Source organism: Streptomyces sp. NPDC001401 (genome assembly GCF_042895385.1).
Taxonomy (GTDB): domain Bacteria; phylum Actinomycetota; class Actinomycetes; order Streptomycetales; family Streptomycetaceae; genus Streptomyces.
On the sequence record NZ_JBIAWI010000001.1, the window covers coordinates 55192 to 112862 of the forward strand.

The following is a 57671-nucleotide window of genomic DNA, read 5'->3' on the forward strand; positions in this document are numbered from 1 at the left end:
ACCGCCGAACGGGTTCTTTTATGAAGTGCCAGGTCAGAGACGTACGACGGCCGAGCCCTGGTCGATAAAGGGCTCGGCCGCGAAATGGATGTAGGACACACCTCGGTACGAGGAGATCTCACACAGATGATGGATCACGGATCGGCCGAATGATCCATACGCTGTGGATCACGCCTTCGATCAAGCTGTGCTGACAGCTCGGCCTGCTCAGGCGAGGGCGACGAGGTCCGCGTAGTCGGCGCCCCACAGGTCCTCGACGCCGTCCGGCAGCAGAATGATCCGCTCGGGCTGCAGTGCCTCGACGGCGCCCTCGTCGTGGGTGACCAGGACGACGGCGCCCTTGTAGGTGCGCAGGGCGCCGAGGATCTCCTCGCGGCTGGCGGGGTCGAGGTTGTTGGTCGGCTCGTCCAGCAGCAGGACGTTCGCGGAGGAGACGACCAGCGTCGCGAGGGCCAGGCGGGTCTTCTCGCCTCCGGAGAGGACGCCGGCCGGCTTGTCGACGTCGTCGCCGGAGAACAGGAACGAGCCGAGCACCTTGCGGACCTCGACGAGGTCCAGGTCGGGGGCGGAGGAGCGCATGTTCTCCAGGACCGAGCGCTCCGGGTCGAGGGTCTCGTGCTCCTGCGCGTAGTAGCCGAGCTTGAGGCCGTGGCCCTCGACGACCTCGCCGGTGTCGGGCTTCTCGACGCCGCCGAGGAGGCGGAGCAGGGTGGTCTTGCCGGCACCGTTGAGGCCGAGGATGACGACGCGGGAGCCCTTGTCGATGGCCAGGTCGACGTCGGTGAAGATCTCCAGCGAGCCGTACGACTTCGACAGTCCCTCGGCGGTGAGCGGCGTCTTGCCGCACGGGGCGGGCTCGGGGAAGCGCAGCTTGGCGACCTTGTCGCTCTGGCGCACCGCATCAAGCCCGGCGAGCAGCCGGTCGGCACGCTTGGCCATGTTCTGCGCGGCGACCGTCTTGGTGGCCTTGGCGCGCATCTTGTCGGCCTGCGAATGCAGTGCGGCGGCCTTCTTCTCGGCGTTCTGCCGCTCGCGCTTGCGGCGCTTCTCGTCGGCCTCGCGCTGCTGCTGGTAGAGCTTCCAGCCCATGTTGTAGATGTCGATCTGGGCGCGGTTGGCGTCCAGGTAGAACACCTTGTTGACGACCGTCTCGACCAGGTCGACATCGTGGGAGATGACGATGAAGCCGCCGCGGTAGGTCTTCAGGTAGTCGCGCAGCCAGACGATCGAGTCCGCGTCGAGGTGGTTGGTCGGCTCGTCCAGCAGCAGGGTGTCCGCGTCCGAGAACAGGATGCGGGCCAGTTCGATACGGCGACGCTGACCGCCGGAGAGCGTGTGCAGCGGCTGGCCGAGCACCCGGTCGGGCAGGTTGAGCGCGGCGGCGATGGTGGCGGCCTCGGCCTCGGCGGCGTACCCGCCCTTGGTGAGGAACTCCGTCTCCTGGCGCTCGTACTGCTTCAGCGCCTTCTCGCGGGTCGCGCCCTGTCCGTTGGCGATGCGCTGTTCGTTGTCGCGCATCTTGCGGATCAGTACGTCGAGACCGCGCGCCGAGAGGATGCGGTCGCGGGCGAGGATGTCGAGGTCGCCGGTGCGGGGGTCCTGCGGGAGGTAGCCGACCTCGCCGGAGCGGGTGACCGTGCCGCCGGCGGGGATGCCCTCACCGGCCAGGACCTTGGTCAGCGTGGTCTTGCCCGCGCCGTTACGGCCGACCAGGCCGATGCGGTCGCCCTTGGCGATGCGGAAGTTGGCGGACTCGATGAGGACGCGGGCACCGGCGCGCAGCTCGATACCGGAGGCGGAGATCACGGACAGGCTCCAGGGCAGACAGGGTTGACGGGTGGGCGGCTGAGGCGTTCCCGCCGTCTAATGCGCGAGGAGAATGGCCATGGGCCAAGTCTAACGGGGGTGTGCAAGCACTTTTTCTGTGTTCGGGTGTTCGGGCCGCCTGCCGTGGACGTCGTTGCCGAGTGGCGTGCGGTGCGGGGTGATCCGGCCCAGGTCGTCCACGGCGATGAGCTGGGACGTCCACGCCGCCGCCGGGCACGGCTGGGCGACGATCAGTGCTCCGGCGTGACGTACGGCACGCTCGGGCGCGAAGGCGCACCCTTGGCGCGCGGGCACCACCCAGCGCAGGTCGCCGTCGGCGATGCGGTAGCCGGCGATGCGGGGCGGGGTGACGACGGCGAGGATCCCCCGGCCCAGGGGGCGCAGCACTCCGGTGCCGCCCTGGGCGGGCAGCCAGTCGGCGGCTGCGGGGAGCGCGCGGTGCCAGCGGACGGAGACGCCGTCGTCGGCGGTGACCAGTCCGTCGTCCCAGAGCGTGACGGCGTACCCGTCGGCGGGGAGCACGGTGAGCGGACGGCGGCCGTCGCGCGCGTAGTGCGCATGGGCGGTGAAGCGGTCGCCGTAGGGGGCGGGGCGGGCCGCGTGGACGGCGGCCAGGACGGGCACCGCCAGCGCGAGCGCGAGGGCGGTGGGGAGGAGGCGGGGGATGCGGCGGGGGGCCAGGGGCTCAGTGGTCTGCGGGGCAGCGGGGTTCGCCCCCGTCACCTCGACCGGCAGATCGACCACCACGCCTCCTCAGCGCCCAACGCCCGCAGAACGGCGCAGAGCGTAGCCACGCACGGGAGCGGTGGTGGGACGTACCGGCGTGACACGGCGGGCGAGCGGGCGCATGTCCCCCGTTCGGCCCCGCGAGCCGTTGGCGCCCCAAAGGGGCGCGGGGCTGTGTCGACATGCGGCTCCGCCGCGCGGGCGCGACCAGCCACGACGATGCCGCAGACAAAAGACGGCACATCGCCGCACAGCCCGCGGAGCGCTCAGCTCCCGCCCGTGTGCACCTGGAAGGCGGCGCGGCGGACGGCCTTGGCGAGGGCGGGGTCCGGGTGGGCGGCTGCGAGGGCGACGAGGACCTGGACGGTGCGGGGGTGGCCGACGGCCCGTACCTCGTCCAGGAGCAGCGGCACCGTCGGCTGCACGGCCGACTCGAGGTGCCGTACGAGCATCGGGGCCTCGCCGTGGTCGGCGACGGCGGCGGCGGTGTCGACCCACAGCCAGGTTGCCTCTTCGCGGGTGAGGACCTCGTGGGCGTCCTCGGGGTCGACGCCGTCGTGCTCGGCCAGCCAGAGCAGGGCGTACGGGCGCAGGGTGGGCTCGTCGGCCACGGCGCTGACGTCCGGCTCGGCGGGGGCGCCGACCACGCGCAGTGCCTCGAAGGCGAGACCGCGCAGCAGGGCGTCGTCGCCGCGGGCGGCGTCGATGAGTTCGCTGACGGCGCTGCCGACGGTGCGGGCGGCGAGCCAGGCGCGGTATTCGGCGCGTGCGGCGTTGGGGCGGAGCTGGGCGCAGCCGCGGAGCATCTCGTCGGCGGCGACCTCGATGTTCCCGGCAGGGCTCTGCGCGGCGACGCAGATCTGCTCCAGCTTGACCCAGACCGCCCAGCTGCCGAGCGGGGTGAGGGTGGCCTGGCCGGCGCCGTAGGTGAGGGCGCCGACGGAGGCGAGGGCGTGCAGGGCCCAGTCGAGGAGGGGGGCCAGGGGCGTGTCCTGGGGCGGCTCCACGGGCTCCGGCTGGGGGCCGTAGGGGATCTCGCAGCGCTCGGTGCGCAGTTCCGTGACCCGCTGTTCCAGGAGGTCGAGGAGCTGCTCGACCGGGACGGGCCCGGCGGACAGCTGGAGGAAGGAGAGCACCTGGGGCATGGCCGAGACGACCTCGGCGACGGCGGCGGGCTCGTGGTCCGCGGGTTCCGCGTGGGCCAGGGACCAGGCGTCGAAGAGGGCGACCCAGCCGCGCAGGACGGCGCTGTCGTCGCGGTTCCAGGCGCGCAGCCGCCAGCCGGGGCGGGCACTGTCGCCGTGCACCTCGACGAGGCCGGCGAGACGGGCGGTGTCCCAGTCGGCGCGGACCTGAGTCACGGTCAGGCCCAGGTCGCGGGCGGCCCGTTCGGCGGTCGCGTCGGCGAGGGTGGCCTTGCCGTCGGCGGTCGCGCCGTCACTGCCCGGGCCGAGCGCGGCGTCGGCCCAGCGGGCGACGCGGGCCGCGGCGGCCAGACCGGAGCGAGCCATTCTGGCCAGCTCCGCGGGCGCCGGTGTGCCCTCCGGGGGGCGGGGTGCGGGGCGGCGCAGGCGGCGCTGGTTCACGGCTCGGGGGGCGGCGGACAGGGATCGCGGGCCGACGAGTCGAAGCCTGGAGTCGCGCGGGATACGGGACGTCACGGGTGCAGTCTTCCGGTTGACGGTCCGAAAACCCAAACGGAATGTCACGGCGGGCGACGGGACTGGCCAACGCACGGGGTGCGGCGAGCGCCCGGGGGCCGAGAACAGGCCAGTGGTACGGCCTTAAACGGAATCGTGCCGACTGTTCAGCTCCGCTCCGGCCCGGTGCCGCGGGAGGGGTCGGCGAAGGGGTCACATGAGCGGGGTCAGGAAGCGGCGCAAGGCTTCTTCGTACGCCTTCGGGTCGGCGTTCCACATCGCTCCGTGCGGGGCGTTCGGAACCGTGCGCAGAGCGATCAGGTTGGGGCGGGCGTGGGCGAGACGGCGGGAGTACTCCCAGGGGGCCAGGATGTCGTCCGGGCCGTGGAAGATCAGCGTCGGCACGGTGAGCTGCGCGGCCCCGGCGGTGCGCTCGCGCTCCATGCCGGTGCGCCCCTGGGCGGCCCGCACCGCAAGCGGCAGCAGGGCGCCCGGTGTGCGGCGGGCCGCGGCGAGGGCGCGCAGCGTCGTGGCCCAGCTGAGCACCGGGGAGTCCAGGACCAGTCCCGAGATGCTGTCGCGCAACCCGGAGTGGGCGGCGGCGCGCAGCGCCATGGTGGCGCCGGTGGACCAGCCGTGCAGGACGACCTGCCGCGCGCCGTGGCTGACGGCGTAGCGGATCGCCGCGTCCACGTCGCGCCACTCCGTCTCGCCGAGGTGGCCCAGGCCGTCCGGGGAGCGGGGTGCGCCGAGGTCGCCGCGGTAGGCGAGGTCGAGCACCGGGAAGCGCTGGCGGTGCAGGAACTCCATGATGTTCATGGGGTGTTCGCGGGTGGCGCCCAGGCCGTGCACGGTGATCACCCAGGTGTCCCGTACGCCGGGCACGAACCAGGCGGGCAGGGAGCCGAGTTCGCCGGGGATCTCGACGTCGGTGAACTGGAGGCCGAGGGCGGTGCCCGGGTCGCCGGTGTGCACGTTCGGGGTCAGCCACACCTTGTCGCCGGGCTCCAGGGTGCCTTGCGTGACCCGTTCCAGGCGGCGGACGACGGTGTCGGCGGAGTGCGTTGCCGTGTCGAGGACGGGGCCGACGACCGCATGGGTGCCGTTGCCGGCGAGGCCGTACGTGCCGGGGCGCAGGGCCGCCAGGTCGCGGGTGAGCGCGATCTGGCCGGCGGCCGTGGCGTGCACGGTGAGCCGGGGTTCGGTGGGCAGTGGCCGGCCCGGCGGCGCCTTGAGCGCCGCGTCGCTCGCGAACCGGCCGGCGGCCACGCTTGCCGCGCCGGCCGCCAGGGCTACGGTGACGGCCGCGGCCGCCGCTTTGACTGTGCGCACCCGTCCAGTGTCCTGGCCGACCCCGCCACCGGCCAGCGGGAGGACGGGGCGGGGTGATGCGGGTTGCGGCGGCGGTGTGCTCCGCTCACCCCGGCTGCGGTTGCCCGGGCCTCACCCCCGCTGCCCGTATCCCCGCAGTTTCTCCCCCGCCTCCGCCACCTGCTCGCGGGACAGCAGCGTCGGTGACAGGCCCGGCACCGACGCCGCCGTCAGCCACAGGCGGCACATCCATTCCAGTTGGGCCGTGCGGTCGTAGGCCTGGTCGAGGGTGGTGCCGTAGGCCATCGTGCCGTGGTTCTGGAGGAGGCAGGCGGTGCGGTCGGCGAGGGCGTGGAGCATGTTCTCGGCCAACTCGTCGCTACCGTATGTCGCATACGGGGCAACTCGGACGGGGCCGCCGAGTGCGCCGGCCATGTAGTGGATCGCCGGGAGCTCGGGGACGAGCGTCGAGACGGCCGTCGCGTGCACGGCGTGGGTGTGGACGACGGCGCGGGCGTCGGTGGTGCGGTAGACGGCGAGGTGCATGGGGAGTTCGCTCGTCGGGACGAGCGTGCCGAGCACCTGCCGGCCGTCGAGGCCGACGCCGGTCACGTCCTGCGGAGTGAGCCGGTCGTAGGGCACGCCCGAGGGCGTGACCAGCACGGTGTCCTCGACACGCACCGAGACATTGCCGGAGGTGCCGACGACGAGACCGTCGGCGACCGTGCGGCGGGCGGTCGCGACGAGCGCTTCCCAGGCGTGCCTCTCCTCGGTACTCGCACCTCTCCCCCACCCCTGCGGCACACCCTGTACGCCTTCCCGCGCTTCCCGTTCGCCCCGCTGGTCCCGCCGCTGCTCAGCCATGCCGCGATCCTGCCAGGCACACCCCCAACCCGCCGCCGGGCGGAGGCACTTTAGGGCAGAAGCCGGGACTCCGAAAGACCCCTTATAGGGACATATCCGCCTCTCTCCGTGCTTGGCCTGAGATCGCCGAGCATTCAATGATCTTCCAGTAATCTCCCGTTGTTTTGTCGTGCACGTCGCCATTCCGGGGGGAAATATGGCTCGTGATCGCAAACCGTTACGCCGCCGCACCCGCGTCATCGCGGTCTCAGTGGCGGCACTCGCCGTCGGAGGGACAGCTCTCGCCGAGCTTCCGGCCTCGGCGGCGAGCCTGCCGAAGGGGCACGACGTCTCTTCGCACCAGAAGAACGTCAACTGGTCGAGCGCGAAGGCGAAGGGCGCCAGGTTCGTCTACGTCAAGGCGACCGAGTCCACGAACTACCGCAACCCGTACTTCAGCCAGCAGTACAACGGCGCCCGCAGCGCCGGCATCATCCGCGGGGCGTACCACTTCGCGCTGCCGAACAAGTCGTCGGGCAGGACGCAGGCGGCGTACTTCGTGCGCAACGGCGGCAGGTGGAGCGCGGACGGCTGGACTCTGCCGCCCGCGCTCGACATCGAATACAACCCGTACAACGCCAAGCACAAGTGCTACGGCATGAGCAAGGCGAGCATGGTCAGCTGGATCAAGTCGTTCAGCGGCGAGGTGAAGCGGCTCACCGGACGCCATCCGGTGATCTACACGACCACCCACTGGTGGAACACCTGCACCGGCGGCAGCCGCGCGTTCGCCGCGAACCACGCGCTGTGGATCGCCCGCCACACCTCGGCGGACGCGGGATCGCTGCCGGCCGGATGGTCGTTCTGGACCTTCTGGCAGTACGGCAACAGCGGCAGCCTGCCAGGTGATCAGAATCTCTTCAACGGGTCGCAGGCCCAGCTGAGGAAGTTCGCCCGGGGCTACTAGCCAAGGGGCACAAGGAACCGGGGGGCCGCCGGGACCGGGCGGATCGGCGACCCCCTCATCCAGACACCGCACAGCCCACCTCAGTTCATCTTCCGTTCACCCAGGTTTCCTACGGTCAACCGACCGATGACTTCGAACGATTGCCTGGGTAAATGGAAAACTTCTCGCTGATCCTCGCGATTGTGGTCGTAACCGCACTCGCGTTTGATTTCACGAACGGTTTCCACGACACCGCCAACGCGATGGCCACCACCATCTCGACCGGTGCACTCAAGCCCAAGGTCGCGGTGGCCATGTCCGCCGCACTCAACCTGGTGGGCGCTTTCCTCTCCGTGGAGGTCGCCAACACGATCTCCAAGGGTCTCGTCGACGAGAACGGCATACGTCCCGAGGTCATATTCGCGGCGCTGGTCGGCGCGATCCTCTGGAACCTGGTGACCTGGCTCGTCGGCCTTCCGTCCAGCTCCTCGCACGCCCTGATGGGCGGCCTGATCGGCGCCACCATCGCCTCGGCCGGCATGGGCGCGGTGCACGGCGACGTACTCGTCACCAAGGTGCTCATCCCGGCGCTCGCCGCCCCGATCGTCGCGGGCGTGGCAGCGCTGCTCGCGACCCGGCTGTCGTACACCCTCGGCAGGAAGGCCGACGGCAAGGCCGCCGAGAAGGGCTACCGCGCCGGCCAGATCGCCTCCGCGGGCCTGGTCTCGCTGGCCCACGGCACCAACGACGCGCAGAAGACGATGGGCATCATCACCCTCGCCCTGGTCGCCGGCGGCGCCGTCTCCCCCGACTCCGACCCGCCCACCTGGGTCATCCTCTCCGCGGGCCTCGCCATCGCGCTCGGCACCTGGCTCGGCGGCTGGCGCATCATCCGCACTATGGGCAAGGGCCTGACCGAACTCCAGCCGCAGCAGGGCTTCGCCGCCCAGACCAGCGCGGCCACGGTCATCCTGGCCTCCTCGCACCTCGGCTTCTCCCTCTCCACCACCCACTCGGTCTCCGGTTCGGTGATGGGCGCGGGCCTCGGCCGCAAGGGCGGCGTGGTCCGCTGGTCGACGGCGACCCGCATGCTCGTGGCCTGGTGCCTGACGCTGCCGGCCGCGGCCCTGGTGGGCGCGCTCGCCGAGTCGGTCACCAACCTCGGCGACTGGGGCACGGCCGTCGTCGCCGTCTTCCTGGTCGCCTCCAGCGCGGCCATCTGGAAGCTCTCCCGGCGCGAGGTCGTCGACGCGTCGAACGTCAACGAGAGCGCCGAGCCGGCCGGCGTGGTGACCACGGCGATCGCCGCCGTGACCCCGCCCCCGGCGGGCACTGTGACCGAGGACCTGACGGCCACGATCCCCGCCCCGGCCACGACCGCCAGCCCCGATCCGGCGACCCCGCCGGCCGCGGCCGTCTGAGCCCGCCCACCCGGTACGAAGGAAGAGAAGCAGCATGAAGATCGACTGGGCAGCCCTGGGCTCCGTCTTCGGCGTCAGCCTCGGGGTCACGGTGGGCCTCGTGGCCCTGTTCACCCTCGGCGTCATGGGCCTCTCGCGCCGCGAGCGGGCCGTGGCGCAGGGCAACTCGGCGACCCTCGCGGTCACCGGCGCGTATGTGTGCTTCGCGGCCTGCGCGGCGGCGGTGGCGTACGGAATCAGTTTGATCATGACCAAGGCCTGAGTTCCGATACCTGAGGCCTGAGACCCACCCGGTGCCGGGACGGTGATCCGTCCCGGCACCACACGTTTGCGTGACCCCGGCGACCCCTCGTATGTGGGCCTCAGCACACTCTCCCGTCGCAGGTCAACGGCAAGTTGACGGCCCTTCCGGCCCCGTGGTGGACTGCCGGAGCCATATACGGCGGCAAGAGAGGAAGCCGGTGAAAGTCCGGCGCGGTCCCGCCACTGTCACCGGGGTAGCAATCCCCGGGAGCCAGGAACTCTCACCGCCGGTCTCGTCGAACCAGGGCGCGGACACCCTGAGTGAGGACATGTCGCCATGCTCGCCTGCCGTTTGAGGTACAGCACCCGTTCGCTGCCCGACCCCACGGCCGGCTGAGCCGATGCGTGCCGATCGCGTCTTCGCGTACGGCGCCGCCGCCGGCCTCCTCGGTGACCTCCTCCTCGGCGATCCGCGCCGCGGGCATCCGGTCGCCGCGTTCGGGCGGGCCGCGGGGGCCGTGGAGCGCGTGTTGTGGCGGGACCATCGCGGGTGGGGAGCGTTGCATGCCGCCGTGTGCGCCGGTGGGGCCGTCGCGCTCGGGGCCGCCACCGCATCAGTCGTACGTCGCTCCCCCGCCGCCTCCGTCGCGCTGACCGCCGCCGCCACCTGGGCCGTCGTGGGCGGGACTTCGCTCACGCGCGAGGCCCGTGGGATCGGGCGTGCCCTGGAGGCCGGGGACGTCGACGGTGCCCGGGCCCGGCTGCCGCATCTGTGCGGGCGGGATCCGCACGCCCTCGACGCCGACGGGATCGCGCGGGCCGTGGTGGAGTCCGTTGCCGAGAACACGTCCGACGCGGTGGTGGGGGCGCTGGTGTGGGGGGCCGTCGGCGGGGTGCCGGGGCTGCTCGGGTTCCGGGCCGTCAACACGCTCGACGCGATGGTCGGGCACAAGTCGGCCAAGTACCGGCGGTACGGGTGGGCTTCGGCGCGGCTGGACGACGTGGCGGGGTGGCCGGGGGCCCGCCTGACCGCCGTGCTCGCGACGGTCGCGGGGGGTGACCCGCGAGGGGCGGTACGGGCCTGGCGTTCCGACGCCGCGAAGCACCCCAGCCCCAACGCCGGGCCCGTGGAGGCGTCGTTCGCGGGGGCGCTCGGGGTGCGGCTGGGTGGGACGTTGTCGTATGGGGGGCGGGTTGAGCATCGGCCTGTGCTGAACGGGGAGGGGCGTGCGGTGGACGTCGGCGACATTGAGCGTGCCGTGCGGTTGTCGCAGCGGGTTGGGTGGCTGGCGTTGGGGGTGAGTGCGGCTGGGGCGCTGCTGCGGGGCCGGGTCGCACGGCGCCCGGCGGTGGGGGCTGTGCCCACCCGTTCCGCCCTGCGGAACGACTGCCCACAGCGATCGCGGAACGGTGCCGCACAGCGGTCGCATGGGTCGGGGGGCGTGTCATGACCGGCGGTGGTCTTCTCGTCGCCGGTACCACCTCCGACGCCGGTAAGAGTGTTGTCACCGCCGGGATCTGTCGTTGGCTGGTGCGGCAGGGCGTCAAGGTGGCGCCCTTCAAGGCGCAGAACATGTCGCTCAATTCGTTCGTGACGCGCGAGGGAGCCGAGATCGGGCGGGCTCAGGCCATGCAGGCACAGGCGTGCCGGGTCGAGCCGACCGCGCTCATGAATCCCGTACTGCTCAAGCCCGGTGGCGAGCAGAGCAGTCAGGTCGTGCTGATGGGCAAGCCGGTGGGTGAGCTGAGCGCACGCGGGTATCACGGGGGGCGGCAGCAGAAGCTTCTCGGGACCGTGCTCGACTGCCTCGCCGAATTGCGGGGCACGTATGACGCCGTGATCTGTGAGGGGGCGGGTTCTCCCGCCGAGATCAATCTGCGGCGGACCGACATCGTGAACATGGGGATCGCTCGCAATGCGCGGCTTCCCGTGCTCGTGGTCGGTGACATCGACCGTGGTGGGGTCTTCGCCTCGTTCTTCGGGACCGTCGCCCTGCTCTCGCCCGAGGACCAGGAGCTCGTCGCCGGGTTCCTCGTCAACAAGTTCCGCGGAGACGTCGGCCTGCTGGAGCCGGGGCTCGACATGCTGCACGGGCTCACGGGCCGGCACACCTACGGCGTCCTGCCCTTCCGGCACGGCCTCGGCATCGACGAGGAGGACGGACTGCGGGTCTCCCTGCGCGGGACCGTGCGGGAGTCGAATCTCGCCCCGCCGGTCGGCGAGGACGTCCTGCGCGTCGCCGTGTGCGCGATTCCGCTCATGTCGAACTTCACCGACATGGACGCGCTGGCCGCCGAACCGGGCGTGGTGGTGCGGTTCGTGGACCGGCCGGAGGAACTCGCCGACGCCGACCTCGTCGTCGTTCCGGGGACCCGGGGGACGGTGAAGGCCCTGGAGTGGCTGCGGGAGCGGGGACTTGCGGACGCCCTTGTCCGCAGGGCCGCCGAGCAGCGGCCCGTCCTCGGCATCTGCGGTGGCTTCCAGGTCCTCGGCGAGCACATCGAGGACGAGGTCGAGAGCCGGCGGGGGCAGGTGGAAGGGCTCGGAGTGCTGCCCGTGCGGGTGCGGTTCGCCCGCGAGAAGACCCTCACCCGGCCGGTGGGGCAAGCCCTCGGCGAGCACGTCGAAGGCTACGAGATCCATCACGGGGTCGCCTCGATAACCGCTGGGGAACCCTTCCTGGACGGCTGCCGGGTCGGCCAGACCTGGGGCACCCACTGGCACGGTTCGCTGGAGTCGGACGGTTTCCGGCGGGCCTTTCTGCGCGAGGTGGCGGCCGCCGCGGGCCGTCGTTTCGTGCCGGCCCCCGACACCTCGTTCGCCGCGCTGCGCGAGGAGCAGCTCGACCGGCTCGGCGACCTGATCGAACAACACGCGGACACGGACGCGCTGTGGCGGCTCATCGAGTCGGGCGCGCCGCAAGGACTGCCTTTCATTCCACCGGGAGCACCCGCATGAGCACAGTGTTGTTGTTGTCGACCGCCGACACGGATCTGTTGGCGGCCCGGGCCGCGTCCGGTGCCGACTACCGGATCGGCAATCCGACCCGGGTGGATGTGGCGGAGGAGCTGCCCGGTCTCCTGGACGGCGCCGACATCGCCGTCGTACGGCTGCTGGGCGGGAAGCGGGCCTGGGAGGACGGGCTGGCCGCGCTGAAGGCCTCCGGCATTCCGACCGTGCTGCTCGGTGGGGAGGCCGTGCCCGACGCGGAGTTGATGGCCGAGTCGTCCGTGCCCGCCGGTGTCGTGGCGGAGGCGCTCAGGTACCTCGTCGAGGGCGGGTCCGCCAACCTGACCGAGCTCGCCCGGTTCCTGTCGGACACCGTGCTGCTGACCGGTGAGGGGTTCGTCGAGCCGCAGAAGATGCCCGAGTACGGGGTACATGGGGAGCGTGCTCACGTCGAGGGTCGACCGACCGTCGGTGTGCTCTTCTACCGGGCCCATGAGCTGAGCGGCAACACCGCCTTCGTGGACACCCTGTGCGACGCGATCGAGGCGAAGGGTGCCAACGCCCTTCCCGTGTACTGCGGTTCGCTGCGCGGCGCGGACGCCGGGCTGTACGAGATCCTCGGCCGGACCGACGCCCTGGTCGCCACCGTCCTCGCCGCCGGCGGCACCCACGCCTCGCACGCATCGGCCGGCGGTGACGAGGAGGCGTGGGACATCGGGGCCCTCGCCGACCTCGATGTGCCGGTGCTGCAGGGCCTCTGCCTGACGTCCTCCCGTGCGGCCTGGGACGAGTCGGACGCCGCCCTGTCCCCCATGGACGCGGCGATGCAGGTCGCGATCCCCGAGTTCGACGGACGGCTCATCACCGTCCCCTTCTCCTTCAAGGAGCAGGGCCCCGACGACGTGCCCGTGTACGTCGCCGACCCGGAGCGGGCCGCGCGGGTCGCCGGAATCGCCGTACGGCACGCGCGGTTGAAGCACAAGGCGAACGCGGACAAGAAGCTCGCGCTCGTCTTCACCGCCTACCCGACCAAGCACTCCCGTGTCGGCAACGCGGTCGGCCTGGACACGCCGGCGTCGGCGGTGCAGGTCCTGGACGCCCTCAAGGAAGCCGGGTACGGGCTCACCGAATACCCGGCGGGCGGCGACGAGCTGATCCACCGGCTCATCGCGGCCGGCGGGCACGACGTGGAGTGGCTGACCGAGGAGCAGCTGGCCGCCGCACCCGCGCGCGTGCCGCTCGCCGACTATCAGGCGTGGTTCGACAAGCTCGACCCGGAGCTCAGGGACGGGATGCTGGAGGCGTGGGGCGAGCCGCCGGGTTCGCTGTACGTCGACGGGGACGACATCGTGCTGGCCTCGCTCCAGTTCGGGAACGTCGTTGTGATGATCCAGCCGCCGCGCGGCTTCGGCGAGAACCCGATCGCGATCTACCACGACCCCGACATGCCGCCCTCGCACCACTACATGGCGGCCTACCGGTGGCTCGACAACACTTTCGGCGCCGACGCCATCGTCCACATGGGCAAGCACGGCACGATGGAGTGGCTGCCGGGCAAGGGACTCGGCCTCGGCAGCGGGTGTGCGCCGGACGCCGTGCTCGGCGAGCTGCCGCTGATCTACCCGTTCATCGTCAACGACCCCGGTGAGGGCACCCAGGCCAAGCGGCGCGGGCATGCCACGGTCGTCGACCATCTCGTACCGCCGATGGCCCGTGCCGACACGTACGGCGATCTGGCCAAGCTGGAGCAGCTGCTCGACGAGTACGCGCTGGTCTCCGACCTGGACCCGACGAAGGCCCCGGCGGTGCGGGCGCAGATCTGGACGCTGGTGAAGGCGGCCGAACTCCACCACGACCTGCACGTGGACGAGCAGCCGGAGGACGGCGACTTCGACGAGTTCGTCATGCACATCGACGGCTATCTGTGCGAGATCAAGGACGTGCAGATCCGGGACGGCCTGCACATTCTCGGCGGCGGGCCGGTCGGCGAGCCGCGGGTGAACCTCGTGCTCGCCGTGCTGCGCGCCTCGCAGGTGTGGGGCGGGCAGGCGAACGCGCTGCCGGGGCTCAGGGCTTCGCTGGCCGCTCATTTCGGGCTGGTCGAGAAGGAGTTGCTCGCCGAGCCGGGTGCGCCGGTGAAGGTCCCGGTCGAGCTGACCGATCTCGTCGAGGGCCCGTCCCGTTCGGCCGCCGACGCCATCGACCTGCTGGAGCAGCTGTGCCGGCGGATCGCGGAGGGCATGGAGGCACGGGACTGGGACGTCACGATCGCCCCGGCTCTCGTACGCGGGGTGCTCGGCACCGAACTCCCCGATGCCGTCCGGGTGTTGGAGTTCGCCTGCACCGAGGTGGTGCCGCGGCTGGCCCGTACGACGGACGAGATCGGCCACATCCTCAAGGCGCTCGACGGCGGTTACGTCCCCGCCGGTCCGTCCGGCTCTCCGACCCGCGGACTGGTCAACGTCCTGCCGACCGGCCGGAACTTCTACTCGGTCGACCCCAAGGCCATTCCCTCCAGGCTGAGTTGGGAGGTCGGGCAGTCCCTCGCCGACTCCCTCGTGCAGCGGTATCTGCAGGACACCGGCGACTACCCGAAGTCCGTCGGCCTGACGGTCTGGGGCACGTCCGCGATGCGCACGCAGGGCGACGACATCGCCGAGATCCTGGCGCTGCTGGGCTGCCGGCCGGTGTGGGACGACGCCTCGCGCCGGGTGACCGGGTTCGAGGTGATCGGCCTGGCGGAGCTCGGGCGCCCGCGCATCGACGTCACCGTCCGCATCTCCGGCTTCTTCCGGGACGCGTTCCCGCACGTCGTCGGGCTGATCGACGACGCGGTCCGCAAGGTCGCCGAGCTGGACGAACCCGCCGACCGCAACTTCGTCCGCGCGCACGCCGACGAGGACATGGCGCAGCACGGCGACCGGCGGCGCGCGACCTCCCGTATCTTCGGCTCCAAGCCGGGGGCCTACGGCGCCGGGCTGCTGCCGCTGATCGACGCCCGCAACTGGCGGTCGGACGCCGACCTGGCCGAGGTGTACGCCGTCTGGGGCGGCTACGCCTACGGGCGCGGGCTCGACGGACGGGCGGCGCGCGGGGACATGGAGACGGCCTTCAAGCGCATCGCCGTGGCCGCCAAGAACGTCGACACCCGCGAGCACGACCTCGTCGACGCCGACGACTACTTCCAGTACCACGGCGGCATGGTCGCCATGGTGCGGCATCTGACGGGCGAGAGCCCCGAGGCGTACGTCGGTGACTCCGCCACCCCCGATCAGGTGAAGACGCGGACACTCGGCGAGGAGACGCACCGCGTCTTCCGGGCCCGTGTGGTCAACCCGCGCTGGATGGCGGCCATGCGACGGCACGGCTACAAGGGTGCCTTCGAGATGGCGGCGACCGTGGACTATCTCTTCGGGTACGACGCCACGGCCGGGGTCGTGGACGACTGGATGTACGAGAAGCTCAGCGCCGAGTACGTCTTCGCCCCGGAGAACCGGGAGTTCATGAAGCAGTCCAACCCATGGGCGCTGCGCGGCATCACCGAGCGGCTGCTCGAGGCCGCCGACCGCGGGCTGTGGGCCGAACCGGACGCGGAGACGCTGGAGCAGCTGCGCGACACGTACCTGGAGCTGGAAGGCGACTTGGAGGGCGACCAGTGACCACCCCCTTCCCCTTTACGGCCGTCGTCGGCCAGGACGACCTGCGGCTCGCACTGCTGCTGAACGCCGTCTCCCCGGCGGTCGGCGGTGTGCTGGTGCGCGGCGAGAAGGGCACCGCCAAGTCGACGGCGGTGCGCGCCCTTTCGGCGCTGCTGCCCGAGGTGGCCGTCGTCCCGGGCTGCCGTTTCTCCTGCGACCCCGCGGCACCGGACCCGTCCTGCCCGGACGGACCCCACGAGGTCGGGCCCGGCGCTCAACGCCCCGCCCGTATGGTCGAGTTGCCGGTCGGCGCCTCCGAGGACCGGCTCGTCGGTGCCCTGGACATCGAGCGGGCGCTGGCGGAGGGCGTGAAGGCCTTCGAGCCGGGTCTCCTCGCGGACGCGCACCGCGGAATCCTGTACGTGGACGAGGTGAATCTTCTTCACGACCACCTCGTCGACCTGTTGCTGGACGCCGCCGCGATGGGTGCCTCGTACGTCGAGCGCGAGGGCGTGTCCGTGCGGCACGCCGCCCGCTTCCTCCTCGTAGGGACGATGAACCCCGAAGAGGGCGAGCTGCGGCCGCAGCTGCTCGACCGGTTCGGGCTGACCGTCGAGGTCGCGGCCTCGCGGGAGCCGGACCAGCGGGTCGAGGTCGTACGCCGGCGGCTCGCCTACGACGACGATCCGGCCGGTTTCACGGCGCGTTGGGCGGACGAGGAGACGGCCGTACGTCAACGGATCGTCGCCGCACGGGAGTTGTTGCCGTCGGTGCGGCTCGGGGACGGGGCGCTGCGGCAGATCGCGGCGACCTGTGCCGCCTTCGAGGTGGACGGCATGCGCGCCGACATCGTGATGGCCCGGACGGCCACGGCGCTCGCGGCCTGGTCCGGGCGGACCGATGTGCTCGCCGAGGACGTACGGCAGGCGGCACTGCTCGCGCTGCCGCACCGGCGGCGGCGCAACCCCTTTGACGCCCCGGGACTCGACGAGGACAAGCTCGACGAGACGCTGGAGCAGTTCGGGGAGCCGGAGGACGACGATCCGGGGCCGGACGGGCCCGGCGGGGGTGGCGGGCAGCCGCCCTCCGGGCCGGAGGGTCCGCAGGGCGGTGACACCGGTGCGCGACCGGAGGCCGGGGAGGGCGGGGAGCCACAGGCCTCGGGGGCTGCCGAGCAGTCCGCCGTACGGGCGGCCGAGCCGTTCCGTACGAAGGTGCTGAGCGTGCCCGGGATCGGCGAGGGGGCCGCCGGGCGGCGTTCGCGGGCGCGCACCGAGCACGGTCGGACCACCGGGGCGCGGCGGCCCCAGGGCGCCCTGACGAAACTGCACCTGGCGGCGACCGTGCAGGCCGCGGCGCCGCATCAGCGGGCGCGAGGGCGGTCCGGGCGCGGGCTGGTCGTGCGGCGGGACGATCTGCGGCAGGCCACCCGGGAGGGGCGCGAGGGGAACCTCGTGCTGTTCGTGGTCGACGCCTCCGGGTCGATGGCGGCCCGGCAGCGGATGAGTGCCGTGAAGGGGGCCGTGCTGTCGCTGCTGCTGGATGCGTATCAGCGGCGGGACAAGGTGGGGCTCGTGACATTTCGTGGGACGGCGGCCGAGGTCGCGCTGCCGCCGACCTCGTCCGTGGATGCGGCGGCGGTGCGGCTGGAGTCGTTGCCGACGGGTGGGCGTACGCCGCTTGCGGCCGGGCTGCTGCGCGCGCACGACGTGCTGCGGGTGGAGCGGTTGCGGGATCCGGCGCGGCGGGCGCTGATGGTCGTGGTGACCGACGGGCGGGCCACGGGCGGCCCCGAGCCGGTTGCGCTGGCCGGGCGGGCGGCTCGGCTATTCGCGGCCGAGGGGGTCGCCTCGGTGGTCGTCGACTGCGAGTCGGGGCCGGTGCGGCTGGGGCTCGCCGGGCAGCTTGCGGGTGAGCTCGGGGGGACGGCGGTGACGCTCGACGAGTTGCGGGCGGACTCGATCGCCGGGCTGGTCAGGGATGTACAGGGTGGGGCGAAGAGGAGGGCCGCGTAATGCCGCAGGGGCAGCCGAGTGTGGTGCCGGACGACGGGCTGACGACCCGTCAGCGTCGTAACCGGCCGCTTGTCGTCGTGCACACGGGCATCGGGAAGGGCAAGTCCACCGCCGCCTTCGGGCTTGCGCTGCGGGCCTGGAACCAGGGGTGGCCGATCGGGGTGTTCCAGTTCGTCAAGTCGGCCAAGTGGAAGGTCGGCGAGGAGAACGCGCTGCGGGTGCTCGGCGCCTCCGGCGAGGGCGGGACCGTCGACTGGCACAAGATGGGCGAGGGCTGGTCCTGGGTTCAGCGGGATCAGCAGATGGACAACGAGGAGAAGGCCCGGGAGGGCTGGGAGCAGGTCAAGCGGGACCTGACCGCGGAGACGTACAAGCTGTATGTGCTCGACGAGTTCGCGTACCCGATGCACTGGGGGTGGGTGGACACCGACGAGGTCGTGGATGTGCTGCGGAATCGGCCGGGGACCCAGCATGTCGTGATCACCGGGCGGAACGCGCCCGAGAAGCTCGTCGACTTCGCCGATCTCGTCACCGACATGTCCAAGGTCAAGCATCCGATGGACGCGGGGCAGAAGGGGCAGCGGGGTATCGAGTGGTGATGTCCTCGTCCGTGTCCGTCCCTCGGCTGGTCATTGCCGCGCCCTCCTCGGGCAGCGGCAAGACCACCGTTGCCACGGGGTTGATGGCCGCGTTCGCCGCGCGGGGGCTTGCCGTGTCCCCGCACAAGGTCGGGCCGGACTACATCGATCCCGGGTATCACGCGCTCGCCACCGGGCGGGTGGGGCGGAACCTCGACGCGTACCTGTGCGGGCCCGAATTGGTCGGGCCGTTGTTCCTGCACGGGGCTCGTGGGTGTGACCTCGCCGTGGTCGAGGGTGTGATGGGGATGTTCGACGGGGCCGCGGGGGAGGGTGAGCTGGCGTCCACCGCTCATGTGGCGAAGCTGTTGCGGGCGCCGGTGGTGCTGGTTGTCGACGCTTCGTCGCAGTCTCGGTCCGTGGCGGCGCTGGTGCATGGGTTTGCGTCCTGGGATCCGGAGGTTCGGGTCGGGGGCGTGATTCTGAACAAGGTCGCCTCGGATCGGCATGAGGAGTTGTTGCGGGAGGCGTTGGAGTCCGCTGGGGTGCCTGTGTTGGGGGTGCTGCGGCGGGTGGCTCAAGTGGACACTCCGTCACGGCACTTGGGGCTGGTACCGGTTGCCGAGCGGGGCGCTGCCGCTGTGGAGGCGGTTGCGGCCATGGCGGCGCAGGTTGCCGCCGGGTGCGATCTCGAGGCGTTGGTCGGGCTGGCGCGGAGTGCTGGTGCGTTGTCGTGTGCGGCTTGGAATGCGGCTGAGGCGCTTGCTTCCTCGCCCCCGCCGCCCCTTCCCGTCCCGACCCTGGGGGCTGCCGCCCCCAGACCCCCGCTTCGGCCTGAACGGCCTCGTCCTCAAACGCCGGACGGGCTGAAAGACCGAACGCCGGACGGGCTGAGGGTTGCCGTTGCCGGTGGGGAAGCGTTCACGTTTTCCTATGCCGAGCATGCCGAACTGCTCGCTGCCGCCGGTGCTGAAGTCGTGTCCTTCGATCCGCTCCGGGACGAGCAACTGCCCGATGGGACACGGGGGTTGGTCATCGGGGGCGGGTTCCCCGAAGTGTATGCCACCGAGTTGTCCGCCAACGAATCGCTGCGGAAGGCCGTCACCGCCCTCGCGGAGAGCGGTGCTCCCGTTGCCGCCGAGTGCGCAGGGCTGCTGTATCTGTGCCGGGAGCTCGACGGGCAGCCCATGTGCGGGGTGCTCGATGCGAGTGCGCGGATGAGCGAGCGGCTCACTCTCGGATATCGGGACGCCGTGGCCGTCAGCGACAGCGTGCTCGCCGGCGCCGGGACTCGGATGCGGGGGCACGAGTTTCATCGGACGGTCGTCGAGCCGGGGGCGGGGGCGGCTCCGGCCTGGGGTGTGCGCGCCCCTGCGCGGCGGGTCGAAGGTTTCGTACAACAAGGTGTGCACGCGAGTTATCTGCACACGCACTGGGCGTCCGAGCCCGGTGTCGCCCGTCGGTTCGTGGAGAGGTGCCGGACGTCATGAGCAGCAGCAGGTTGATCGGCGTCGGGGTCGGGCCCGGCGATCCGGAGTTGGTCACCGTCAAGGGGGTCAATGCGCTGCGGGCCGCCGATGTCGTCGTCGTGCCCGTGATGGCTGCGTCTGATGGAAAGGATGGCGGCGAGCGGGGGCGGGCGGAGGCCACCGTCCTGCACTACGTGCCCGCGGAGAAGGTCGTCCGGGTCGTGTTCGCGCTCAACGAGCGGAGCGACCGCGGGCGGCGGGAAGCTGCCTGGGACGCGGCCGGGGAGCGGGTTGCGCAGCTCCTCAACGACCATGGCAGCGTCGCCTTCGCGACCATCGGCGACCCCAACGTGTACTCCACGTTCACCTATCTCGCGCAGACCATCGCCGAGCTGGTGCCGGGGACGGTGGTGGAGACCGTGCCCGGGATCACCGCCATGCAGGATCTCGCGGCGCGGTCGGGTGCCGTGCTCACCGAAGGCACCGAGCCGCTCACCCTCGTGCCCGTCACCGCCGGGGCCGCCGTGCTCAAGGACGCCCTCGGCGGGCCCGGCACCGTCGTCGCCTACAAGTTCGGGCGGCAGGCCGGCGAGGTCGCCGAGGCGTTGCGCGAGACCGGGCGGATCGACGATGCCGTGTGGGGGTCCGCGCTCGGGCTGGAGTCGGAGTTCATCCGGCCGGCGTCCGAGCTCGACGGCGGGCCTCTCCCCTACCTCTCCACGCTCATCGCGCCCGCGCCGCGCGACGGCGGGCGGGGCGGCAAGCTGTGACCCGCGCCGGATCACCCGGCCAGGCCCACCACCAGCCAGATGAACGCCGCTCCCGCCACCGTGCACAGCAGGGTCGAGCGGGCGGGGTGTTCGTGGTGCGCCTCGGGGAGGATCTCGGCGGCGGCGAGGTAGAGGAGTACGCCGCCGAAGAGGCCGAGGTAGCCGCCGAGCAGTCCCTCCGGGATGGTGACGAAGGCCGTCGAGGCCGCACCGGCCACCGGGGCCACCGCGTCCGCGAACAGCATGGCCAGGGCCTTGCGGCGGGCGTTTCCGTACAGGCTCGTGATCGTGTACGTGTTGAAGCCGTCCGCGAAGTCGTGGGCGACGACGGCCAGCGCGACCGCCGCGCCCATGCCGCCGCCGACCTGGAAGGCCGCGCCGATCGCGACGCCGTCCATGAAGCTGTGACCGACCATGGCCGCGGCCGCCGTCAGGCCCACCTCGGGCGCGCGGCCGTTGCTCTCCTCCCCGCCGTGCGCGGCCTGGCGGGCGGCCAGCAGGCGTTCCACCAGATGGGCCAGCAGGAATCCCGTCACGAACAGGAGCAGGGCCGCCGGTACGCCGAAGACCTCTTCGCCCGCCGCCTTGAGCGCCTCCGGCAGCAGGTCCAGGCCGACGACACCCAGCATCAGTCCGCCGGCCAGGCCCAGGACCAGATGGCGGCGGTCGGTCACACGCTGTGCCGTCCAGCCGCCGGCCAGCGTCATCAGGAACGCGCCGAGCGCGACGAAGACCGCCATACGCCCTTGCTATCCGATCAGCCCCCGTTCACGCACGTCCGACGGCAACATCCACACGACTCGTAAGCCCAGAGCCAGACCCAGAGCTTTGCTAGAGAGGACCGAACCCATGGCCGATGCCCCCACCGGCAAGGTGACCTTCGTCGGTGCCGGCCCCGGCGCCGCCGACCTGTTGACGTTCCGTGCCGCGCGCGCCATCGCCGAGGCCGACGTCGTGATCTGGGCCGCGAGCCTGGTGCAGGCGGAGGTCCTCGAGCATGCGCGCGAGGACGCGGAGATCCTCGACTCGGCGACGATGTCGCTGGAGGACGTCGTCGCCGTCTACGAGCGGGCCCGGGCGGACGGACTGCGCGTCGCTCGTATCCACTCCGGCGATCCCGCCCTGTGGGGCGGTACCCAGGAGCAGCTCGACCGGTGTGCGCGGATCGGCATAGAGACGGAGGTCGTGCCCGGCGTGTCCGCGTTCTCCGCCGTCGCGGCGCTTGCGCAGCGCGAGTTGACCATCCCGGAGGTCGCGCAGTCCGTCGTCCTGACCCGGCTCGGCGGCGGCAAGACGCCGATGCCGCCCGGTGAGGAGGTACGGGAGTTCGCCAAGCACGGCACCACCATGGCGATCTTCCTGTCCGCCGCCCGCAGCGGACAGCTGGTGCGCGAGCTGCTCGAAGGCGGCTATCCGACTTCGACCCCCGTCGTGGTCGCCTACCAGGCGACCTGGCCGGAGGAGCTGGTCGTGCGGTGCACGATCGCCACGCTGGAGGAGACGGTCAAGGAGCACAAGCTCTGGAAGCACACCCTCTTCCTGGTCGGCCCGGCACTGGACGCCGAGGGCACCCGCTCGCACCTGTACCACCCCGGCCACTTCCACGGCTACCGCAAGGCCGACCCGGAGGCCCGCAGGGCCCTGCGCGCGCGGGGTGCCAGTACGTGATCACGGTCGTCGGTACGGGGACGGGCGCGCCCGTTCCCCTCGAAGCGGTGGCGGGGGCCGAGCTCGTCGTGGGCGGGCGACGGCACCTGGACGCCGTAGGGCTGCCCGAGACCGCCGAGCGGATCGTGCTCGGGCCGCTGGCGCCCGCCCTGGACGCCATGGAGGAGTACGTCGCCAAAGAGGCGCACGTGGTCGTGCTGGCCTCGGGCGACCCCGGGTTCTTCGGGATCGTGCGGGCTCTGGCCGAGCGGTTCGGTGCGGAGCGGCTCGACGTACGGCCCGGTGTCTCCTCCGTCGCCACCGCCTTTGCCCGGCTCGGGCTGACCTGGGACGACGCGGTCGTCGTCAGCGCGCACGGGCGGGATCCGCGGACCGCCGTCAATGTCTGCCGGGCGCACCCGAAGGCCGCCGTGCTGACCGGGCCCGGCGCGGGTCCGGCGGAACTCGGCGCCGCGCTCGCCCGCACCGCGCCCGGGCGGGTCCTGGTCGTCGCCTCCGCGCTGGGCTCCGCGGAGGAGCGCCTGGAGCGGGTCTCCCCCGCCGAGGCCGCGGGCCGCGACTGGGGTACGGCCGTGAGTGTCGTCCTGTGCCTGGACGAGACGCGGACGCTGGGTCCCGTACGGACGCTCGCGGGAGCGGCAGCGGCACGGCCCTCCGAATGGGCGCTGGACGAGGGCGAGTTCGCCCACCGCGACTCGATGATCACCAAGTTCGAGGTACGGGCCCTTGCGCTGGCCCGGCTCGGGCCGCGCCCCGGCGACCTGGTCTGGGACGTCGGCTCCGGCTCGGGTTCCGTGGCCGTGGAGTGCGCGCGGCTGGGCGCCGCCGTCAGCGCGGTCGAGAAGGCCCCGGACGGGGTGGAGCGGATCCGTGCGAATGTCGAAGCGCACGGTGTCGACGTCCACGTCGTGCACGGGGCGGCGCCCGAGGCGCTGTCCGAACTCGACGATCCCGACGCCGTGTTCGTCGGCGGCGGGGGGCGCGAGCTGCCCGGGATCGTCGGTGCCTGCGCGCGGCGGGCCCGGCGGACGGTCGTGGTCGCCATGGCCGCGCTGGACCGGGTGCCCGCGGTGCGCACCGCGCTCACCGGTGCCGGGTTCGACTGCGACGGAGTGCTGTTGCAGTCCTCGCGGCTCGCACCGCTGCCAGGGGACGTCACCCGCCTCGCGGCGACGAATCCCGTATTCCTGCTGTGGGGGACCAGAACCCCCGTGTCTCACGAAGGAGTTGCCCTGTGATCGGCCTCATTTCCGCCACCGCGGCGGGGGCGGCGGCGCGCGACCGGCTGGCCGCGGCGTGGCCGGACCGCACGCGCGTGTACGAGGGTCCTGTGGGGGACGCCGTACGGGCCGCGTTCGCGGAGTGCGAGCAGCTCGTGTGTTTCCTGGCGACCGGCGCTGTCGTACGGCTCGTGGCGCCGCTGTTGGGCGACAAGGCGTCCGACCCGGGTGTGGTGTGCGTCGACGAGGGCGGGCGGTTCGCCGTGTCGCTGGTGGGCGGGCACGGAGGCGGTGCCAATGAACTCGCCGAGCGGGTGGGTGAGTTGCTGGGTGCCGAGCCCGTGGTGACCACGGCGACGGACGCCGTCGGCATCCCCGGTCTGGACACCCTCGGTCTCCCCGTGGAGGGCGATGTCGCCGGCGTGACACGGGCCCTGCTGGACGGCGAGCCGGTCGCGCTGGACGCGGAGGTGGCGTGGCCGCTGCCGCCGCTGCCGTTCGCAGCGGAGGGCACGCGGACCGTCCGGCTGACGGACCGCGCGGTCGAACCCGGCGACGGCGAGGTGCTGTTGCGCCCGCCGACGCTCGTCATCGGCGTGGGCGCGTCCAAGGGCGCCCCGGTCGACGAGGTGCTCGGGCTGGTCGAGGACGCGTTGCGGGATGCGGGACTTTCTCCCCGTAGCGTCGCCGAGCTCGCCACCGTCGACGCCAAGCGCGACGAGCCCGGCATCGTCGAGGCGGCTGCGCGGCTCGGGGTGCCCGTGGTGACGTACTCCGCCGAGGAGTTGGCGAAGGTCGACGTGCCCAACCCCTCCGAGGCACCCCTCACCGCCGTGGGCACTCCGTCCGTCGCCGAGGCCTCCGCGCTCGCCCGCGGCGGTGAACTCCTCGTCCCCAAGCGGAAGTCGGCACGGGCCGACGGGCACGCCTCGATGGCGACCTGTGCCGTCGTACGGCGTCCGGGGCGCGGGCGGCTCGCGGTGGTCGGGCTCGGTCCCGGCGCCCGCGATCTGCTCACCCCGCGTGCCACGGCCGAACTGCGGCGCGCCTCCGTGCTCGTCGGGCTCGACCAGTACGTCGACCAGATCCGCGACCTGCTGCGGCCCGGCACCCGGATCCTGGAGTCGGGGCTCGGCGCCGAGGAGGAGCGGGCGCGGACCGCGGTCGCCGAGGCCCGCAAGGGGCAGGCCGTCGCGCTGATCGGCAGCGGCGACGCAGGCGTGTACGCCATGGCCTCCCCCGCGCTCGCCGAGGCCTCCGACGACATCGACGTGACCGGCGTACCGGGCGTCACCGCGGCGCTCGCGGCCGGGGCGATCCTGGGCGCGCCGCTCGGGCACGACCATGTGTCCATCAGCCTCTCCGACTTGCACACACCGTGGGAGGTCATCGAGCGTCGGGTGCGCGCGGCGGCCGAGGCGGACATCGTGGTCACCTTCTACAACCCCCGTTCCCGGGGCCGGGACTGGCAGCTGCCGAAGGCACTCGCGATCCTCGCCGGGCACCGCGAGCCGACGACACCGGTCGGTGTCGTGCGGAACGCGTCGCGGCCGGACGAGTCCAGCCGGGTGACCGACCTGGCCTCGCTCGACCCGGCGACGGTCGACATGATGACGGTCGTGACCGTGGGCAACACGGCGACCCGTGAGATCGCGGGGCGCATGGTGACGCCGCGCGGCTACCGCTGGCAGGAGGGCACTCAGTGAACCGTGCGGCCCGTGTGGTCCATCCGATCGAGGAGGAGTCCTACCGGCGGCTGCGTGCCCGTCTGGACACCTCGCACTTCCCGCCGCTGACGCGTGCGGTGGTGGAGCGGGTCGTCCACTCCGCCGCCGACCTCGACTACGCGACCGATCTCGTCATGGACGAGGGCGCCCTCGAAAAGGCGTATGCCGCCCTGCACGGCGGGGCGCCCGTCGTCGTGGACGTGGAGATGGTCGCGGCCGGGATCACCCGGCGCGAGACGGTGTGCCGGCTCAGGGACGCCGAGTCCGGTCCCGGACTGACCCGTTCGGCGCACGCGATACGGCTCGCCTACGAGCAGGTCGGCCCGGGAGCCCTCTGGGTGATCGGCAACGCGCCGACCGCGCTGGAGGAGCTGCTGACCCTGGACGCCTCCCCCGCACTGGTCATCGGCCTGCCCGTCGGCTTCGTCGGCGCGGTCGAGTCGAAGGCCGCGTTGCGCGAGAGCGGACTGCCCGCGGTGAGCAACGTGTCCGAGAAGGGCGGGTCGGCGGTCGCCTCCGCCGCGCTCAACGCCCTGCTGTACCACCCCACTTCGTACTCCGAGGAGAAATCGTGACCACCCCGCCGCCCGCCCTGCTCATCGCCGGTCACGGCACCCGGGACGACGCCGGGGCCGAGGCGTTCCGCGACTTCGTACGGCAGCTGGGGGACCGCCACCCCGATCTGCCCGTCGCGGGCGGCTTCATCGAGCTGTCGCCGCCGCCGCTCGGCGAGGCCGTCGCCGAACTGGTGGAGCAGGGGGTACGGCGTTTCGCCGCCGTACCGCTGATGCTGGTCTCCGCCGGGCACGCCAAGGGGGACATCCCGGCGGCGCTGTCCCGCGAGAAGGAGCGCCACCCGGGGATCTCGTACACGTACGGGCGTCCGCTGGGCCCGCACCCCTCGCTGCTGTCGGTCCTGGAGCGGCGGCTGGACGAGGCGCTCGGCAAGGCCGCGCGGACGCCGGAGGACCGGGCCGACGTGACCGTGCTGCTGGTCGGACGCGGGTCGACGGATCCCGACGCCAACGCCGAGGTGCACAAGGCGGCGCGGCTGCTGTGGGAGGGGCGCGGGTACGCGGGCGTGGAGACGGCGTTCGTGTCGCTGGCGGCACCGGACGTGCCGAGCGGGCTCGACCGGTGCGCCAGGCTGGGCGCGAAGCGGATCGTGGTCCTGCCGTACTTCCTGTTCACCGGCATCCTGCCGGACCGGGTACGGCAGCAGACCGAGGGCTGGGCGGCCGCGCACCCGGAGACCGAGGTGCGCTCCGCGGACGTCATCGGCCCGGAGCCGGAGCTGCTCGATCTGGTGATGGAGCGGTACCAGGAGGCCGTCAAGGGCGACCTGCGGATGAACTGCGACTCGTGTGTGTACCGCATCGCGCTGCCCGGGTTCGAGGACAAGGTCGGCCTGCCGCAGCAGCCGCACTTCCACCCGGACGACGACGGTCACCATCACCACCACGGACACCACCACGGCGGACACGCCCATGCGCACTGAGCACGATCTCCGTCACCACGGTGACGCCGAGGTACGAGACGACGGCTCCGCGCTCGTCGACCTGGCGGTGAACGTCCGCGCGGACACACCGCCGGCCTGGCTGCGCGAGCGCATCGCAGGTTCGCTCGGTTCCCTCGCGGCCTATCCGGACGGACGGGCCGCACGGGCGGCGGTGGCGGCGCGGCACGGGCTCCCGGTGGAGCGGGTGCTGCTGACGGCGGGCGCCGCCGAGGCGTTCGTCCTGCTCGCCCGCGCCCTGAAGGTACGTCAACCGGTCGTCGTCCACCCGCAGTTCACGGAGCCGGAGGCGGCGCTGCGGGACGCGGGTCACACGGTGGACCGGGTGCTGCTGCGGGAGGAGGACGGCTTCCGGCTGGACCCGGCGGCGGTCCCCGAGGACGCGGACCTGGTGGTGATCGGCAACCCGACGAACCCGACCTCCGTCCTCCACCCCGCCGCGACCATTGCCCAACTCGCCCGCCCCGGGCGGACCTTGGTCGTCGACGAGGCGTTCATGGACGCGGTTCCCGGCGAGCGGGAGGCACTGGCCGGACGGACGGACGTGCCCGGGCTCGTCGTCCTGCGCAGCCTGACCAAGACCTGGGGGCTGGCCGGACTCCGGATCGGCTACGTCCTCGCCGCCCCCGAGACGATCGCCGACCTGGAGCGCGCCCAGCCCCTGTGGCCGGTGTCCACGCCCGCGCTGACCGCCGCCGAGGCCTGCATGGGGCCGCAGGCCCTGGCGGAGGCGGCACACGCGGCGCACCGCATCGCCGCCGACCGGGCCCATCTCGTCGCCGGACTGAGCGAGTTCGCCTCGGACGGACTGCGGCTGGCGGAGCCCGCCGAGGGTCCCTTCGTCCTCGTACGACTGCCTCGGGCGGCAGCCGTGCGCGGGCATCTACGGGATCTGGGGTTCGCGGTCCGGCGCGGGGACACGTTCCCGGGCCTGGGCGAGGAGTGGCTACGCCTGGCGGTGCGGGACCGAGCGACGGTCAACTCCTTCCTACAGGCCCTGGACCGCGCACTGACACTGGCGTCATCGCGTCGCTGACGGCCGCGGGCGGGGTGTGCGGGGCGTGCTGAGCGGGGCCCGCGCCCCTTAAGGGGCGCGGGGAACTGCGCGACCAGCCACGACGGCCCCGCAGACAAAAGACGCCCAGAGCCGCACACCCAGCGGAGCGCTCAGCTTCGGCCGCGCCGCGCCAGCGCCACCGCTCCGCCGCCCGCCACGACCAGGGCGATCGCCCCGCCCGCGATGTACGGCGTCATGGAGCTGCCGCCGGTCCGGGCGAGCCCTGCCTCCTCGCCCTGCGCCTTGGTGCCGCTCGAGCCGTTGGAGCCGTCGGAGCCGCCCGCGGGGTCCGTGCTGGGCGTCGCCGACTGCTGCGCGGCCGCTGCCGGGGTCTCGCAGGTCGCCTTCGCCAGGGTGAGGGTGCCCTCGACCTCGGCCACGTTCAGCTTCAACGGGTTGACGGAGACCTTGAGTTCAAGGGCGGTGGCGGCCGCCGTACGCGAGGTGGTCTCCGTCTTCGACAGGTCGAGGCGCACCTCGCCGATGCCGGGCGCCTTGACGTCCGTGGTGCCGCCGGTCGTCAGTGTGACCTTCTTGCCCAGGACGGTCACCGAGCCGCCCAGGTTCGAGGCGGCGACGGGCTTCTTCCCGGCCTCGCAGACCGCCTTCGAGGTGACCTGCTCGAGCTCGATGAGGGACAGCAGCGGCAGCCCGGGGACGTGGACGGAGGCGTGGGCGAGGTTGGTGCGGCCCTCGGCCCGGGCGGAGGTGACGCTCGCCGTGGCGGACGCCGCCTTCGCGTCCAGCACGCTGAAGGCCTTGCCACCGTTCACGCCGTCCAGCTTGGCGGTCAGCGCCGTCTTCTCGGCGCTCCGGGGCGCCTCGACCTGGTTGAGCGAGACCGCGAGGGGGACGTTCACGGTCTTGTTGAGCAGGGACACATCGAGCCCGGTGCGCAGGACGACGGCGCTCGCGCGGCCCTGGTCGCCGGTCGCGTGCGCGGAGCCCGCGCCGGCCAGCACCGCAGGACCGGCGGCGAGGGCCGTGGCCGTCGCGACGGTGGCGAGACGGCGTGCGGGCATGCGGAAGTTCTTGCCGTTCAAGGTGGGGACCCCTCAGAGGATTCTTGCTCGGGACCCGTCAAGAATTACGCACCAGGAGTGAACTGAAGGCGTTCCGTCGCCACTTCACCCCATCGTGTGTTCCCCGTGAACGTTTTCGAATCACCGGGCACAGGCGTTCCACTCTTTCACTGCCGCATCGCCTAACCGACGATGTTCCCGTTGACCACTACCCGCCGAGGGGCCGCGAGTACACGTACGTCGGCCCGTGGATCGCCCTCGTACACCACGAGGTCGGCCGGCGCCCCCTCTTCCAGTCCGGGCCGGCCGAGCCACTTCCGCGCGCCCCAGGTCGTCGCCGACAACGCCTCGACGGGCGGGATACCGGCGGTGACCAGCTCCGCCACCTCGCCCGCCACCAGGCCGTGGGCGAGGTGGCCGCCGGCGTCGGTGCCGACGTAGACCGGGATGCCGGCGTCGTAGGCGCCCCGCACGGTGTCGTAGCGGCGTTCGTGGAGGCGGCGCATATGGGCCGACCACTGCGGGAACCTGGCCTCGCCGCCGTTGGCGAGCTGCGGGAAGGTCGCGATATTGACGAGGGTCGGGACGATCGCGACGCCGCGCGAGGCGAAGAGCGGGATCAGGTCGTCGGTCAGGCCCGTGGCGTGCTCGATGCAGTCGATGCCGGCCTCGACCAGGTCCTTCAGTGAGTTCTCGGCGAAGCAGTGCGCGGTGACGCGGGCGCCCAGGCGGTGGGCCTCGGCGATGGCGGCCTCGACCGCGTCGCGCGGCCAGCTGGGGGCCAGGTCGCCGAGGTCGCGGTCGATCCAGTCGCCGACCAGCTTCACCCAGCCGTCGCCGCGGCGGGCCTCCTGGGCGACGTAGGCGACCAGGTCCTCCGGTTCGATCTCGTGCGCGTAGCCGCGCATGTAGCGGCGGGTGCGGGCGATGTGGCGTCCCGCTCGGATGATCTTCGGGAGGTCCTCGCGGTCGTCGACCCAGCGGGTGTCGGAGGGGGAGCCGGCGTCGCGGATGAGGAGGGTGCCGGCGTCGCGGTCGGTGAGGGCCTGTTTCTCCGCCACGTCCTGGTCGACCGGGCCGTGCGGGCCGAGGCCGACGTGGCAGTGGGCGTCGACCAGGCCGGGGAGGGTCCAGCCCTCGACGGTACGGATGTCGTGGGCGCCGGCGGGACGGTCGTACGAGACCCTGCCGCCGACGACCCACAGCTCGTCCCGGACGTCGTCGGGCCCAACCAGGACCCGGCCCTTCACGTGCAGCACCGTGCGATCGCTCATGGACCGCACCTTAGTCAGCGGCGCGGAAGGTCACTGTTCCCAGGGTGGTGGTCCCTCGAAGGCGAGCTGGTGCACGTCGAAGAGGACCGCCGCCTCGACGCCGAGCGCGGGGCCGCCCCGGCGGGCCGCCCAGGTGAGGAAGGCGCGGGGGTCGAAGCTCTGCGCCCCGAGGCCCTTGGTGTATTCGGCGTGGGCGGCAAGGGATGCGATGCCCCGTTCCAGCGGCTCGCCGGACACGTCCACGCCGTGGGTGGGGCGATCGGTACCGGCGACGCACACGAAGCGCACCCCGCCCCAGGGTTTCAGGCCCTCGTCGGCGAGTTCCGGGAAGATCCACCGGTTGCCGGCGTCCCGGGCCGCGTCGAGGGCGGCGAGTCCGACCACGCGATGGTCGGCCTGGTTGACCACTCCGGCGACCATGCGCACCGTGTACGCGCCCGTCACGACGACCTGCGGACGGTGCCTGCGGATCGCCCGCACGATGTCGAGGCGCAGCGCCGGCCCGTACTCGACGGTCCCGTCGCGGTGGTCGAGGAACTCGACCGCGTCCACGCCCACTTCACGCGCCCCGGCCCGCTCCTCGGCCTCGCGCAGCGGGCCCGCCTGATCCGGGTGCAGTCCGTCGATACCCGCCTCGCCGCGCGTGACCAGCAGGTACGTGACGTGCTTGCCCTGCGTCGTCCAGCGGGCCACGGCCGACGCCGTCCCGTACTCGATGTCGTCCGGGTGCGCCGCCACGGCCAGGCAGCGCTCCCAGTCCTCCGGCAGCAGGGGCAGTATGGTCCCGGCGCCGAAGGCTGCCGGGTCGTCGAGAGTCGTCATGCCCCGAATGATGACGGTACCGGCGAGCTGGGCGACAGAGGTGCGTATGTCCTCTTCAGTCCTTCTCGCCCACCTGGTCCGACGTCTCCTCCTCCACCTCGGCCATCGCGGGGTCGAGGAGGCGGGAGAGGAAGTGGCGGGTGCGGTCGTGGGAGGGGTTGCCGATGACCTGGGCCGGTGCGCCGTCCTCGACGATCACGCCGCCGTCCATGAAGACGACCCGGTCGGCGACCTCGCGGGCGAACGTCATCTCGTGAGTGACGACCATCATCGTCATGCCGTCCCGAGCCAGCATGCGCATCACGGCCAGTACGTCCCCCACCAGCTCCGGGTCCAGCGCCGACGTCGGCTCGTCGAAGAGCATCACTTCCGGGCCCATCGACAGCGAGCGCGCGATCGCCACGCGCTGCTGCTGGCCGCCGGAGAGGGAGGCGGGGTAGGCGTCCGCCTTCTCCGACAGGCCCACCCGCTCCAGGTTCTCGGCGGCCACCTTTGCGGCCGCCGCCTTGTCACGCCTGAGCACCCGGCGCTGCGGCAGCGTCAGGTTCTCGGTCACCGTGAGGTGCGGAAAGAGGTTGAACTGCTGGAAGACCATGCCGATACGGCGGCGAACGGCGTCGATGTCGACGTCGGGATCGGTGAGTTCGGTGCCGCCGACGAAGACCTGGCCCTTGGTCGGTTCTTCGAGAAGGTTCACGCAGCGCAGGAGCGTCGACTTGCCCGAGCCGGACGGGCCGATGACGCACACGACCTCGCCCTGGTTGATCTCCAGGTCGATGCCGCGCAGCACCTCGTTGTCGCCGAAGGACTTGTGCAGGCCGCGCACTTCGATTTCCGGGCGCCCGGTCAGCGGCTTCTCGCTCATTTGACGGCCTCCTGGGCCTTCGCCTCCATGCGGCGTACGACGAAGCCGAGCGGGATCGTGACCAGCAGATAGCACAGGCCGGCGACCAGGATCGGCGTGGAGTTGGCGGTCTGGCTGGCGAGGTCACGGCCGTACTTGGACAGTTCGCGCTCCTCCAGGGTGACGCCGAGGAACAGGACGAGGGAGGAGTCCTTGAAGAGGAGGACGAGTTCGTTGGTGAGTGGAGGGAGGATGATGCGGAACGCCTGCGGGATGATGATCGAGATCATGGCGCGGGCCGGTGAGAAGCCCAGCGAACGGGCCGCCTCCATCTGGCCCTTGGGCACCGCCTGGATGCCCGCGCGGATCGTCTCGGCCATGTAGGCGGCGGCGACCAGGCCGAGCGCGAGGGCCACCTTGCCGTACGTGCCGCCGACGATCTCCGTGCCGGGGAAGGCCAGCGGGACGGCGACCCCGATGAAGATGAAGATCAGCAGGGCGGGCAGGCCGCGGAAGATCTCGATGTAGATGCCGGCCAGCCAGCGGTAGGGACCCACGGACGACAGCCGCATCAGCGCGATCACCATGCCGAGCGCCAGTCCGACGACGAACCCGGACAGCGTGTACAGCACGGTGTTCTTCAGCGCCAGCGTGATGACGTCCGGGAACATCTGCTTGGCGATGCTGCCCTGCGCGAACTGGTTCTTCAGCCGCCCCCAGTCCGCCGAGACCGCGAAAGCGATCACGGCGGCGACGAAGACGACGTACTGCGCGCCGCGTGACAGGCTGCGCTTCTGACTGCGGGTCAGGCCCTTTTTCCTGGGCTGGAGTTGTACGTCAGTGTCGGCCATGGGTCAGGACGCGGAGGGGGACGGAGAGGCGGCGGAGGCGGTGTACGGGCCGATCCACTTCTCGTACAGCTTCTTGTACGTGCCGTCGGCCTTCGCGTCCTTGATCGCCTTGTTGAGGGCGGCGAGGAGCTTGGTGTTGCCCTTCTTCACCGTGAAGCCGTACTGCTCACCGGTGTTGAGGTTGTCGGCGACCTGGTAGGCGTTCGCGTTGGCCTTGTCCTTCAGCCAGCCCTGGACGACCGGGTAGTCGATGATGACGGCCTTGACCTGGCCGGTGCGCAGGCCGTTGAGGACGGCGTCGGAGGACTCGAAGGAGACCGGGTCGAAGCCCTGCTTCTTCGCGTAGTCCTCGCCGGTGGTCTGCGCCTGGGCGCCGAGCTTGACCTTCTTGGCCTTCGCGTCGGCGAGCGAGGTGATGCCGCTGTTCTTGTCGACCAGGAGGGCCTGGGTGGCGTCGAAGTACGGGTCCGAGAAGTCGACGTTCTTCTTGCGCTCGGCGGTGATGGTCATGCCGGCCGCGGCGACGTCGCACTCGCCGGAGTTGAGGAACGCGCCGGTCTTGAAGTTCTCGAAGGGCGTGTCGAGGATCTGCTGCTTCACGCCCAGGTTCTTGGCGACGAGATCGATCAGCGACACGTCGAAGCCCTGCACCTTGCCGTTGATCTCCGACTGGAAGGGCGGATACGGCAGGTGGGTGCAGGTGGTGAGCTGTCCGGCCTTGACCAGCTCGACGCCGCCGGCGGCGGTCTTGCTGCCGCTGCCGCCGCTGCCGGTCGAAGTACAGGCGGCCACGAGCACCAGCCCGGCCGTCGCGGTGGTGGCGGCCAGAATGCGGGTCCGGCGCCCGGAGAACATCTTCACGGGTGGCCTCCTGTGTGGGAACTGTGGGTTCCGATTATAAGGAGATGTTTGGGTCTCTCAAATCAAACCGATGGTTGCGGGGCTGCCCGGCCTAAGAAGTCGCAAGTGAAGGCAGGGACACGAGTGGGTCACTGGGGGTGGATACCCTCGACTGAGCCGACCACTCGTGAGCGAAGAGAGCACCGTCGTGACCCACCCTTTCCTCGACCTGCCCCCGCTGAGCGCCGCGCGCTTCGCCTCGATCGAGGACCGGGTGGCGCGGTTGCTCGGCACCGAGCAGGACGTCGTGATCATGCAGGGCGAGGCGCTGCTGCCGTTGGAGGGGGCGATTCGCGCCGCCGCCGGACCGGGGACCGTCGCACTGAACGTCATCACGGGTCCGTACGGGCAGACCTTCGGGAACTGGCTGCGGGACTGCGGGGCGACGGTGATCGACCTCGCCGTGCCCTTCCACACGGCTGTCACCGCCGAGCAGATCCGGGCCGCGTTCGCCGAGCGCCCTGACATCGACTTCGTGTCGCTGGTGCATGCGGAGGCGGCGACCGGAAACACCAACCCGGTCGCGGAGATCGGGGAGGCCGTACGGGAGCAGGGGGCGCTGTTCTATCTGGACGCCGTCGCCTCCATCGGGGCCGAGCCGGTGCTGCCGGACGCGTGGGGTGTGGATCTGTGCGTCATCGGGGCGCAGAAGGCGATGGGCGGGCCCGCAGGGGTGTCGGCGGTTTCGGTGAGCGAGCGGGCGTGGGCGCGGATGGCCGCCAATCCGGGGGCACCGCGACGGTCGTACCTCTCCCTTCTGGACTGGAAGGAGCGGTGGGTCGACGGCGGACGGAAGGCGCTGCTGCATGCGCCGGCGCAGTTGGAGATGCTGGCGCTGGAGGCGTGCGTCGAGCAGATCGAGGCGGTGGGGCTCGATGCCGTCATGGCCCGGCACGCGGCGGCCGCGGGCGCGACCCGGGCGGGGGCGGTGGCTCTCGGCGGGGGGCTGGAACCCTATGTGTACGAGGCCGGGGAGGCGGCGCCGGTCGCCACGACGTTGAGGGCGCCGGCGGGGGTGGTCGCGTCGGAGCTGGTGGCGCGGGCGCTGTCGTCGGACCCGGCGTTGCCGCTGGCGGCGGGCGGGGGTGCGCTGGCCAAGGAGATGATTCGGGTCAATCACTACGGCGTCGATGCGGCGGTGGGTGTGGTGCAGGGGTGCCTGGCGGCGCTGGGCGCTGCGCTGGCGGAGAAGGGGCTGACGGTCGACCTGGCCGCGGCTCGACGGGCCGTGGAGAACACCTGGTGGTAACCGCGGGCTTCCCTCGTCCTCAAACGCCGGACGGGCTGAATGATGAGGCCCCGGCGGACGGCTTGGGGTGTCATGCTCGCCCCATGGCTTTCCAGACTCTCCCCGACGGCCGGCCCATCCCCCACCTCACCGGCGACGAGCGGCCCATGCTCGACAGTTGGCTCGACTTTCATCGGGCCACGTTGGCCCTGAAGTGTGCGGAGTTGGACGATGCGCAGGTGCGGCTGCCGGCCGCGGAGCCGTCGGCGCTCACGCTGCTCGGGTTGGTGCAGCACCTCGCCGAGGTCGAGCGGAACTGGTTCCAGCGGGTGGTCGGCGGGCTCGACACGCCGCCGGTGTACGAAGAGGAGACCGGGTACGCGCTCGACCCGGCGCGAGGGCTCGACGAGGCGCTGGATGTGTGGCGCCGGGAGATCGCGCGCGGGCGGGAACTGTGTGACGGGCGTTCGCTGGACTACACCGGGCGGATTGCCGACGGCCCCATGGCAGGGCTGGAGGTCAGTCTGCGCTGGGTGCTCATTCATATGATCGAGGAGTACGCCCGGCACAACGGGCACGCCGACATCTTGCGGGAACGAATCGACGGCGCAACCGGCACCTAATTGCGAGCCTAACTTCAGGCGTAATTCCGGAATTCATTTCCGTGCAGCTTCCCGTATTCTTCTGCCCGCTTTTTCCCGACCTAAACGCAAAGATTTCGCGAACGCCAACCGGTGGAATTCGGGCAGATCTCGTGGGGGTTACATGCCTGTGACGCGTTACACATCACGGTCGATTTGCACCGTATTTTCCGGACAATACGGCTACTATCACCCTCGTTCCGTGCGGCCGTACGCGCCCGCGCGATAACACAGGACCCCGTCGTTCGTAACCCTCACCGGCGATGCAATTTCGAATTTCCCTCGGTAAATTCAATCCGCATGACTGCCGCTCAAGCAGATCTGCACATCGACCGTCCGCAGGTCGCGGACGGAGCCGCGTTGTGGCGGATTGCCAAGGACTCGAAAGCCCTCGACCTCAACTCGTCGTACAGCTATCTGCTGTGGTGTCGCGACTTCGCGGCCACCTCGGCCGTGGCCCGCGACGGGCGCGGGGAGCCGGTCGGCTTCGTCACCGCCTACGTACGGCCGGACCGCCCGCGCACCCTGCTGGTGTGGCAGGTGGCCGTGGACGAGGCGTACCGCGGGCGCGGGCTGGCCGGCGCCCTGCTCGACGGGCTCGTCGCGCGGACCGGTGCCGCGCACCGGATCACCGCCGTCGAGACCACCATCACACCGGGCAACACCGGCTCCGAGCGCCTGTTCACCTCGTTCGCCGAGCGGCACGGCGCCCTCGTGGAGCGCGAGGTGCTGTTCGACGAGGGCCTGTTCCCCGACGGGCCGCACGACCCCGAAGTCCTGTACCGCATCGGTCCCCTCTCCCTCTGACCGACACCGATGACGGCACCGATGACCAACCCCACTGACGACCCCTACGCACTCCCCCCACGCAACGAGGAGCGATTCGTCGTGACCATCACCCAGCCCGACCTCAGCGTCTTCGAGACACTCGAGTCCGAGGTGCGCAGCTACTGCCGCGGCTGGCCCACCGTCTTCGACCGTGCGCACGGCAGCCGCATGTACGACGAGGACGGTCATGAGTACCTGGACTTCTTCGCCGGAGCGGGCTCGCTGAACTACGGCCACAACAACCCCGTCCTGAAACGGGCGTTGATCGACTACCTGGAGCGGGACGGCGTCACGCACGGGCTCGACATGTCGACCACCGCCAAGCGTTCCTTCCTGCAGACCTTCCAGGACCTGGTGCTGCGGCCCCGTGACCTGCCGTACAAGGTCATGTTCCCGGGCCCGACCGGCACCAACGCCGTGGAGTCCGCGCTCAAGCTCGCGCGGAAGGTGAAGGGGCGCGAGGCCATCGTGTCGTTCACCAACGCCTTCCACGGAATGTCCCTGGGGTCGCTGGCCGTCACCGGGAACGCCTTCAAGCGGGCCGGAGCCGGGATCCCGCTCGTCCATGGCACGCCCATGCCGTTCGACAACTACTTCGACGGCAAGGTCCCGGACTTCCTGTGGTTCGAGCGGCTCCTGGAGGACCAGGGGTCCGGCCTCAACAAGCCCGCGGCCGTGATCGTCGAGACCGTGCAGGGCGAGGGCGGCATCAACGTCGCACGCCCGGAGTGGCTGCGTGCGCTCGCCGAGCTGTGCGAGCGCCAGGACATGCTGCTCATCGTCGACGACATCCAGATGGGCTGCGGGCGTACCGGCGCCTTCTTCTCCTTCGAGGAGGCCGGCATCACGCCGGACATCGTCACCGTGTCCAAGTCGATCAGCGGCTACGGACTGCCCATGTCGCTCTGCCTGTTCAAGCCCGAGCTGGACATCTGGGAGCCGGGCGAGCACAACGGCACCTTCCGCGGCAACAACCCCGCCTTCGTGACGGCCACCGCCGCGCTGGAGGCGTACTGGGCGGACGGGTCCGTGATGGAGAAGCAGACCCGGGCGCGCGGTGAGCAGGTCGAGCAGGCCCTCGTCGCCATCACCGAGGAGAGCGGCGGCGCCGTCAAGGAGCACCGCGGGCGCGGGCTCGTGTGGGGCCTGGAGTTCCACGACAAGGGGCGTGCCGAGCGGGTCGCGCGGCGTGCCTTCGAACTCGGGCTGCTCATCGAGACGTCGGGCCCCGAGAGCGAGGTCGTCAAGCTCCTCCCGGCGCTCACCGTCACGGCCGACGAGATGGACGAGGGGCTCAGCATCCTCGCCCGCGCCGTACGCGAAACCAACTAGACCCAATTAGAAAAGGAGTAGTGCAGCACCGTGATCGTCCGTTCGTTCAAGGACATCGAAGGCACCGACCGGCATGTGAAGGCCGCGTCCGGCACGTGGGAGAGCAAACGCATCGTCCTCGCCAAGGAGAGGGTCGGCTTCTCGCTCCACGAGACCGTCCTGTACGCGGGTACGGAGACGTCGATGTGGTACGCGAACCACATCGAGGCCGTCGTGTGCGTCGAGGGCGAGGCCGAGCTCACCGACGACGAGACCGGGCAGAAGTACACGATCACGCCCGGCACCATGTACCTCCTCGACGGACACGAGCGGCACACGATGCGGATCAAGGAGGACTTCCGCTGCATCTGTGTCTTCAACCCGCCCGTGACCGGACGGGAGGACCACGACGAGCACGGCGTCTACCCGCTGCTCACCGAGCCCGAGCCCGAGGAGGTGTGACATCACCATGACCACCACCGTCACTGATCTCTACCCCAGCCGCGCCGCCACCGAGGTGTCGACCCCGCGCCAGGACCCCGTCGTGTGGGGCTCCCCCGACACGCCGGGCCCGGTCTCGGCCGGTGACCTCCAGTCGTTCGAGCGGGACGGCTTCCTGGCCATCGACCAGCTCATCGCCCCGGACGAAGTGGCCGTCTACCACCGGGAGTTGGAGCGCCTCGTCACCGACCCGGCGATCCGGGCCGACGAGCGCTCGATCATCGAGCCGAAGTCCAAGGAGATCCGCTCCGTCTTCGAAGTGCACAAGATCAGCGAGGTGTTCGCGAATCTCGTGCGCGACGAGCGGGTCGTGGGCCGGGCGCGGCAGATCCTCGGCTCGGACGTCTACGTCCACCAGTCGCGGATCAACGTCAAGCCGGGCTTCGGGGCCAGCGGCTTCTACTGGCACTCGGACTTCGAGACCTGGCACGCCGAGGACGGCCTGCCCAACATGCGCACGGTGTCCGTCTCGATCGCGCTGACCGAGAACTACGACACCAACGGCGGCCTCATGATCATGCCGGGGTCGCACCGCACGTTCCTCGGGTGCGCGGGAGCCACACCCAAGGACAACTACAAGCAGTCGCTGCAGATGCAGGACGCGGGCACGCCGTCGGACGAGGCGCTGACCGCCATGGCCGGCGAGTACGGCATCAAGCTCTTCACCGGCAAGGCCGGCTCCGCGACCTGGTTCGACTGCAACTGCATGCACGGCTCGGGCGACAACATCACGCCGTTCCCGCGCAGCAACGTGTTCATCGTGTTCAACAGCGTGGAGAACACGGCCGTGGAGCCGTTCGCGGCGCCGATCCGGCGGCCTGAGTTCATTGGTGCGCGGGACTTCACGCCGGTGAAGTGACGTGACCTGAAAGCGAAGAGGCGGGCCGGGTTCACCCCGGCCCGCCTCTTTGCTACAGCCAGGCCAGCGAAGCCGCCCGCTCCAGTACGTTCCTGACGGCGCCCTCGTCTCCCGCGCTGCGGCGCGGCACCTCGTCCGGGGCGTGGCGGCCGCCGACCAGCAGGCAGAAGTCGACCGGATCCAGGGCGAGTTCGGCCCGTACCGGTTCGTCCTCCGAGCCCAGTACCCACTGTCCGCCGCCGTCGACGGCGAACAGCACCGGCTGCGCGGTGGGGCCGAGGGCCAGGCCGAGGATGCGCACGGCCAGCCGTACCAGCCGCCCCAGATGCTCGGCGAGCGGCGGCGGGACGGCGAGGCCGAGGGCGCGGCCGATGTCGTCGGTGTGGATCCAGGTCTCGAAGGCGCGCACCACGAAGTGGTCGGCGACGGGCAGCCGTACCCCCATCAACATCGTTGCCCGCGCGGCCAGTTCGGGCTCGCGGGCCTCGGGCACCGCGAGCAGCGCGGCCGCCTGCGCAGCCCAGTCGGCGACCGTCTCCTCGGGCGTACGGCCGTGCTCGTGCGCGATGACATCGGCGCTGCGGCGGTTCCAGGTGTCCTCCCAGCGTGCGCCCTCGGCCACCGGGGAGGCCGGTAGACGGGCCGGGATGCCGAGCCGCCCGGCCAGGGGCTCGTCGGCGGCGAGCAGGTGGGCGACGGTCGCGTGCACGTCCCAGTCGTGCACGACCGGTGTGCCCCAGCGGCCCTCCGCCTCGGGCAGCAGTGCCTTGAGCCCGGCGACGGCGACGGCGTAGGGGGCGGCGTGCGCGGCGACGCGGGGTGTGGCGGGGCGGGCCCGCAGGGCGGCGGACAGGACGTCGAGGGTGGGGTGCCCGGCCGCGGCGTTCGGCACCGGTCCGTCGAGCAGCCGTACCGTCTCGCGCAGGCGTTCCGCCTCCGCCGCGCAGGCCTCGCACTCGGCGAGATGCCCGGGAACCACCCGTTCCTCGGCCGGCGGGAGGGCGCCGAAGGCCCACGCGGCCAGCAGGTCGCGTACGCCGTCGTGGTCGTCGGTCACCGAGCGCCTCCCTCCTGTGCCGCACCGTGTTCCGGACCGGCTTCGGGACACCCTGTCGCCATCATGCGCCCCTTTCCAGCGCCTGGTCCGGTGGGTCGGTCAAATCCGTTAAAGAAGCTGCCAAGCTGCGTAAAGCCGTGCGCAGGCGAGTCTTGGCGGTGCCCTCGGGGATGCCCAGTTCGACGGCGGCCTGCCGGTAGGTGCGGCCCGCGAAGTAGGCCAGGTGCACCACCTCCCGCTGGGGCTGCGGGAGTTCGGCGAGGGCGGTGTGCAGCAGGAGGGAGCGTTCGCGGTCGACGACCGTCTCGTCGGGGCCGGGCGAGGCGTCCGGGATGGCGTGCAGCGCGGAGTCGTCGGCGTGGGCGTCCTTGCGGTGCCGGGCCTCGCTGCGCACCCAGTCCACGGCCCGCCGGTGGGCGAGCATGGACAGCCAGGTGCGCAGCGAGCCCCGGTCCGCGTCGAAGGCGTAGGGCCTGCTCCACAGCTGGGCGAAGACCTCCTGCGCCACGTCCTCGGCGGCGGCCGGAGAGCGGGTGACCCGCACGGCGACCCGCCGCACCAGAGCCCCGTACGCCCCGTACGCCTCGGCCAGCGCGGACTCGTCCCCGTACACCAGCCGCCGGTGCAGCTCCGCGTCGGCGGGCGGCCGTACTGGGGTACTGCCCGTGGACTCCACGTGCCCTTCCTAGCGTCCCCGCAGGGCCCGCGCCAGTGGTTCAGGCAGACAGGACGTCCAGCAGCCGGTCGACATCGGCCGGGGTGTTGTAGAGGTGGAAGGCGGCACGCAGGTTGCCCGCGCGGTCGGAGACCTCCACTCCGGCGCTGCTCAACTCGCCCTGGCGGCGGCCGAGTCCGGGGACCGAGACGATCGGCGAGCCGGGGGAAGGGACGGGCTCGTGGCCGAGGGAGGCCAGGCCCGTGCGGAAGCGGTCGGCGAGGGCGAGGTCGTGGGCGCGTACGGCGTCCGCGCCGAGTTCCTCCAGGAGTTCGAGGGAGCGGCGGGCGCCGGCGTAGGAGAACAGGGCGGGGCTCTCGTCGAACCGCCTTGCGGAGTGGGCGAGTTCGTCGATGGGGCCGTAGCACGCGTCCCAGGGGCGCTCCCCCGCCACCCAGCCGGCGAACAGCGGGGTGAGCCCGCCGAGGTCCTCCGGGACGACCAGGAAGGCCACGCCCCGCGGGCACATCAGCCACTTGAAGGCGACGGAGGCGGAGTAGTCGTAGGCGTCCGCGTCGAAGTCCAGCCATCCGGTGGCCTGGGACGCGTCGATGTACGTACGCGCTCCGTGCTCGCGCGCCGCCTCCCTGATCGCGGGCAGGTCGGCCACCCGCCCGTCGGCGGACTGCGCGGCGCTGACCGCGACCAGGGCGGTGCCGGGCCGTACGGACTCGGCGATGCGCTCCAGTGGCACGCTGCGCACCTTGAGGTCGGAGCGGACGTGGAAGGGGTTCACGACGGAGCTGAAGTCGCCCTCGGCGGTGAGGACTTCGGCGCCCTCCGGCAGGGAAGCGGCGATCAGTCCGCTGTAGACGGCGACGGAGGCCCCGGCCGCGACCCGGCGCCCGGGCACCCCGACGAGCCGCGCGAAACAGGCGCGGCTCGCCTCGACGTCGGCGAACATGTCGGTCGGATCACCGGCTGCGGCCGCCTCCACGGCGAGGCGCATGGCGGCCACGGTGCGCGCCGGTACCAGCCCGGTGCTCGCGGTGTTCAGATAGGTGTTCTTCGGGGCGAACTCGGCGCGGACCAGGCTCTCGAAGGTCTCCATGGATCCACTGTGGGCCCCGGGGAACCCATAGTCCATTGCCGATTTCTACGTGGTGTCACTAAGGAACGCTTATATGTCCGCCCCGACCTCGGCGTCTTCTCGGCTGCTCAGTGCTGCGGCACCGCGCACCCGTCGGGACCGCATGCGTCCGCGTCACCCTGGTCGATCAGCTGCAGCGGCGAGCGCTCGCCCCACGCCTGGGTCAGCGCCTGGGTGAAGACCTCGGCGGGCTGGGCGCCGGAGACGCCGAACTTGCGGTCGAGCACGAAGAACGGCACGCCGTTGGCACCGAGCTGCGCGGCCTCGCGCTCGTCGGCGCGGACCTCGTCGGCGTACGCGGCCGGGTCGGCGAGCACCTTGCGGGCGTCCTCGGCCTCCAGACCCGCGGCTACGGCCAGCTCCACCAGCCGCTCGTCGCCCTCGCTGAAGACGGACCGCTCCTCGGCGAAGTTCGCCTTGTAGAGGAGCTGGATCAGCTCGTCCTGCTTGCCCTGCTCCTTGGCGAAGTGCAGCAGGCGGTGCATGTCGAAGGTGTTGCCGTGGTCGCGGTCCCGGGTGCGGTACTCCAGGCCCTCGGCGGCGGCCTGCGCGCCCAGGTTCTCCTCGCCGGCCTGCGCCTGCGCCTCGCTCATGCCGTACTTCTTGGTGAGCATCCTGATCACCGGCTGGATGTCGCCCTTGGCCCGGCCGGGGTCCAGTTCGAAGGAGCGGTGCACGACCTCGACCTGGTCGCGGTGCGGGAAGGCGTCGAGGGCCTTCTCGAAGCGAGCCTTGCCCACGTAGCACCAGGGGCACGCTATGTCCGACCAGATCTCGACCTTCATGTTCTCGGCTCTCTTCAGCTCGTACGGGTACGGAGGCACCCTCCGCCGAGTGGATGAACGTTCAAGCAGCGAGGATCATTCCCCGGCCACGGAGTAGCGCAGGAAGAGGTGGTGGTCGCCCTCTGCGGGCGCGCGCCTGCGGCAGGCTGGGCGGGATGCCTGCGGCGGCCCGTCGGTGCCAGTGGGGGTGCGCGTAGCGCGGGCGACGGTCCGTGGTGGCTCGCGGCTCGGACCAGCGCCCCAAGGGGCGCGGGGAACCGCGCGAACGACCACGACGGACCCGCAGCCGCCCGACGGTATCGCGTGGCACGTCCCATGGCACGGCTCAGCCCGCGCAGCGCACCGTCATGCAGCGGGGGACGCGGCCGCGGCGCTCCCGGTTCCCAGGCGGGTGAACTGCGCCCGGTAGGCGCTCGGCGTCAGCCCGGTGCGTCTGACCACATGGGCCCGAAGGGAGTCCGCCGTGCCCAGGCCGCAGGCGCGGGCCACCTGGTCCATGGGCAGGGTGGTGGTCTCCAGGAGTTCCCTGGCACGCTCGATGCGCTGGTGCAGCAGCCACTGCAGCGGGCTGACGCCGCTCTCGGCGTGGAAGCGGCGGGTCAGCGTCCGTACGGAGACTCCCGCATGGCGGGCCAGATCCGTCAGGGTGAGCGGCTTGTCGAGGTTGCGCATGGCCCAGCCGCGGGTGTCGGCACAGGCGGTGCCGCGCTCGGGCGGCAGCGGGGTGTGGGTGAACTGGGTCTGGCCGCCCGGCCGTACGGGGGCGACGAGGGTGAGGCGGGCGACCTCGTTGGCGACGGCGGCGCCGTAGTCCGTGCGGATGATGTGCAGGCAGAGGTCGATGCCGGCGGCGTAGCCGGAGGCGGTCACGAACGGGCCGTCCTGGACGTAGAGCACATCTCCCTGGAGGTCGACCTGCGGGTACCGCCTGCGCAGCGCCTCGGCGTGCGCCCAGTACGTCGTGGCCCGGCGGCCCTCGAGCAGGCCCGCCTCGGCGAGCTGGAAGGCGCCGGTGCACAGGGACGCGATCCGCTTGCCGTCACCGGCCGCCTCCTTGACGGCGGCCACGATCCGCGGGTCCGGCTCGTAGGGCTCCCCCGTGCCTGCGACGACCACCGTGTCCGCCTCCCGCACGGCGTCGAGGCCGTGCCGGACGTACAGGTCGAGGCTGCCGGAGGTGGGCACCGGCCCCGGCTCGGCGGCACAGATGATCACCTCGTAGCCCGGCCGCCCGTCCACCTCGACCTTGCCGAACAGCAGCTCGGGAATGGCCAGGTTGAACATCGAGACCGGCGACGGCGCGATGACGGCGATGCGGTGCGGTGTCCGTTTCCTCGGCATGGCCAGAACCTCCGGATGCATGGCGTTCAGGCCACTACTGTACGACGGCGAAGATCCGCAGCATGGGCACATGACGACGAACCGGACTCTCGAGGGCGGTCAACTCGCCCATTCCAAGAGCGGGTTGGAGCCCAAAAGGCCATCCCCCGCACTCACCCTCGCCGCCGCCCTCCTCGGCTTCGCACTGATCTGCCTCGACGCGTCCGTGGTGAACGTGGCTCTGCCCGCGATCGGCTCCTCCCTCGGTGGCGGAATGTCCGGCCTGCAGTGGGTGGTGGACGCCTACACCCTGCCCTTCGCCGCGCTGATGCTGTCCACCGGAGCCTTCTCGGACCGGGCGGGGGCGAGCCGCGCGTTCGCACTCGGCACCGCGGTCTTCACGCTCGCCTCGGCGGCCTGCGGGCTGGCGCCGAACCTGCCGGCGTTGATCGGCGCCCGGGTTGTGCAGGGCATGGCAGCGGCGGTCGTGCTCCCGGCCTCGCTGGCGCTGGTGCGGCAGGCGTTCACTCAGCCGGCGCGGCGCGCCCGTGCCGTGGCCACGTGGGCGGCGGGCGGTTCGGCGGCGGTGGCGCTGGGTCCGGTGGCGGGCGGCCTGCTGACCACGGTCTGGGACTGGCGCGGGATCTTCTTCGTCAATCTGCCGGTGGGGGCGGTGATCCTGGTCCTGCTCGTCCGGGCCCCGCGCTCCGAGCGCCGCCCGGCACCGCTGGACCTGCCGGGGCAGGCGACCGCTGTCGTGGCCCTCACGGCCCTGACGTTCGCGGTGATCGAGGGCGGAGTGGCCGGCTGGGTGGCGGTGGGGGTGACCGTCGTCGCTGCCGTCGCGTTCTTCCGGATCGAGGCCCGCAGTCCGCACCCGGTCGTGCCCCTCGGCCTGTTCCGCAACCGGACGGTGGCTGTGGCGGTCGCGGCGGGAGCGGCGGTCAGCGTGGCCTTCTACAGCGTGGTGTTCGTCTTCTCGCTCTTCTTCCAGCAGGTCCAGGGCCTGTCGGCGCTCCACGCCGGGCTGGCGTTCCTGCCCATGACGGGTCTGATCGCGGTGACGAATGTGGTGGCGGGCAAGCTGGCGGGGCGCTACGGCGCGAGGCTGCCGATGCTGCTCGGGCAGGGGCTGGCCGTCGCGGGGCTGCTCGTCCTGCTGTACGTCGACGCCGGCACGTCTTCTGTTCTGGCGGCCGTGCTGCTCGTGCCGTTGGCGCTGGGGTGCGCGTTGACGGTGCCGCCGCTGACGGCCGCGATGATGGACGCCGTGCCGGCGGAGCGGGCGGGGTTGGCGGCGGGTGTGCTGAACGCTGCGCGGCAGGTGGCGGGGGGTCTGGGGATCGCCGTGTTCGGGACGTTGGTCTCCGACGGGTTTGCCGGAGGGATGCGGGTGAGCCTGGTGATCAGTGCGGGGTTGCTCGCGCTGACGGGTGCGGCGACGTCTCGGTTGCGGTAGCGCCCTGGAGGGGCGCGGGGCTGCATCGATTTGCGGCTCCGCCGCGTGGGCGCGACCAGCCACAACGGCGCCGCAGACGAACCACGGCACATTGCGGCACATCCCGCGGAGCGCTTAACTGCCGTCTCTCAAGTCCGCGGGCCAGTTGGGCCTGAACTCTATGTGGTCGTACGTCACCACGCACCCCTCCCCCATCGGCGACTGCGTCATGAAGCCGACCAGGGCGGCGTCCGTCTCCTTCTCTCCGCCCAGGGTGAAGAGGCGGACGAAGGTCCAGCGCCTGCCGTCGCGGGAGGCGTGGAAGGCGAAGGCGCGGCCGGTGCGGCTCACCCGGAGCCAGACCGAACTGCCGTCCACAGTGAAGGAGTTGGCGTCGTCGGAGTGGCCCCGGGTGACCACCGTGCAGACGGTGGGCACGTCCGGGGAGTACTCCAGGCAGAGCTTGGCCCAGGCCCGCTCGCCGACATGGACGTAGAGGACCCCCGCGTCGAAGGCCGAGGCGAACCCGACCGTGACGCGCGCGATCAGCTGGAAGTCCCCTTCGGGCGCCCCGAGAAGCCGAGGCGCGTCGGAGGCCGGATCCAGTGCCTCCCCGGTGGGCGGCACGAACCGGTCCTGCCGGGGCCCGGCCCATCCGGTGAGCACGCCGTCCTCGTAGGACCAGTTGCCCTGAGGACCATAGGTACGGAGCGGGAAAGGGAGTTCGGAAAGTTCCACGTCCATCGCCAGAGTGTCTCAGGGGGACTGCAGCCGCCCAAAGGGGCGCGGGGAACTGCGCGATCAGCCACAAACGACCGATCGACCGTAAATCACCGCACCCCTACGGCGCTACCGTTCCAAACGCCCGTTGAAGCGGCGGGGCAACCCCAGCGGGTTGTCGTCCCGCAGCTCCGGCGGCAGGATCGCCTCGGGCGCCGTCTGGTATGTCACCGGCCGCATCCACCGCTCAATGGCCGTACCGCCGACGGACGTCGACGTCGACGTGGTCGCCGGGTACGGGCCGCCGTGATGCTGGGCGGGAGCGACCGCAACACCGGTCGGCCAGCCGTTGACGAGCACGCGCCCCGCGAGCGGAGTCAGTTCGGCCAGCAGCTCCGCGCCGCGGCCCTCTCCGGCCGCCTCCTCGGCCGACAGATGAACCGTCGCCGTGAGATTGCCCGGCAGCCGTGACAGCACCCCCTGCACCTGAGCCTCGTCCTCGTAGCGGGCCACCACGGTGACCGGCCCGAAGCACTCCTCGAGGAGCAGGTCGTACCGGCCTTCCTCGGCCAGCTTGTCCGCCGAGACCGTCAGGAAGCCGGCGCTCACCGTGTGCTCGCTGCCCGCGCCCGGCGTCACCGGGGACTCGACCTCGGGAAGCTCCGCACGCTCGGCGACCCCGGCGATGAAGTTGTCGCGCATGCGGTGGTCCAGCAGGACACCGGCGTCCGTGTCGCTGACCGCGTCCGTCAGGGACTTGACCAGGCGGTCGCCCGCCGCACCGCTCGGGGCGAGCACCAGGCCCGGCTTGACGCAGAACTGCCCGACACCCAGGGTCATCGACCCGGCGAGCCCCGTGCCGATCGCCTCCGCACGCTCCGCGGCCGCGGCCTCGGTGACGACGACGGGGTTCAGGGAGCCCAGCTCGCCGTGGAAGGGGATCGGGGTCGGGCGTGCGGCGGCCGCGTCGAAGAGGGCACGGCCGCCCCGTACCGAACCGGTGAAGCCGGCCGCGGCGACCAGCGGGTGCTTGACCAGCTCGACGCCCGCCCCGAAGCCGTGGACCAGGCCGACGACGCCGTCGGGGATGCCGTGCGCGGCGGCGGCCCGGCGCAGCACCTTGGCGACCAGCTCGGACAGGGCCGGGTGGTCGGGGTGGGCCTTGACGACGACCGGGCAGCCCGCGCCGAGCGCGCTCGCGGTGTCGCCGCCGGCGACCGAGAAGGCGAAGGGGAAGTTGGAGGCCGAGTAGACGGCGACGACGCCCAGCGGCACCTTGTAGCGGCGCAGGTCCGGGATGGGCGGGGTCGCGGTGTCGTCGGGGTGGTTGATGATCACGTCGAGGAAGGCGCCCTCGTCGACGATGTCCGCGAAGGCCCGCAACTGGTAGCAGGTGCGGGCGAGTTCGCCGGTGAGCCGGACCGGGCCGAGCGCGGTCTCGGCGTCGGCGGTCTCGACGAGCCCGTCCTTCGCCGCCTCGAGCTGCTCGGCGGCGGTGCGCAGGAAGGCCGAGCGGACCGCGCGGTCGGCGAGGGCGCCGCGCGCTGCGTGCGCGGCGCGGACGGCGGCGTCCACCTCCTGGGCTGTGGCCTCCACCGCAACCTGTTCACGCTGCTTCCCGGTACGGGGGTCGACACTCCAGACTGGTGCTGCTGCCACCGCGGGTCCCTCCACGTATGTCTTGCGGTATGTCCTGCTTGTATTGCCGCAGTATCTGGGTCATCCACCAGGGTCGTTCGATATACTGAACGCTGTCTCTGATGATGAATATGCTGTTGGAGACTATTTCCCGTCGAACGAAGGGGTCAAGGGCGATGTCGGCAGGCGAGACAGGCGGCGGGGCGCAGGTCAAGTCCGCGGTACGGACGGTGGAACTGCTCGAGTACTTCGCAGGCCGGCCCGGTATGCACTCCTTGGCTTCGGTCCAGGAGGCCGTCGGCTATCCCAAGTCCAGCCTGTACATGCTGCTGCGCACGCTGGTGGAGCTGGGCTGGGTGGAGACGGACGCGACGGGCACGCGGTACGGCATCGGGGTACGGGCGCTGCTGGTCGGCACGTCGTACATCGACGGCGACGAGGTGGTCGCGGCGGCGCGCCCGACCCTGGACCGGCTGTCGGACGACACCACGGAGACCATCCACCTGGCCCGGCTGGACGGCACGAACGTCGTGTACCTGGCCACCCGCCAGTCGCAGCACTACCTGCGCCCGTTCACACGGGTGGGCCGCCGGCTGCCCGCGCACTCCACCTCGCTGGGCAAGGCGCTGTTGAGCACGTACACGGACGAGCAGGTCCGCAAGATGCTCCCGGAGACGCTTCCGGCGCTCACCGAGAACACCATCACCGACCGGGAGAAGCTCATCGAGGAGCTGCACCAGGTCCGCGAGCAGGGCTTCGCCGTGGACCGCGAGGAGAACACGCTCGGGCTGCGCTGCTTCGGAGTCGCCATTCCCTACCGCACCCCGGCGCGCGACGCGATCAGCTGCTCGGTGCCGGTGGCGCGGCTGACGCCCGCGCACGAGCAGCTGGTGAAGGACGCGCTGTTCGACGCGCGGGACCGGCTGACACTGGCGACCCGCAGGCTCTGACTCCTAGGCTCTGGCTTCATGAATGTCGTACTCCGTGAAGTGCACGACAGCGATCTGCCGGTCTTCTTCCGGCAGATGAACGACCCGGAGGCCGTCCGCATGGCGGCCTTCACCCCCAAGGACCCGGCCGACCGGGACGCCTTCGAGGCACTGTGGAAACGGATCCGCGCGTCGGGCGACGTGGCACGGACGGTTCTCGCGGACGGTGACGTGGTGGGCAGCGCGGCGGTGTACGGGGAGCCGGGCGAGCGCGAGGTCACCTACTGGGTGGACCGCACGTACTGGGGGCGGGGCGTGGCGACGGCCGCGCTGCGGGAGCTCCTTGCCGAGGTGCGCGAGCGCCCGCTGTACGCGCGCGCGGCGGCGGACAACGCCGGTTCGCTCCGGGTCCTGGAGAAGTGCGGCTTCCGGCTCACGGCCCGGACGTCGGGGTTCGCGAACGCGCGGGGCGAGGAGATCGACGAGGTCGTGCTGACGCTGGAGGGCTGAGGCCCCGGTCGCGGCCGGCTTCATGAACGCCCGATGAGAAATCAGGGCGGACGGGAACGATTCACTCCGTCCCGCTCGTCTTCTGGGCGGGATGAACAAGACGATCAGGCGGGCGTCCGTCTTTGCGCTGCTGCTCGTGCTCGCTCTGCTGGTCAGGGCGACATGGGTGCAGTTCTACGACGGCAAGGCCCTCGCGGACGACAAGGACAACCGGCGCAACGCGATCGAGACGTACGCGGAGCCGCTCGGGAACATCATCGTGGCCGGCGATTCGATCACCGGTTCCGCGGCGACGAAGAACAGCGACCTCAAGTACAAGCGCACCTACAAGGACGGCAAGCTGTACGCGGCGGTGACGGGCTATGCCTCGCAGGCCTACGCCCCGACCCAGCTGGAGGGCATCTACCAGGACCTCCTCGACGGGACGGACAGCCGCCTCAAGACGGTGATGGACACGGTCACCGACAAGCGGGCCGATCCGGGCAACGTGGTCACGACGATCGACCCGGACGTGCAGAAGGCGGCGTACGACGCGCTCGGCGACAAGAAGGGCGCGGCCGTCGCGATCGACCCGAAGACCGGCAGGATCCTGGCGGTCGTGTCGACGCCGTCGTACGACCCGTCGTCGCTGACGGACGCCAACACCGCGGGCACGGCCTGGAAGAAGCTCACCGCCGACTCCGACAAGCCGCTGACCAACCGCGCGCTGCGCCAGCCGCTGCCGCCGGGGTCGACGTTCAAACTGGTCGTCGCGGCCGCGGCGTTGGAGGACGGGCTGTACTCGAGCGTGGACGAGAAGACCGACAGCCCCGACCCGTACACGCTGCCGGGCACCACCCGCGACCTGTCCAACGAGAACCCGAGCGCGCCCTGTGAGAACGCCACGATCCGCACCGCGCTGCAGTACTCCTGCAACAACGTCTTCGCGAAGATGGCCGTCGCCCTGGGCCAGGACAAGGTGAAGGCGATGGCCGAGAAGTTCGGCTTCAACGACAAGGAGCAGGACGTGCCGGTGCGGGCGTACACCAGCGTCTACCCCTCCGACATGGACAGGTCCTCCACCGCCCTGACGGGCATCGGCCAGTACGACGTCACCGCGACCCCGCTCCAGATGGCCATGGTGTCCGCCGCCATAGCCAACGGCGGCAAGCTGGTCTCACCGCACATGGTTTCGCAGATCACCGACAGTGGCGGTGACGTGCTGAAGAACTACGACGACAGCCCGAGCACCAAGGAGATAGTCAGCTCCTCGACCGCCGAGCAACTGCAGTCGGCGATGCAGACGGTGGTGGAGAAGGGCACGGGCACGAACGCCCGGATATCGGGCGCCACCGTGGGCGGCAAGACCGGCACGGCCCAGCACGGCGAGAACAACAGCAAGACGCCGTACGCCTGGTTCACGTCCTACGGCAAGGCCGGCGGCAAGGAGGTCGCCGTGGCGGTCGTAGTCGAACAGTCGAACGCGGCCCGCTCGGAGGTCAGCGGCAACGGCTTGGCGGCCCCCGTGGCCAAGGCAGTGATGCAGGCGGCGCTGAAATAACGCCGTCGAGGGGAGCGCCCCGTTTTCAGGGGCGCGGGGAACTGCGCGACCAGCCACAACAAACCCGCACCGGCCGCGCAGCGTCCCTCACTTCACGCCAAGAATCTGCTCAACGGGGTCAATAGCGAAGTACACCAGGAACAGCGCAGACACCCCCCACAGCAGCCAGTGCACCTCCTTGGCCTTGCCAAGCACCGCCTTGATCACCACGTACGCCACGAACCCCGCCCCAATACCGTCGGTGATCGAGTAGGTGAACGGCATCGCGGCGATGGTCAAAAATGCCGGGATCGCGATCTCGTACTTGTCCCAGTCGATGTGCTTGACATGGGTCATCATCAGGAACCCGACCGCAATCAGCGCAGGCGCAGCCGCCTGCAGCGGCACGATCGTCAACAGCGGCGTGAGGAACAGCGCAAGCCCGAACAACCCACCGGTGATCAAGTTCGCGAACCCGGTGCGCGCCCCCTCACCCACACCGGCCGCCGACTCGATGTACGCGGTGTTGGAGGAGGCGGACCCCAGACCACCGGCCACCGCCGCCGCGCCGTCGATGAACAGCACACGCCCGATGCCGGGCACCTGGCCCTGCTCGTCCAGCAGCCCGGCCTCCGCGCTGATGCCGACGATGGTGCCCATGGCGTCGAAGAAGTCCGACAGGATCAGGGTGAAGACCAGCAGGACGGCGGTGAGGAAGCCCGCCTTCGCAAAGCCGCCGAACAGGCTGAAGTGACCGATGAGTCCGAAGTCCGGGGTGGAGACGATCTTGTCCGGCACCTTCGGAGTGGTCAGGCCCCAGCTCTTGATGTCCGCCACCGCGTCGATGATGATCGCGACGATCGTCATGGTCACGATGCTGATCAGGATCGCGCCCTTCACCTTGCGCGCGAGCAGCGCGATGGTGAGCAGCACACCGAGACAGAAGACGAGGACGGGCCAGCCGGTCAGCCTGCCGACGGCGCCCAGTTGCACGGGCACGGTGGTCTGCGCCGCGTCCGGGATCCGGCTGACGAATCCGGCGTCGACGAAGCCGATGAAGGCGATGAACAGACCGATGCCGACGCCGATCGCCTGCTTCAGCTGCTGCGGAATGGCGTCCATGATCGCCTTGCGGAGCCCGGTGACGACCAGGACGCAGATCAGGATGCCCTCGAGGACGACGAGCCCCATCGCGTCGGACCAGCTCATCAGCGGGGCGAGCTGGAAGGCGACGACGGCGTTGAGCCCGAGGCCGGCTGCAATGGCCAGCGGGAGGTTGCCGCCGACGCCCATGATGATCGTCATCACACAGGCCACCAGAGCGGTGGCGGTGACGAGTTGACCGGTGTCGAGACTGTGCCCGAACTTGTCCTTCGCGCTGCCGAGGATGATGGGGTTCAGGACAAGGATGTAGGCCATCGTGAAGAACGTGGCGAAGCCGCCGCGTATCTCGCGGCCGAAGGTGGATCCCCGCTCGGAGATCCTGAAGTAGCGGTCGAGGCTGTTCGCCCCCGGTGGCGCGGCACTTGGCCGGTCTGCCGCCTTCTTGGTGTCGGACATGCGGGTGACTCCTGTTGCCTGTTCGATCGTGTGCGGATGCTGGCTGGATTGTTCCCGCGTTGAACGCGTTTCAGGTTTTCCCCGTGTTACGGAATCAGGGCCGACCGGCCAGACTGCGTTCGAAGCCCCGTACGAACCATGTGGTTGATCACTGCTACGCTTCCGGATCTCATCCGGGTCTACCCCGGATGATCACATGTCATCTACATGACACACACAGAGAGGTTGGCCGCCCGTGGGCACTGTCGTCGACGACGCAGCCTCCGTGGAGTTCCATGCCTTCTTCGAACGGCACTACGCCGAACTGTCGCGTCTCGCCCACCTGTTGACCGGCGAGGCGGACGCCGCCGACGATCTGGCGGCGGACGCGCTGCTCGCCCTGTGGCACCGCTGGGACCGGGTGCGCGCCGCGGACCACCCGGGCGCCTACGCCCGGGGAGTCGTCGCCAACCTGGCCCGCACCCGTATCCGCAGCGCCGTCCGCGAGCGCCGGCGGATCTCCCTGTTCTGGTCGCAGCGCGAGGAGAAGACGGAGAATCCCGACATAGCGGGTGTTGTCGACGTACAAGAGGCCCTGCGTAGGCTGCCGTTCCGGAAACGGGCGTGTGTGGTGCTTCGTCATGCGTTCGACCTGTCGGAAAAGGACACCGCTCTCGCTCTGGGTGTTTCCGTGGGTACGGTTAAGTCCCAGACGTCCAAGGGGATGGCCGAGCTGCAGGGGATCCTCGGCTCCCAGGGCGTACCGCACAAGGTGCACGCGGCGATGGCGCGTGGCGGCGAGACCGGAGGAACGGACCGATGAGGCGGCAGGACGTGCACGACGAACTGCGCGCCCGGCTGCATGAGACGGCCGAGGCGCACGAGCCGGACCGGGCCAGGATCCTGGCGCGGATCGAGCGGGGCATGAGCGAGCACGGCCGCACCGACCACCGGGCGACCCGTCCTCCGGTGTGGGGCTGGGCGCGGGTGGTGAGTGCGACGGCCGCGGTCGCGGGCATGCTCGCGGTCGGCGGTTACGCGGTGGCCTCCGCGGTGAAGGACGACACTCCCCAGCAGCAGACGGTCTCGGTCTCCCCGACGCCCACGCCGTCGCCTGATGCGACGAGCCGCGCGCCGGTCCCGCCGGTGGACCGGACGCCGAGCACCGCGCCGCACCCCCACAAGCCGAGCAACACCCCGGCCGCGAAGCCGTCCGCCTCCGTGCTGGCGCCCGCCGCCGGCGAGAGCGACGGCCCGCTGTGGTCGGACGGCTCGGTGGACCCGCACAGCAACGACTTCTGGGCGCAGAGCAACATCACGTTCAAGACGAGCGAGCAACTCACCGCTCTGACCGTGCAGTTGAAGGTCGCCCAGACCGGCGGGGTCAGCAATGCCGGCGCCTGGCGCGCGCTGCCGGAGCAGGACTTCGACCTCACGGTCGGCGAGCAGAACGGCTTCCTCGTCTACACCTGGACGCTCAAGGAGGGCCGTACGGTCCCCAAGGGCCAGTGGGTGTTCGCCGGGCAGTACAACCACGAGCGCGGCGGCCGGGACGCGAAGGACGACACCTACGCGATCACCGCAACGGTGGACGGCACGCAGCGTGCGGTCGGCGGCGACTTCGCGGCCCGCGCGGCCGTCGAGGGCGACTCGTAGAAATCCTGCGCAAAAAATCTTGAAGAGGGCGGCAACCCGTTCCTCGGCGGCGGCAACCAGGAAGCACAGGACTTCCTCTTCACCTGCAGCTGAGTGAACATTCAAGTACGACGGGATTTCGCCCCTTGAGCACGCACAAGAGACACCTCACCCGCCGCCGGGTGCTCGGGGCCTCCGCGATCGGCGTCGCCGCCACCGGCGCCGCCGTAGCGGGAGGCGCCGGCCTGCTGTCGTCCGCGTCCGCCGCGGCCTTCGGCTACAAGGACGACGGCAGGAACTACGTCGTCGACACCGGCTCCTCCCTCGTGTTCAAGGTCTCCAAGACGACCGGCGACCTCACGTCCCTCGTCTACAAGGGCAAGGAGTACGAGGGCTACGGCGGAAAGCACTCGCACGTCGAGTCGGGACTCGGGGCCTCCACGGTCACGATTCTGCAGTCGGGCTCGACGATTCTGATCAAGGTCGTGCACGGCGCGATCACCCAGTGGTACGCGGCCCGCAGCGGCCAGAACAACGTCTACCTGTGGACGAACAAGGCGGACGCGTCCTTCACGGCGACCCGCTACATCGTCCGCCTCAAGCCCGGGATGTTCCCCAACACGGGCTCGGACGCCTGGGACTCCACGACCGACAAGATCATCGAGGCCGGTGACGTCTGGCGGCACCCGGACGGCACGACCCACTCCAAGCACTACTCGGGCAAGCGCACCATCGACTACGACTACGTCGGCCTCACCACCGGCTCGGTCGGCCTCTGGATGGTCCGCTCCAACCACGAGAAGGCCTCCGGCGGCCCCTTCTACCGCTCGCTGCTGCGGCACTCGAACGACGGCGGCGCGGGCCTGTACGAGATCCTGCACTACAACGAGGCCCAGACGGAGGCGGAGCGCTTCGGCCTGCAGGGCCCGTACGTCATCGCCCTCACCGACGGCGGCGCCCCCTCCGCCTCGCTCTTCCAGGCCAACCTCGACACCTCCTGGGTGGACGGGCTCGGGATCACCGGCTGGGTCGGCAGGGCGGGCCGCGGCAAGGTGGCGGGCGTCGGCCTGAAGGGCATGGACGCCAAGTACCCCTACACCGTGGGCTTCGCCAACGCGGACGCGCAGTACTGGGCGAAGGCCGCGGCCGGCACCGGCGCCTTCTCCTGCAAGGGGATGCTCCCGGGGACGTACACGCTGACGGTCTACAAGGGCGAACTCGCCGTGCACACCGCGTCGGTGAAGGTGACGGCGGGCGGTACGACGTCCCTGCACACCCTGGCCATCACCGGTGACCCGTCCGCCGCTTCCGCCGTCTGGCGGCTCGGCGACTGGGACGGCACGCCCGGCGAGTTCAAGAACGCCAAGCTGATGACATACGCGCATCCCTCCGACGGCCGCGCGGCCAAGTGGACCGGCAATGTCACCATCGGCAGCGGCAGCGAGGCCGCGTCCTTCCCGGCGTACGTCTGGAAGGACGTCAACGACGGCATCCTGGTCTACTTCAAGCTGACCAAGGCGCAGGCGGCGGCCGCGCACACGCTGCGGGTCGGGGTGACGGACGCATTCGCCGGCGGGCGGCCGCGGGTGGCCGTGAACGACTGGGTTTCCGCCATTCCCACAGCACCCACACAGCCCTCGACTCGTTCCCTCACCACGGGTTCGTACCGTGGGAACAACCACACCTTCACTTTCAACGTCCCTAACAGTGCGTGGAAGACGGACACCTCCCAGTACAACGTCCTGAAGATCAACATCGTGAGCGGTTCGGGCGGCACGGCCTATCTCAGCGCCGGTACGTCGTTCGACTGCCTGGACCTGCTGACCTGAGCCCCCCTCGGTCAGCAGAAGAACGCCCCGCCGGTGACGACCGGCGGGGCGTTTTCCTTGGCGTCTTCGCGTCTTCGGGGCCTCAGTTCATCGTCGAGCCGATGGTGGTCGAGCCCGTGGTGAGGTAGGCCGTCGCGGGCAGTGAGCCGTCCGACTTACGGGAGCCGTAGGCCGTAGTGGCATCCGTGGACTTGAAGGCCGGCGTACCGACCCCGCTGTCCCAGTTGTTCGCGGCGGAGACGGTCTTCGAACTCAGCTTGTCCAGCCCGCCCTTGTCGCTCACCGCGAGGTTCCGCGCGAGCCGGGCCTTGCCGGTGGCGAAGTAGAACCCGGCCTCGGTGTTGGCGTAGGCGGTGTTGCGGTTCAGCATGATCGCGCCGGTGTTGGAGTTCTCGGTGAACCCGTTGAGTGTGTTGTCCCAGGCCGCGCTGTTGTTGACGACATGGGCGACGGCGACGCCTCCGCCGCCCAGCTTGAATCCATTGCCGTTGCCCTCGAAAGCGGAGTCGTTCCAGCGGTTCTTGCCGTTGCCGTACGACCAGGAGTGCTCGATGGTGACCGGCGAGGAGAACTGCCAGAGGTCGAGCCCGTCGTCGGAATTGTTGTACAGGCGGGCGCCGGTGACCTTGTTGCCCGTGCCCGAGCCGAACTTGATGGCGATGCCGTCGGCGTTCTGGCCGTGCCCGGCGGGGTCGTAGTTGCCGTAACTGTCCAGGTTCTGCACGAGGTTGTTCACCGTGTTGTCGCCGCGCAGCGTGAACCCGGAGTCGCCGTTGTCGGCCGTGACCAGGTTCTTGAAGACACCGCCGGTGGACGAGGTGACGACGAAGCCCTGTGCCGGGGAGTTCTGGAAGGTGAGGTTCTGCACGGTCCAGTAGCTGCCGTAGATCCCGGTGAGCCAGGACCCGGCGGGCAGCTTCGAACCGTCGATCCTCACCTTCTCGTTGCCGTACGCCTGCAGCGTGATGCGGTTCGAACCGGTGCCGCTGGCCGTGGACTTGAGGGTGGCCGTCGGGTAGTACGTGCCGCCGCGCACCTGGATGACGGTGCCCGCGGCTGCGCTCTTCACGGCCGACTCCAGCTGGGCCGTGGTGGACACGGTGACCGTCGTCGTGGCGGCCTGGGCGCCGCCGCCCGAGAGCCCGAGGTAGACGCCGCCGGCCCCGGCGGAGACGGCCACCGCCGCGGCGATCGAGAGCGTACGTGTCCTGCGGTGGCGTCCGGTGCTGAGTCGCACTGGGCGTTCCTTTCCTAGGGGTTGTGGGCGCGAAACGGACCGGAGGGGCCCTCCCCGGCCTGTTTCCGAGAGTCAGTCGCCACCGTGGCCGGAAAAGGTTGCCGCGCCTCCTCGAAGCAACACCTGCGCGTCGGCCCCCGCCACAGCACGGTGCTGCCGGTGACGGGGGCCGAGTACGAGCGATTGCTCAGGACGTACGGCTGACCGGGAAGGTCAGGACGGGTCAGGACACGAAGTACGTCGGGTTCGGGAGCTTGTACGTGCGGTCGGCGTAGCCGCCGTCCAGGTCCGAGTACTGGTCGCCGAAGTTGGCGACGATCTCGTACCCGAGGTCGTCCTCGATGTGCTTGCGCGTACCGGACTTGTACTGCACGGTCGTGCAGGTCCAGGTGCCCGGGGTGGCGCAGGCGCTCAGGTAGGCCGGCGGGTTCGCCTTGTCCTTGAGGAACATGTGGTCGGCGTCGAGGTTCACATCGGCGCCGATCTTCTTCAGGTTGGCGACGGCGGCGGTGCGCTGCGCCTCGCTCAGACCCGAGTTGTAGAAGACCTCGACGCCCTTCGATTCCGCATACTGGACCAGCTCGGCACTGCCGAAGACGCCGGGGCGGTCGGCCTTGTTCACGTAGTCGGCCCAAGTGGTCGGGTTGTACGTGTAGTTGTAGCGCTTCTCGTAGTCGAGGCTGAGCAGCAGCGTGTCGTCGATGTCGAAGACGACCGCGGGCTTCTCGTCCCGGTGGTGCGCCTTGCGGGCGGCCCGGTCTATGTACTTCTTGGCGGCGGCGTCGATGCGCGCCAGGTCCTGGGCGTACGGGCTGTCCGGGGACGCCTGGTACACGCCGCCCGCGTCGGCCGCGGTGCCGTAGTAGGTGTCGATGTCCTTCACCAGGAGCCCGATGTTGTAGGGCTCGTGGGTGGAGTTGGCCGTGGACTGGCCGGCTGTGGCCGCACCGGCGCCGTAGAGCGCGGCGCCGGTGACGGCACACGCTGCGGCGATCGCCGCGATACGCAGTGGCTTATGCATGACAGGTTTCTACGCGCGTCACCCCCGCGGGCGCGAGACCCGT

The 57671-nt window shown here is 71.0% G+C and carries 51 protein-coding genes and 1 riboswitch; of the genes, 29 read left to right on the plus strand and 22 right to left on the minus strand.

What is annotated here, in order from left to right; genetic code table 11:
• Window positions 1–207 precede the first annotated feature (207 nt).
• The 5 genes from ACFY10_RS00290 to ACFY10_RS00310 form a co-directional block, all read right to left on the minus strand.
• Complete coding sequence (locus tag ACFY10_RS00290) at window positions 208–1806, minus strand: ABC-F family ATP-binding cassette domain-containing protein (RefSeq protein WP_390662747.1); 1599 nt, start codon at window positions 1804–1806, stop codon at window positions 208–210.
• A gap of 90 nt (window positions 1807–1896) precedes the next feature.
• Window positions 1897–2574, minus strand: coding sequence for a hypothetical protein (locus ACFY10_RS00295; RefSeq protein ID WP_390662748.1), 678 nt, complete (start codon window positions 2572–2574; stop codon window positions 1897–1899).
• Window positions 2575–2819: 245 nt separating this feature from the next.
• A complete protein-coding gene (locus ACFY10_RS00300; RefSeq protein ID WP_390662749.1) occupies window positions 2820–4214 on the minus strand; it encodes a hypothetical protein in 1395 nt (464 codons plus the stop codon).
• Between the two features lie 192 nt (window positions 4215–4406).
• On the minus strand, window positions 4407–5525 hold the full coding sequence (locus ACFY10_RS00305; protein WP_390662750.1) for an alpha/beta hydrolase family protein: 1119 nt from the start codon (window positions 5523–5525) through the stop codon (window positions 4407–4409).
• 111 nt (window positions 5526–5636) lie between these two features.
• Window positions 5637–6368, minus strand: a complete 732-nt coding sequence (locus ACFY10_RS00310) for a class II aldolase/adducin family protein (RefSeq protein ID WP_390662751.1) — start codon at window positions 6366–6368, stop codon at window positions 5637–5639.
• A 196-nt stretch (window positions 6369–6564) separates the two neighbouring features.
• On the opposite strand from ACFY10_RS00310, the gene ACFY10_RS00315 reads away from it, so the two are divergent.
• The 10 genes from ACFY10_RS00315 to cobI all read left to right on the plus strand — a co-directional run bounded on the left by ACFY10_RS00315 (window position 6565) and on the right by cobI (window position 20377).
• A complete protein-coding gene (locus ACFY10_RS00315; RefSeq protein WP_390662752.1) occupies window positions 6565–7314 on the plus strand; it encodes a lysozyme in 750 nt (249 codons plus the stop codon).
• A gap of 152 nt (window positions 7315–7466) precedes the next feature.
• The gene (locus ACFY10_RS00320) at window positions 7467–8714 is read left to right on the plus strand and encodes an anion permease (protein ID WP_390662753.1); all 1248 of its coding nucleotides are present in this window, start codon (window positions 7467–7469) and stop codon (window positions 8712–8714) included.
• Window positions 8715–8748: 34 nt separating this feature from the next.
• Window positions 8749–8976, plus strand: a complete 228-nt coding sequence (locus ACFY10_RS00325; protein ID WP_390662754.1) for a hypothetical protein — start codon at window positions 8749–8751, stop codon at window positions 8974–8976.
• Between the two features lie 140 nt (window positions 8977–9116).
• Window positions 9117–9259, plus strand: a riboswitch (cobalamin riboswitch).
• A 99-nt stretch (window positions 9260–9358) separates the two neighbouring features.
• Window positions 9359–10408, plus strand: coding sequence for a cobalamin biosynthesis protein (locus tag ACFY10_RS00330; protein WP_390662755.1), 1050 nt, complete (start codon window positions 9359–9361; stop codon window positions 10406–10408).
• The gene (locus ACFY10_RS00335) at window positions 10405–11916 is read left to right on the plus strand and encodes a cobyric acid synthase (protein WP_390662756.1); all 1512 of its coding nucleotides are present in this window, start codon (window positions 10405–10407) and stop codon (window positions 11914–11916) included. Before ACFY10_RS00330 ends, ACFY10_RS00335 begins: the two co-directional genes overlap by 4 nt.
• Window positions 11913–15566: a cobaltochelatase subunit CobN gene (gene cobN / locus ACFY10_RS00340; RefSeq protein WP_390662757.1), complete on the plus strand. Its 3654-nt coding sequence runs from the start codon at window positions 11913–11915 to the stop codon at window positions 15564–15566. The genes ACFY10_RS00335 and cobN overlap by 4 nt, the downstream gene beginning before the upstream one ends.
• A complete protein-coding gene (locus ACFY10_RS00345; RefSeq protein ID WP_390662758.1) occupies window positions 15563–17560 on the plus strand; it encodes a putative cobaltochelatase in 1998 nt (665 codons plus the stop codon). Before cobN ends, ACFY10_RS00345 begins: the two co-directional genes overlap by 4 nt.
• Complete coding sequence (cobO, locus tag ACFY10_RS00350) at window positions 17560–18159, plus strand: cob(I)yrinic acid a,c-diamide adenosyltransferase (protein ID WP_390662759.1); 600 nt, start codon at window positions 17560–17562, stop codon at window positions 18157–18159. The genes ACFY10_RS00345 and cobO overlap by 1 nt, the downstream gene beginning before the upstream one ends.
• Window positions 18159–19628: a cobyrinate a,c-diamide synthase gene (locus ACFY10_RS00355; RefSeq protein WP_390662760.1), complete on the plus strand. Its 1470-nt coding sequence runs from the start codon at window positions 18159–18161 to the stop codon at window positions 19626–19628. Before cobO ends, ACFY10_RS00355 begins: the two co-directional genes overlap by 1 nt.
• The gene (cobI, locus tag ACFY10_RS00360) at window positions 19625–20377 is read left to right on the plus strand and encodes a precorrin-2 C(20)-methyltransferase (RefSeq protein ID WP_390662761.1); all 753 of its coding nucleotides are present in this window, start codon (window positions 19625–19627) and stop codon (window positions 20375–20377) included. The genes ACFY10_RS00355 and cobI overlap by 4 nt, the downstream gene beginning before the upstream one ends.
• An 11-nt stretch (window positions 20378–20388) precedes the next feature.
• Here the strand turns inward: cobI and ACFY10_RS00365 are convergent, their stop codons facing one another.
• The gene (locus ACFY10_RS00365; protein ID WP_390662762.1) at window positions 20389–21117 is read right to left on the minus strand and encodes a ZIP family metal transporter; all 729 of its coding nucleotides are present in this window, start codon (window positions 21115–21117) and stop codon (window positions 20389–20391) included.
• 109 nt (window positions 21118–21226) lie between these two features.
• Between ACFY10_RS00365 and cobM the strand changes: the two genes are divergently transcribed.
• From cobM to cobC, 6 genes are read left to right on the plus strand one after another with little or no spacing between them, the layout of a single operon-like run.
• Window positions 21227–22045 carry a precorrin-4 C(11)-methyltransferase gene (gene cobM / locus ACFY10_RS00370; RefSeq protein ID WP_390662763.1) on the plus strand — a complete coding sequence of 273 codons (819 nt, stop codon included), beginning with the start codon at window positions 21227–21229 and terminating at the stop codon, window positions 22043–22045.
• On the plus strand, window positions 22042–23283 hold the full coding sequence (gene cbiE, locus ACFY10_RS00375) for a precorrin-6y C5,15-methyltransferase (decarboxylating) subunit CbiE (protein WP_390662764.1): 1242 nt from the start codon (window positions 22042–22044) through the stop codon (window positions 23281–23283). Before cobM ends, cbiE begins: the two co-directional genes overlap by 4 nt.
• Entirely contained in the window at window positions 23280–24971 is a 1692-nt protein-coding gene (cobJ, locus tag ACFY10_RS00380; RefSeq protein WP_390662765.1) for a precorrin-3B C(17)-methyltransferase, read from the plus strand. Before cbiE ends, cobJ begins: the two co-directional genes overlap by 4 nt.
• Window positions 24968–25567: a precorrin-8X methylmutase gene (locus ACFY10_RS00385; RefSeq protein WP_390662766.1), complete on the plus strand. Its 600-nt coding sequence runs from the start codon at window positions 24968–24970 to the stop codon at window positions 25565–25567. The genes cobJ and ACFY10_RS00385 overlap by 4 nt, the downstream gene beginning before the upstream one ends.
• Window positions 25564–26490, plus strand: a complete 927-nt coding sequence (locus tag ACFY10_RS00390) for a sirohydrochlorin chelatase (RefSeq protein ID WP_390662767.1) — start codon at window positions 25564–25566, stop codon at window positions 26488–26490. The genes ACFY10_RS00385 and ACFY10_RS00390 overlap by 4 nt, the downstream gene beginning before the upstream one ends.
• Complete coding sequence (cobC, locus tag ACFY10_RS00395) at window positions 26480–27544, plus strand: Rv2231c family pyridoxal phosphate-dependent protein CobC (RefSeq protein ID WP_390662768.1); 1065 nt, start codon at window positions 26480–26482, stop codon at window positions 27542–27544. The genes ACFY10_RS00390 and cobC overlap by 11 nt, the downstream gene beginning before the upstream one ends.
• Window positions 27545–27675: 131 nt before the next feature.
• Here the strand turns inward: cobC and ACFY10_RS00400 are convergent, their stop codons facing one another.
• The 6 genes from ACFY10_RS00400 to ACFY10_RS00425 form a co-directional block, all read right to left on the minus strand.
• Entirely contained in the window at window positions 27676–28608 is a 933-nt protein-coding gene (locus tag ACFY10_RS00400) for an SCO1860 family LAETG-anchored protein (protein WP_390662769.1), read from the minus strand.
• Between the two features lie 161 nt (window positions 28609–28769).
• Window positions 28770–29861 (minus strand): amidohydrolase family protein, encoded by a 1092-nt coding sequence (locus ACFY10_RS00405; protein ID WP_390662770.1) that lies wholly within the window; start codon window positions 29859–29861, stop codon window positions 28770–28772.
• 30 nt (window positions 29862–29891) lie between these two features.
• The gene (locus ACFY10_RS00410) at window positions 29892–30683 is read right to left on the minus strand and encodes a PIG-L deacetylase family protein (RefSeq protein ID WP_390662771.1); all 792 of its coding nucleotides are present in this window, start codon (window positions 30681–30683) and stop codon (window positions 29892–29894) included.
• A gap of 55 nt (window positions 30684–30738) precedes the next feature.
• On the minus strand, window positions 30739–31548 hold the full coding sequence (locus ACFY10_RS00415; RefSeq protein ID WP_390662772.1) for an amino acid ABC transporter ATP-binding protein: 810 nt from the start codon (window positions 31546–31548) through the stop codon (window positions 30739–30741).
• Window positions 31545–32378, minus strand: a complete 834-nt coding sequence (locus ACFY10_RS00420) for an amino acid ABC transporter permease (protein WP_390662773.1) — start codon at window positions 32376–32378, stop codon at window positions 31545–31547. The genes ACFY10_RS00415 and ACFY10_RS00420 overlap by 4 nt, the downstream gene beginning before the upstream one ends.
• A 3-nt stretch (window positions 32379–32381) precedes the next feature.
• Window positions 32382–33239 (minus strand): transporter substrate-binding domain-containing protein, encoded by an 858-nt coding sequence (locus ACFY10_RS00425; RefSeq protein WP_390662774.1) that lies wholly within the window; start codon window positions 33237–33239, stop codon window positions 32382–32384.
• 187 nt (window positions 33240–33426) lie between these two features.
• On the opposite strand from ACFY10_RS00425, the gene ACFY10_RS00430 reads away from it, so the two are divergent.
• The 6 genes from ACFY10_RS00430 to thpD all read left to right on the plus strand — a co-directional run bounded on the left by ACFY10_RS00430 (window position 33427) and on the right by thpD (window position 38646).
• Window positions 33427–34527: a pyridoxal-phosphate-dependent aminotransferase family protein gene (locus ACFY10_RS00430; protein WP_390664101.1), complete on the plus strand. Its 1101-nt coding sequence runs from the start codon at window positions 33427–33429 to the stop codon at window positions 34525–34527.
• Window positions 34528–34610: 83 nt separating this feature from the next.
• Window positions 34611–35129: a DinB family protein gene (locus ACFY10_RS00435; RefSeq protein ID WP_390662775.1), complete on the plus strand. Its 519-nt coding sequence runs from the start codon at window positions 34611–34613 to the stop codon at window positions 35127–35129.
• 318 nt (window positions 35130–35447) lie between these two features.
• Entirely contained in the window at window positions 35448–35954 is a 507-nt protein-coding gene (ectA, locus tag ACFY10_RS00440; RefSeq protein ID WP_390662776.1) for a diaminobutyrate acetyltransferase, read from the plus strand.
• 81 nt (window positions 35955–36035) lie between these two features.
• Window positions 36036–37307, plus strand: a complete 1272-nt coding sequence (ectB, locus tag ACFY10_RS00445) for a diaminobutyrate--2-oxoglutarate transaminase (protein ID WP_390664102.1) — start codon at window positions 36036–36038, stop codon at window positions 37305–37307.
• Between the two features lie 30 nt (window positions 37308–37337).
• Window positions 37338–37748, plus strand: a complete 411-nt coding sequence (locus ACFY10_RS00450; protein ID WP_390662777.1) for an ectoine synthase — start codon at window positions 37338–37340, stop codon at window positions 37746–37748.
• Between the two features lie 7 nt (window positions 37749–37755).
• Window positions 37756–38646, plus strand: coding sequence for an ectoine hydroxylase (thpD, locus tag ACFY10_RS00455; RefSeq protein WP_390662778.1), 891 nt, complete (start codon window positions 37756–37758; stop codon window positions 38644–38646).
• Window positions 38647–38698: 52 nt separating this feature from the next.
• Here the strand turns inward: thpD and ACFY10_RS00460 are convergent, their stop codons facing one another.
• The 5 genes from ACFY10_RS00460 to ACFY10_RS00480 all read right to left on the minus strand — a co-directional run bounded on the left by ACFY10_RS00460 (window position 38699) and on the right by ACFY10_RS00480 (window position 43655).
• Window positions 38699–39703, minus strand: a complete 1005-nt coding sequence (locus ACFY10_RS00460; protein WP_390662779.1) for a maleylpyruvate isomerase family mycothiol-dependent enzyme — start codon at window positions 39701–39703, stop codon at window positions 38699–38701.
• A 61-nt stretch (window positions 39704–39764) separates the two neighbouring features.
• Window positions 39765–40379 carry an RNA polymerase sigma factor gene (locus tag ACFY10_RS00465; RefSeq protein ID WP_390662780.1) on the minus strand — a complete coding sequence of 205 codons (615 nt, stop codon included), beginning with the start codon at window positions 40377–40379 and terminating at the stop codon, window positions 39765–39767.
• A gap of 40 nt (window positions 40380–40419) precedes the next feature.
• Window positions 40420–41469: an aminotransferase class V-fold PLP-dependent enzyme gene (locus ACFY10_RS00470; protein ID WP_390662781.1), complete on the minus strand. Its 1050-nt coding sequence runs from the start codon at window positions 41467–41469 to the stop codon at window positions 40420–40422.
• Window positions 41470–41576: 107 nt separating this feature from the next.
• Window positions 41577–42293, minus strand: coding sequence for a DsbA family oxidoreductase (locus ACFY10_RS00475; RefSeq protein WP_390662782.1), 717 nt, complete (start codon window positions 42291–42293; stop codon window positions 41577–41579).
• Window positions 42294–42638: 345 nt separating this feature from the next.
• Window positions 42639–43655, minus strand: coding sequence for a GlxA family transcriptional regulator (locus tag ACFY10_RS00480; RefSeq protein WP_390662783.1), 1017 nt, complete (start codon window positions 43653–43655; stop codon window positions 42639–42641).
• Between the two features lie 49 nt (window positions 43656–43704).
• Between ACFY10_RS00480 and ACFY10_RS00485 the strand changes: the two genes are divergently transcribed.
• Window positions 43705–45072: an MFS transporter gene (locus tag ACFY10_RS00485; protein ID WP_390662784.1), complete on the plus strand. Its 1368-nt coding sequence runs from the start codon at window positions 43705–43707 to the stop codon at window positions 45070–45072.
• A gap of 114 nt (window positions 45073–45186) precedes the next feature.
• Here ACFY10_RS00485 and ACFY10_RS00490 read toward each other — a convergent pair whose 3' ends face one another.
• The gene (locus tag ACFY10_RS00490) at window positions 45187–45795 is read right to left on the minus strand and encodes a DUF1349 domain-containing protein (RefSeq protein ID WP_390662785.1); all 609 of its coding nucleotides are present in this window, start codon (window positions 45793–45795) and stop codon (window positions 45187–45189) included.
• 105 nt (window positions 45796–45900) lie between these two features.
• Complete coding sequence (locus tag ACFY10_RS00495) at window positions 45901–47430, minus strand: aldehyde dehydrogenase (NADP(+)) (protein WP_390662786.1); 1530 nt, start codon at window positions 47428–47430, stop codon at window positions 45901–45903.
• A gap of 155 nt (window positions 47431–47585) precedes the next feature.
• Here ACFY10_RS00495 and ACFY10_RS00500 point away from each other — a divergent pair, with 155 nt between their 5' ends.
• The 3 genes from ACFY10_RS00500 (at window position 47586) to ACFY10_RS00510 (ending at window position 50388) form a co-directional block, all read left to right on the plus strand.
• Window positions 47586–48359 (plus strand): IclR family transcriptional regulator, encoded by a 774-nt coding sequence (locus ACFY10_RS00500; RefSeq protein WP_390662787.1) that lies wholly within the window; start codon window positions 47586–47588, stop codon window positions 48357–48359.
• An 18-nt stretch (window positions 48360–48377) separates the two neighbouring features.
• Complete coding sequence (locus ACFY10_RS00505; protein ID WP_390662788.1) at window positions 48378–48848, plus strand: GNAT family N-acetyltransferase; 471 nt, start codon at window positions 48378–48380, stop codon at window positions 48846–48848.
• Between the two features lie 91 nt (window positions 48849–48939).
• Window positions 48940–50388, plus strand: coding sequence for a peptidoglycan D,D-transpeptidase FtsI family protein (locus ACFY10_RS00510; protein WP_390662789.1), 1449 nt, complete (start codon window positions 48940–48942; stop codon window positions 50386–50388).
• An 87-nt stretch (window positions 50389–50475) separates the two neighbouring features.
• Here ACFY10_RS00510 and ACFY10_RS00515 read toward each other — a convergent pair whose 3' ends face one another.
• The gene (locus ACFY10_RS00515; protein WP_390662790.1) at window positions 50476–51927 is read right to left on the minus strand and encodes an NCS2 family permease; all 1452 of its coding nucleotides are present in this window, start codon (window positions 51925–51927) and stop codon (window positions 50476–50478) included.
• A gap of 235 nt (window positions 51928–52162) precedes the next feature.
• On the opposite strand from ACFY10_RS00515, the gene ACFY10_RS00520 reads away from it, so the two are divergent.
• The 3 genes from ACFY10_RS00520 (at window position 52163) to ACFY10_RS00530 (ending at window position 55370) form a co-directional block, all read left to right on the plus strand.
• Window positions 52163–52729, plus strand: a complete 567-nt coding sequence (locus ACFY10_RS00520; protein ID WP_390662792.1) for a SigE family RNA polymerase sigma factor — start codon at window positions 52163–52165, stop codon at window positions 52727–52729.
• Window positions 52726–53562, plus strand: a complete 837-nt coding sequence (locus tag ACFY10_RS00525) for a hypothetical protein (RefSeq protein WP_390662793.1) — start codon at window positions 52726–52728, stop codon at window positions 53560–53562. Before ACFY10_RS00520 ends, ACFY10_RS00525 begins: the two co-directional genes overlap by 4 nt.
• Window positions 53563–53687: 125 nt before the next feature.
• The gene (locus ACFY10_RS00530; RefSeq protein ID WP_390662794.1) at window positions 53688–55370 is read left to right on the plus strand and encodes a rhamnogalacturonan lyase B N-terminal domain-containing protein; all 1683 of its coding nucleotides are present in this window, start codon (window positions 53688–53690) and stop codon (window positions 55368–55370) included.
• 82 nt (window positions 55371–55452) lie between these two features.
• Here ACFY10_RS00530 and ACFY10_RS00535 read toward each other — a convergent pair whose 3' ends face one another.
• Complete coding sequence (locus ACFY10_RS00535) at window positions 55453–56607, minus strand: right-handed parallel beta-helix repeat-containing protein (protein ID WP_390662795.1); 1155 nt, start codon at window positions 56605–56607, stop codon at window positions 55453–55455.
• 223 nt (window positions 56608–56830) lie between these two features.
• On the minus strand, window positions 56831–57628 hold the full coding sequence (locus tag ACFY10_RS00540; protein WP_390662796.1) for an HAD family acid phosphatase: 798 nt from the start codon (window positions 57626–57628) through the stop codon (window positions 56831–56833).
• Between the last annotated feature and the right edge of the window lie 43 nt (window positions 57629–57671).

Coding starts and splice junctions, on each gene's coding strand:
- ACFY10_RS00310 (WP_390662751.1), bottom strand. CDS start 6,368: ATGGCTGAGCAGCGGCGGGACCAGCGGGGCGAACGGGAAGCGCGGGAA.
- ACFY10_RS00315 (WP_390662752.1), top strand. CDS start 6,565: ATGGCTCGTGATCGCAAACCGTTACGCCGCCGCACCCGCGTCATCGCG.
- ACFY10_RS00320 (WP_390662753.1), top strand. CDS start 7,467: ATGGAAAACTTCTCGCTGATCCTCGCGATTGTGGTCGTAACCGCACTC.
- ACFY10_RS00325 (WP_390662754.1), top strand. CDS start 8,749: ATGAAGATCGACTGGGCAGCCCTGGGCTCCGTCTTCGGCGTCAGCCTC.
- ACFY10_RS00330 (WP_390662755.1), top strand. CDS start 9,359: ATGCGTGCCGATCGCGTCTTCGCGTACGGCGCCGCCGCCGGCCTCCTC.
- ACFY10_RS00335 (WP_390662756.1), top strand. CDS start 10,405: ATGACCGGCGGTGGTCTTCTCGTCGCCGGTACCACCTCCGACGCCGGT.
- cobN (WP_390662757.1), top strand. CDS start 11,913: ATGAGCACAGTGTTGTTGTTGTCGACCGCCGACACGGATCTGTTGGCG.
- cobO (WP_390662759.1), top strand. CDS start 17,560: ATGCCGCAGGGGCAGCCGAGTGTGGTGCCGGACGACGGGCTGACGACC.
- ACFY10_RS00355 (WP_390662760.1), top strand. CDS start 18,159: ATGTCCTCGTCCGTGTCCGTCCCTCGGCTGGTCATTGCCGCGCCCTCC.
- cobI (WP_390662761.1), top strand. CDS start 19,625: ATGAGCAGCAGCAGGTTGATCGGCGTCGGGGTCGGGCCCGGCGATCCG.
- ACFY10_RS00365 (WP_390662762.1), bottom strand. CDS start 21,117: ATGGCGGTCTTCGTCGCGCTCGGCGCGTTCCTGATGACGCTGGCCGGC.
- cobM (WP_390662763.1), top strand. CDS start 21,227: ATGGCCGATGCCCCCACCGGCAAGGTGACCTTCGTCGGTGCCGGCCCC.
- cobC (WP_390662768.1), top strand. CDS start 26,480: ATGCGCACTGAGCACGATCTCCGTCACCACGGTGACGCCGAGGTACGA.
- ACFY10_RS00405 (WP_390662770.1), bottom strand. CDS start 29,861: ATGAGCGATCGCACGGTGCTGCACGTGAAGGGCCGGGTCCTGGTTGGG.
- ACFY10_RS00410 (WP_390662771.1), bottom strand. CDS start 30,683: ATGACGACTCTCGACGACCCGGCAGCCTTCGGCGCCGGGACCATACTG.
- ACFY10_RS00415 (WP_390662772.1), bottom strand. CDS start 31,548: ATGAGCGAGAAGCCGCTGACCGGGCGCCCGGAAATCGAAGTGCGCGGC.
- ACFY10_RS00420 (WP_390662773.1), bottom strand. CDS start 32,378: ATGGCCGACACTGACGTACAACTCCAGCCCAGGAAAAAGGGCCTGACC.
- ACFY10_RS00435 (WP_390662775.1), top strand. CDS start 34,611: ATGGCTTTCCAGACTCTCCCCGACGGCCGGCCCATCCCCCACCTCACC.
- ectA (WP_390662776.1), top strand. CDS start 35,448: ATGACTGCCGCTCAAGCAGATCTGCACATCGACCGTCCGCAGGTCGCG.
- thpD (WP_390662778.1), top strand. CDS start 37,756: ATGACCACCACCGTCACTGATCTCTACCCCAGCCGCGCCGCCACCGAG.
- ACFY10_RS00470 (WP_390662781.1), bottom strand. CDS start 41,469: ATGGAGACCTTCGAGAGCCTGGTCCGCGCCGAGTTCGCCCCGAAGAAC.
- ACFY10_RS00475 (WP_390662782.1), bottom strand. CDS start 42,293: ATGAAGGTCGAGATCTGGTCGGACATAGCGTGCCCCTGGTGCTACGTG.
- ACFY10_RS00480 (WP_390662783.1), bottom strand. CDS start 43,655: ATGCATCCGGAGGTTCTGGCCATGCCGAGGAAACGGACACCGCACCGC.
- ACFY10_RS00485 (WP_390662784.1), top strand. CDS start 43,705: ATGACGACGAACCGGACTCTCGAGGGCGGTCAACTCGCCCATTCCAAG.
- ACFY10_RS00490 (WP_390662785.1), bottom strand. CDS start 45,795: ATGGACGTGGAACTTTCCGAACTCCCTTTCCCGCTCCGTACCTATGGT.
- ACFY10_RS00500 (WP_390662787.1), top strand. CDS start 47,586: ATGTCGGCAGGCGAGACAGGCGGCGGGGCGCAGGTCAAGTCCGCGGTA.
- ACFY10_RS00505 (WP_390662788.1), top strand. CDS start 48,378: ATGAATGTCGTACTCCGTGAAGTGCACGACAGCGATCTGCCGGTCTTC.
- ACFY10_RS00510 (WP_390662789.1), top strand. CDS start 48,940: ATGAACAAGACGATCAGGCGGGCGTCCGTCTTTGCGCTGCTGCTCGTG.
- ACFY10_RS00515 (WP_390662790.1), bottom strand. CDS start 51,927: ATGTCCGACACCAAGAAGGCGGCAGACCGGCCAAGTGCCGCGCCACCG.
- ACFY10_RS00525 (WP_390662793.1), top strand. CDS start 52,726: ATGAGGCGGCAGGACGTGCACGACGAACTGCGCGCCCGGCTGCATGAG.
- ACFY10_RS00540 (WP_390662796.1), bottom strand. CDS start 57,628: ATGCATAAGCCACTGCGTATCGCGGCGATCGCCGCAGCGTGTGCCGTC.